The sequence below is a fragment of the Sphingomonas sp. PP-CE-1A-559 genome (genome assembly GCF_004340965.1).
Classification (GTDB): domain Bacteria; phylum Pseudomonadota; class Alphaproteobacteria; order Sphingomonadales; family Sphingomonadaceae; genus Sphingomonas.
Genome location: NZ_SLYA01000002.1, coordinates 511442 through 567326 on the forward strand (window position 1 = coordinate 511442; position 55885 = coordinate 567326).

Annotated in this window: 61 protein-coding genes (2 of these 61 cut by a window edge); 21 read left to right on the plus strand and 40 right to left on the minus strand. The window is 57.6% G+C overall.

The annotated features are described in order from the left end of the window. Positions 1 to 236 carry the 5' portion of a glutamate--tRNA ligase gene (gene gltX / locus C8J42_RS07840; protein WP_243644187.1) on the minus strand. The gene continues 1150 nt to the left of window position 1, outside the view, so 236 of the gene's 1386 nt are visible here — the first part of the coding sequence; its start codon is at positions 234 to 236; its stop codon lies off the left edge, out of view. 84 nt (positions 237 to 320) lie between these two features. Here gltX and C8J42_RS07845 point away from each other — a divergent pair, with 84 nt between their 5' ends. Next, on the plus strand, positions 321 to 1346 hold the full coding sequence (locus tag C8J42_RS07845) for a ComEC/Rec2 family competence protein (RefSeq protein WP_243644190.1): 1026 nt from the start codon (positions 321 to 323) through the stop codon (positions 1344 to 1346). 126 nt (positions 1347 to 1472) lie between these two features. On the opposite strand, the gene C8J42_RS07850 is transcribed toward C8J42_RS07845, so the two are convergent. Further along, a complete protein-coding gene (locus C8J42_RS07850) occupies positions 1473 to 1871 on the minus strand; it encodes a VOC family protein (RefSeq protein ID WP_056418136.1) in 399 nt (132 codons plus the stop codon). Between the two features lie 319 nt (positions 1872 to 2190). Between C8J42_RS07850 and C8J42_RS07855 the strand changes: the two genes are divergently transcribed. From C8J42_RS07855 to C8J42_RS07865, 3 genes are all read left to right on the plus strand, one after another. Further along, positions 2191 to 2991, plus strand: coding sequence for a hypothetical protein (locus C8J42_RS07855; RefSeq protein ID WP_133019537.1), 801 nt, complete (start codon positions 2191 to 2193; stop codon positions 2989 to 2991). 116 nt (positions 2992 to 3107) lie between these two features. Continuing rightward, a complete protein-coding gene (locus C8J42_RS07860) occupies positions 3108 to 3704 on the plus strand; it encodes a hypothetical protein (RefSeq protein WP_133019538.1) in 597 nt (198 codons plus the stop codon). A gap of 200 nt (positions 3705 to 3904) precedes the next feature. Further along, complete coding sequence (locus C8J42_RS07865) at positions 3905 to 4945, plus strand: HNH endonuclease (protein ID WP_133019539.1); 1041 nt, start codon at positions 3905 to 3907, stop codon at positions 4943 to 4945. Between the two features lie 541 nt (positions 4946 to 5486). Here C8J42_RS07865 and C8J42_RS20335 read toward each other — a convergent pair. The 5 genes from C8J42_RS20335 to C8J42_RS07895 form a co-directional block, all read right to left on the minus strand. After that, complete coding sequence (locus tag C8J42_RS20335) at positions 5487 to 7886, minus strand: collagen-like protein (protein WP_207897084.1); 2400 nt, start codon at positions 7884 to 7886, stop codon at positions 5487 to 5489. Next, positions 7887 to 8660: a hypothetical protein gene (locus C8J42_RS07880; RefSeq protein WP_207897085.1), complete on the minus strand. Its 774-nt coding sequence runs from the start codon at positions 8658 to 8660 to the stop codon at positions 7887 to 7889. It abuts the gene before it with no gap. 280 nt (positions 8661 to 8940) lie between these two features. After that, complete coding sequence (locus C8J42_RS07885; RefSeq protein WP_133019542.1) at positions 8941 to 9249, minus strand: hypothetical protein; 309 nt, start codon at positions 9247 to 9249, stop codon at positions 8941 to 8943. 183 nt (positions 9250 to 9432) lie between these two features. Further along, complete coding sequence (locus C8J42_RS07890) at positions 9433 to 9645, minus strand: hypothetical protein (protein WP_133019543.1); 213 nt, start codon at positions 9643 to 9645, stop codon at positions 9433 to 9435. A 22-nt stretch (positions 9646 to 9667) separates the two neighbouring features. Beyond that, a complete protein-coding gene (locus C8J42_RS07895) occupies positions 9668 to 10225 on the minus strand; it encodes a hypothetical protein (RefSeq protein ID WP_133019544.1) in 558 nt (185 codons plus the stop codon). A 107-nt stretch (positions 10226 to 10332) separates the two neighbouring features. On the opposite strand from C8J42_RS07895, the gene C8J42_RS07900 reads away from it, so the two are divergent. Together C8J42_RS07900 and C8J42_RS07905 are read left to right on the plus strand one after the other, a co-directional pair. Further along, complete coding sequence (locus C8J42_RS07900; protein ID WP_133019545.1) at positions 10333 to 10821, plus strand: TIGR02594 family protein; 489 nt, start codon at positions 10333 to 10335, stop codon at positions 10819 to 10821. Beyond that, complete coding sequence (locus tag C8J42_RS07905; RefSeq protein WP_133019546.1) at positions 10818 to 11150, plus strand: endodeoxyribonuclease; 333 nt, start codon at positions 10818 to 10820, stop codon at positions 11148 to 11150. The genes C8J42_RS07900 and C8J42_RS07905 overlap by 4 nt, the downstream gene beginning before the upstream one ends. A gap of 75 nt (positions 11151 to 11225) precedes the next feature. On the opposite strand, the gene C8J42_RS07910 is transcribed toward C8J42_RS07905, so the two are convergent. After that, the gene (locus C8J42_RS07910; protein WP_165895451.1) at positions 11226 to 11918 is read right to left on the minus strand and encodes a hypothetical protein; all 693 of its coding nucleotides are present in this window, start codon (positions 11916 to 11918) and stop codon (positions 11226 to 11228) included. Further along, positions 11915 to 13420, minus strand: a complete 1506-nt coding sequence (locus C8J42_RS07915) for a hypothetical protein (protein ID WP_133019548.1) — start codon at positions 13418 to 13420, stop codon at positions 11915 to 11917. The genes C8J42_RS07910 and C8J42_RS07915 overlap by 4 nt, the downstream gene beginning before the upstream one ends. 66 nt (positions 13421 to 13486) lie before the next feature. Here C8J42_RS07915 and C8J42_RS07920 point away from each other — a divergent pair, with 66 nt between their 5' ends. After that, a complete protein-coding gene (locus tag C8J42_RS07920; protein WP_133019549.1) occupies positions 13487 to 14842 on the plus strand; it encodes a hypothetical protein in 1356 nt (451 codons plus the stop codon). 1012 nt (positions 14843 to 15854) lie between these two features. On the opposite strand, the gene C8J42_RS07925 is transcribed toward C8J42_RS07920, so the two are convergent. The 20 genes from C8J42_RS07925 to C8J42_RS08015 all read right to left on the minus strand — a co-directional run bounded on the left by C8J42_RS07925 (position 15855) and on the right by C8J42_RS08015 (position 38079). Further along, positions 15855 to 16355 (minus strand): hypothetical protein, encoded by a 501-nt coding sequence (locus C8J42_RS07925; protein ID WP_133019550.1) that lies wholly within the window; start codon positions 16353 to 16355, stop codon positions 15855 to 15857. Positions 16356 to 16401: 46 nt separating this feature from the next. Next, entirely contained in the window at positions 16402 to 17277 is an 876-nt protein-coding gene (locus tag C8J42_RS07930; protein ID WP_133019551.1) for a CFI-box-CTERM domain-containing protein, read from the minus strand. Between the two features lie 254 nt (positions 17278 to 17531). Continuing rightward, entirely contained in the window at positions 17532 to 17990 is a 459-nt protein-coding gene (locus C8J42_RS07935) for a hypothetical protein (RefSeq protein WP_133019552.1), read from the minus strand. Beyond that, on the minus strand, positions 17990 to 18235 hold the full coding sequence (locus tag C8J42_RS20095) for a hypothetical protein (protein ID WP_165895452.1): 246 nt from the start codon (positions 18233 to 18235) through the stop codon (positions 17990 to 17992). The genes C8J42_RS07935 and C8J42_RS20095 overlap by 1 nt, the downstream gene beginning before the upstream one ends. Before the next feature lie 169 nt (positions 18236 to 18404). Then, positions 18405 to 19919 carry a hypothetical protein gene (locus C8J42_RS07940; RefSeq protein ID WP_133019553.1) on the minus strand — a complete coding sequence of 505 codons (1515 nt, stop codon included), beginning with the start codon at positions 19917 to 19919 and terminating at the stop codon, positions 18405 to 18407. 21 nt (positions 19920 to 19940) lie between these two features. After that, positions 19941 to 23138: a DUF1983 domain-containing protein gene (locus C8J42_RS07945; RefSeq protein ID WP_133019554.1), complete on the minus strand. Its 3198-nt coding sequence runs from the start codon at positions 23136 to 23138 to the stop codon at positions 19941 to 19943. A 233-nt stretch (positions 23139 to 23371) separates the two neighbouring features. Then, on the minus strand, positions 23372 to 23992 hold the full coding sequence (locus tag C8J42_RS07950; protein WP_207897086.1) for a hypothetical protein: 621 nt from the start codon (positions 23990 to 23992) through the stop codon (positions 23372 to 23374). 134 nt (positions 23993 to 24126) lie between these two features. Beyond that, a complete protein-coding gene (locus tag C8J42_RS07955; RefSeq protein WP_165895453.1) occupies positions 24127 to 24402 on the minus strand; it encodes a hypothetical protein in 276 nt (91 codons plus the stop codon). A 98-nt stretch (positions 24403 to 24500) separates the two neighbouring features. Then, positions 24501 to 29006, minus strand: a complete 4506-nt coding sequence (locus C8J42_RS07960; protein WP_133019557.1) for a phage tail tape measure protein — start codon at positions 29004 to 29006, stop codon at positions 24501 to 24503. 369 nt (positions 29007 to 29375) lie between these two features. Then, on the minus strand, positions 29376 to 29807 hold the full coding sequence (locus C8J42_RS07965; protein WP_055877778.1) for a hypothetical protein: 432 nt from the start codon (positions 29805 to 29807) through the stop codon (positions 29376 to 29378). Between the two features lie 129 nt (positions 29808 to 29936). Further along, on the minus strand, positions 29937 to 30848 hold the full coding sequence (locus tag C8J42_RS07970; RefSeq protein ID WP_133019558.1) for a phage tail tube protein: 912 nt from the start codon (positions 30846 to 30848) through the stop codon (positions 29937 to 29939). A 78-nt stretch (positions 30849 to 30926) separates the two neighbouring features. Continuing rightward, a complete protein-coding gene (locus tag C8J42_RS07975; RefSeq protein ID WP_133019559.1) occupies positions 30927 to 31322 on the minus strand; it encodes a hypothetical protein in 396 nt (131 codons plus the stop codon). Continuing rightward, entirely contained in the window at positions 31322 to 31630 is a 309-nt protein-coding gene (locus tag C8J42_RS07980) for a hypothetical protein (RefSeq protein WP_133019560.1), read from the minus strand. Before C8J42_RS07980 ends, C8J42_RS07975 begins: the two co-directional genes overlap by 1 nt. Continuing rightward, positions 31630 to 31986, minus strand: a complete 357-nt coding sequence (locus tag C8J42_RS07985; RefSeq protein WP_133019561.1) for a hypothetical protein — start codon at positions 31984 to 31986, stop codon at positions 31630 to 31632. The genes C8J42_RS07980 and C8J42_RS07985 overlap by 1 nt, the downstream gene beginning before the upstream one ends. Next, entirely contained in the window at positions 31983 to 32345 is a 363-nt protein-coding gene (locus tag C8J42_RS07990; protein ID WP_133019562.1) for a hypothetical protein, read from the minus strand. Before C8J42_RS07990 ends, C8J42_RS07985 begins: the two co-directional genes overlap by 4 nt. Positions 32346 to 32441: 96 nt before the next feature. Further along, positions 32442 to 33398 (minus strand): hypothetical protein, encoded by a 957-nt coding sequence (locus C8J42_RS07995; RefSeq protein WP_133019563.1) that lies wholly within the window; start codon positions 33396 to 33398, stop codon positions 32442 to 32444. Positions 33399 to 33529: 131 nt separating this feature from the next. Beyond that, on the minus strand, positions 33530 to 34159 hold the full coding sequence (locus tag C8J42_RS08000) for a hypothetical protein (protein WP_133019564.1): 630 nt from the start codon (positions 34157 to 34159) through the stop codon (positions 33530 to 33532). 60 nt (positions 34160 to 34219) lie between these two features. Next, on the minus strand, positions 34220 to 35296 hold the full coding sequence (locus C8J42_RS08005) for a minor capsid protein (RefSeq protein ID WP_243644192.1): 1077 nt from the start codon (positions 35294 to 35296) through the stop codon (positions 34220 to 34222). A gap of 3 nt (positions 35297 to 35299) precedes the next feature. Further along, positions 35300 to 36682: a DUF4055 domain-containing protein gene (locus C8J42_RS08010; protein ID WP_133019565.1), complete on the minus strand. Its 1383-nt coding sequence runs from the start codon at positions 36680 to 36682 to the stop codon at positions 35300 to 35302. A 20-nt stretch (positions 36683 to 36702) separates the two neighbouring features. After that, positions 36703 to 38079, minus strand: a complete 1377-nt coding sequence (locus C8J42_RS08015) for a phage terminase large subunit (protein WP_133019566.1) — start codon at positions 38077 to 38079, stop codon at positions 36703 to 36705. 128 nt (positions 38080 to 38207) lie between these two features. Between C8J42_RS08015 and C8J42_RS08020 the strand changes: the two genes are divergently transcribed. The 3 genes from C8J42_RS08020 to C8J42_RS08030 are packed head-to-tail and all read left to right on the plus strand — an operon-like array spanning position 38208 to position 40177. Beyond that, positions 38208 to 38921, plus strand: a complete 714-nt coding sequence (locus C8J42_RS08020) for a hypothetical protein (RefSeq protein ID WP_133019567.1) — start codon at positions 38208 to 38210, stop codon at positions 38919 to 38921. Positions 38922 to 38936: 15 nt separating this feature from the next. Then, positions 38937 to 39632: a hypothetical protein gene (locus tag C8J42_RS08025; RefSeq protein ID WP_165895454.1), complete on the plus strand. Its 696-nt coding sequence runs from the start codon at positions 38937 to 38939 to the stop codon at positions 39630 to 39632. Next, positions 39632 to 40177, plus strand: coding sequence for a hypothetical protein (locus C8J42_RS08030; protein ID WP_133019569.1), 546 nt, complete (start codon positions 39632 to 39634; stop codon positions 40175 to 40177). Before C8J42_RS08025 ends, C8J42_RS08030 begins: the two co-directional genes overlap by 1 nt. Here C8J42_RS08030 and C8J42_RS08035 read toward each other — a convergent pair. After that, the gene (locus C8J42_RS08035; protein WP_165895455.1) at positions 40174 to 40488 is read right to left on the minus strand and encodes a hypothetical protein; all 315 of its coding nucleotides are present in this window, start codon (positions 40486 to 40488) and stop codon (positions 40174 to 40176) included. The genes C8J42_RS08030 and C8J42_RS08035 overlap by 4 nt on opposite strands. A gap of 48 nt (positions 40489 to 40536) precedes the next feature. Next, on the minus strand, positions 40537 to 41190 hold the full coding sequence (locus C8J42_RS08040) for a DUF4145 domain-containing protein (protein WP_165895456.1): 654 nt from the start codon (positions 41188 to 41190) through the stop codon (positions 40537 to 40539). Positions 41191 to 41593: 403 nt separating this feature from the next. Here C8J42_RS08040 and C8J42_RS08045 point away from each other — a divergent pair, with 403 nt between their 5' ends. Further along, complete coding sequence (locus tag C8J42_RS08045) at positions 41594 to 42247, plus strand: recombinase family protein (RefSeq protein WP_165895457.1); 654 nt, start codon at positions 41594 to 41596, stop codon at positions 42245 to 42247. Here C8J42_RS08045 and C8J42_RS08050 read toward each other — a convergent pair. Beyond that, positions 42240 to 42833, minus strand: a complete 594-nt coding sequence (locus tag C8J42_RS08050; RefSeq protein WP_133019572.1) for a hypothetical protein — start codon at positions 42831 to 42833, stop codon at positions 42240 to 42242. The two genes, C8J42_RS08045 and C8J42_RS08050, sit on opposite strands and share 8 nt — an antisense overlap. Positions 42834 to 42883: 50 nt before the next feature. Between C8J42_RS08050 and C8J42_RS08055 the strand changes: the two genes are divergently transcribed. From C8J42_RS08055 to C8J42_RS08075, 5 genes are all read left to right on the plus strand, one after another. After that, the gene (locus tag C8J42_RS08055) at positions 42884 to 43582 is read left to right on the plus strand and encodes a hypothetical protein (RefSeq protein ID WP_133019573.1); all 699 of its coding nucleotides are present in this window, start codon (positions 42884 to 42886) and stop codon (positions 43580 to 43582) included. A gap of 81 nt (positions 43583 to 43663) precedes the next feature. Next, on the plus strand, positions 43664 to 44716 hold the full coding sequence (locus C8J42_RS08060; protein ID WP_133019574.1) for a hypothetical protein: 1053 nt from the start codon (positions 43664 to 43666) through the stop codon (positions 44714 to 44716). A gap of 52 nt (positions 44717 to 44768) precedes the next feature. Continuing rightward, positions 44769 to 45098: a hypothetical protein gene (locus tag C8J42_RS08065; RefSeq protein ID WP_133019575.1), complete on the plus strand. Its 330-nt coding sequence runs from the start codon at positions 44769 to 44771 to the stop codon at positions 45096 to 45098. 66 nt (positions 45099 to 45164) lie between these two features. Beyond that, positions 45165 to 45437, plus strand: a complete 273-nt coding sequence (locus C8J42_RS08070; RefSeq protein WP_133019576.1) for a hypothetical protein — start codon at positions 45165 to 45167, stop codon at positions 45435 to 45437. Then, positions 45428 to 45970, plus strand: coding sequence for a surface-adhesin E family protein (locus C8J42_RS08075; RefSeq protein ID WP_133019577.1), 543 nt, complete (start codon positions 45428 to 45430; stop codon positions 45968 to 45970). Before C8J42_RS08070 ends, C8J42_RS08075 begins: the two co-directional genes overlap by 10 nt. A 2-nt stretch (positions 45971 to 45972) precedes the next feature. On the opposite strand, the gene C8J42_RS08080 is transcribed toward C8J42_RS08075, so the two are convergent. The 4 genes from C8J42_RS08080 to C8J42_RS08095 all read right to left on the minus strand — a co-directional run bounded on the left by C8J42_RS08080 (position 45973) and on the right by C8J42_RS08095 (position 47168). Next, entirely contained in the window at positions 45973 to 46227 is a 255-nt protein-coding gene (locus C8J42_RS08080) for a hypothetical protein (RefSeq protein WP_133019578.1), read from the minus strand. Next, entirely contained in the window at positions 46224 to 46418 is a 195-nt protein-coding gene (locus C8J42_RS08085; RefSeq protein ID WP_133019579.1) for a hypothetical protein, read from the minus strand. The genes C8J42_RS08080 and C8J42_RS08085 overlap by 4 nt, the downstream gene beginning before the upstream one ends. Before the next feature lie 259 nt (positions 46419 to 46677). After that, complete coding sequence (locus C8J42_RS08090) at positions 46678 to 46887, minus strand: hypothetical protein (RefSeq protein WP_133019580.1); 210 nt, start codon at positions 46885 to 46887, stop codon at positions 46678 to 46680. 59 nt (positions 46888 to 46946) lie between these two features. Then, positions 46947 to 47168, minus strand: coding sequence for a hypothetical protein (locus C8J42_RS08095; protein WP_133019581.1), 222 nt, complete (start codon positions 47166 to 47168; stop codon positions 46947 to 46949). Positions 47169 to 47367: 199 nt separating this feature from the next. Between C8J42_RS08095 and C8J42_RS08100 the strand changes: the two genes are divergently transcribed. Continuing rightward, positions 47368 to 47799, plus strand: coding sequence for a hypothetical protein (locus tag C8J42_RS08100; protein WP_133019582.1), 432 nt, complete (start codon positions 47368 to 47370; stop codon positions 47797 to 47799). Positions 47800 to 47906: 107 nt separating this feature from the next. Then, on the plus strand, positions 47907 to 48470 hold the full coding sequence (locus tag C8J42_RS08105) for a hypothetical protein (protein WP_133019583.1): 564 nt from the start codon (positions 47907 to 47909) through the stop codon (positions 48468 to 48470). Positions 48471 to 48579: 109 nt separating this feature from the next. Here C8J42_RS08105 and C8J42_RS08110 read toward each other — a convergent pair whose 3' ends face one another. Further along, positions 48580 to 48981, minus strand: coding sequence for a DUF2958 domain-containing protein (locus C8J42_RS08110; protein ID WP_133019584.1), 402 nt, complete (start codon positions 48979 to 48981; stop codon positions 48580 to 48582). A 159-nt stretch (positions 48982 to 49140) separates the two neighbouring features. Here C8J42_RS08110 and C8J42_RS08115 point away from each other — a divergent pair, with 159 nt between their 5' ends. Next, a complete protein-coding gene (locus C8J42_RS08115; RefSeq protein ID WP_133019585.1) occupies positions 49141 to 49326 on the plus strand; it encodes a hypothetical protein in 186 nt (61 codons plus the stop codon). A 69-nt stretch (positions 49327 to 49395) separates the two neighbouring features. Here C8J42_RS08115 and C8J42_RS08120 read toward each other — a convergent pair whose 3' ends face one another. After that, positions 49396 to 51177: a recombinase family protein gene (locus C8J42_RS08120; protein WP_133019586.1), complete on the minus strand. Its 1782-nt coding sequence runs from the start codon at positions 51175 to 51177 to the stop codon at positions 49396 to 49398. A 52-nt stretch (positions 51178 to 51229) separates the two neighbouring features. Here C8J42_RS08120 and C8J42_RS08125 point away from each other — a divergent pair, with 52 nt between their 5' ends. Then, entirely contained in the window at positions 51230 to 52456 is a 1227-nt protein-coding gene (locus C8J42_RS08125; RefSeq protein WP_133019587.1) for a ComEC/Rec2 family competence protein, read from the plus strand. Positions 52457 to 53135: 679 nt separating this feature from the next. On the opposite strand, the gene lexA is transcribed toward C8J42_RS08125, so the two are convergent. After that, positions 53136 to 53810, minus strand: coding sequence for a transcriptional repressor LexA (lexA, locus tag C8J42_RS08130; RefSeq protein WP_133019588.1), 675 nt, complete (start codon positions 53808 to 53810; stop codon positions 53136 to 53138). A 68-nt stretch (positions 53811 to 53878) separates the two neighbouring features. Then, positions 53879 to 55060 carry a molybdopterin molybdotransferase MoeA gene (locus C8J42_RS08135; RefSeq protein ID WP_133019589.1) on the minus strand — a complete coding sequence of 394 codons (1182 nt, stop codon included), beginning with the start codon at positions 55058 to 55060 and terminating at the stop codon, positions 53879 to 53881. Positions 55061 to 55603: 543 nt separating this feature from the next. Between C8J42_RS08135 and C8J42_RS08140 the strand changes: the two genes are divergently transcribed. Then, positions 55604 to 55885, plus strand: partial view of an energy transducer TonB gene (locus tag C8J42_RS08140; RefSeq protein ID WP_243644194.1) — the 5' portion only. 411 nt of this gene lie beyond the right edge of the window; 282 of the gene's 693 nt are visible here — the first part of the coding sequence; the start codon lies at positions 55604 to 55606; the stop codon falls past the right edge of the window.

The following is a 55885-nucleotide window of genomic DNA, read 5'->3' on the forward strand; positions in this document are numbered from 1 at the left end:
CGCTCGGCACCCGCGAACTGCATGACGACGTCGCCGTCCCAGTCGAGCCCGAGCCAGCGCATCCCGTCGATGATCGCGTCGATTGCTGGCTGGGTCGAGCGGACCCGGTCGGTATCCTCGATCCGCAGCAGGAATTTACCCCCGTTTGCTTTTGCGAACAGCCAGTTGAACAGCGCGGTGCGCGCGCCGCCAAGATGCAGGAACCCCGTCGGCGACGGGGCGAAACGGGTAACCACGGGTGCGGCCGAAGCGGCGGTGCCCGTATCAGATATTGCGCCCAACCGCGGGTGCTCCCAGACTGATGAAACGATGGAGAAACGATGGCCATGACAGCCGTCGCCGCCCCTAGCATGCGTCCTTGGCGGCGACAAATGGGCGTGCCGCGATGGGGGGCTGTCGTCGGGCTGGCTGTGGAACGCTGGCTCGAGGCGGAGCGCGACCAGTTGGTGTTGTGGCTGCCGGTGATGCTGGGTGGCGGGATAGCGCTGTGGTTTGCGCTGCCGGACCCGGCGGCGTGGTGCTTGGTGATATTGGTGTTGCTGGCGAGCGGGCTGGCGTGTCTGGCGGTGGGGCAGGGTGGCCGTGCGGCGCGGTCTTTGGCGATCGGGTTGCTGACGGCGGCGCTGGGGCTCGGGCTTATCTGGGCTCGATCAGAGTCGGTGGCCCGGCCGGTGTTGGGCGGACCGACGATCGCGAGTTTCTCGGCCAAGGTGGAGGCGATCGAACCGCTGGTTGCGCGCAAGCTGGTCCGGCTAACGCTGCTGCAGATCGGGAAGGGAGTGGAGACCGACGGGCAACCGGTCGCCCTGCCATACCGTGTCCGCGTCAATCTGGCAGAAGCGGATGCGCCGAAGTCGCTGGGAACGGGAGCGGTCGTGCATCTGCGGGCCCGGCTGATGCCGCCGCCGCTGCCCGCGGTTCCGGGCGCCTACGATTTCGCCCGAGTTGCTTGGTTCGGCGGGATCGGAGCGACAGGAAGAGGTTTCGCACCGGTGGTTGTGACGACGCCGAGCGAGTCGGGAGCCGGCATCCGCGTCGCGCTGTCGCACCACATCGTATCGCGTCTGGACGGCAGCGCGGGCGGGATCGCCGCAGCCCTCGCGACTGGCGACGTCGGCGCGATCAGCGAAGAGGATTCGGAGGCGATGCGCCGCGCTGGCCTCGCGCATCTGCTGTCGGTGAGCGGATTGCATATTACGGCTGCGGTAGCCGCGACGATGCTGATCGTGTTGCGTCTGCTGGCGCTAAGTCCTTGGCTGGCACTGCACGCGCGCTTGCCTCTGATCGCTGCGCTGGCGGGAGCGGGGGCGGCGATCGGCTATACGTTGCTGACCCGTGCGTTATAGGAGTCAAACTTTTATTTTTGGCAGATTTGCGCGGCCACTGAATGTCCGGGATTGGAGGAAAGCGGGTCTTCGCGGGATCGCATGACCGGGTCCGCTATCGACAGAAGCGGACCCGTATCGAACGAATCAGGCAGGAAAATGAATTCCGCACAATTTGTTGCCGTCGGGGTCACGAAAATAGGCCAGCTCGATGGTGCCCATGGAGGCAGTTTCGCGCGGTCCCGGCGGAGCTTCTATCGAGGTCCCGCCAGCGGCAACGGCGGTATCGTGAAGCTGCTTCACCTGTTCGGGCGAGTCGCAGGAAAAGGCAACGGTGCTGCCGTTAGCGACGCTTGCCGGTTCGTCGTTGATCGGCTGGCTGACGATGAAGTTGGTTCCGTTACCATTGTTGTAGATCAGACGGGTATGGCCGCTGTCGGCGATGTTCCGCGTTCCTTCGCCTGCACCCAGGGTGGCGAGCACCGTGTCGTAGAAGCGCTTTGACCGTTCGATGTCATTCGATCCGACCATGGTGTGAAAAAGCACAGACACTCTCCTGAAGGCTGATCGACTTTCGATCGCTATTAGCAGTCTCACCTAACTGGCGCGTAACCCGCAGTCACCCCGGCCCGTGGAATGTCCGCAAGTGGGCGTCAGCGGACGTTCGAGAAAATCGCGCGGCAGTAGGCTACGGCTACAACGCCCTAACCCGCGCGTTATAGGAGTCAAACTCTGATTTTATGTGCGCCGCCTTTACCGTGGGCGCACGTCCGAAGCCGGGACTTGATCCAAAATCGACTAAAATTGAAGCTGGTCTGCTAAGGCATGGTGTCTACACTGCGACCCAAATTACCGGGGGCGTTTGATGACTGAGTGGACTATTAGCTTTAGAGGTTTGGATGCTGACCGGGGCCACCTCGAAGCCTTAGCAGGTATTGAAAGTGCTGCTGGTATTGCGCGGGCGTTGACGTTGATCGGTCACTACGCTGCCACCGGGGCAGTCCGGCATAGGTTCCCCTTTGACGACACCGTGAAGTTCTATCTTGAGGGAACGGAGGAGGGCAGCTTCAATTGGAAGTTGGTGGCTACTGTCGGCGGCCCCCTAGCTCTCGGCCTGGCCACAAACGCCATCTATGATCTATCGAAACTCACTATGAGCAAGGCAATAGGCGAAGAGCCGACGTCTATCAGCCAGCCGGTGGAACAACTGAACGAGTCGAGAAGCGGTGACATTGATGCGCTTGTTGAGGCCATCGAGCCTGCGCTGAAAAAAGCGCATTATGGAATTGGGGAGACCGCCGCCGAGATTGTCATCCAAGAAACCAAAACGAAGAAGGTCGTTGTACGATTCAATAGCGAGTCCAAGAGCTACTTAATGGACAGCCTTGAGGCTGACGACGGCACGCAGGATGTCGCGATTTCGGCGTTGAACGTAAACGACAAGACGGGTCGCGCATACTTCCTCGATCTGAAGCGAACGATACCGTTTCGAGTTTCGAAGGAAGCCGATCCAAAAACCGTCAGCGTTCTATCTGCGGGGATTGATCGATACGCGAATCGTATTCCTGCTCCGATACGCATCACCTTCTCCAGAGTAGAGGCAGTCGATGGGCGTCTAAAGCGCATCGTGATTTTCAAGGCAGAGGATGTGTCCGACGAACTGTGATCGTCGGCATCGACTGCTATTCACCGACTCGTGCGTTATAGGGGGCAAGCCTCAGCTTGGACGGTGTTTAGTCGCTCCGAGCTTTCGCCTGCCTGTCCGGCGGGCTAACAAGCGGCATGATTAAAAAGGCCGACGTTTACGAGCGCGTTCTCACCCGGATAGAAGCGTGGGTAGAAGAAAGTGGATCGATCGCATTCGCTTTTTTGTTCTGGTCGGTCGCCATCATGTTAGCGATAGCGACCACTGCGGCGCATTCTCTAGATTTGTTCATCAAGGCTTTCACGGGCGTCGCGACTGCCGGTGTTGCGTTAGCGGTTTGGCGGTCGACCCGCGCGTTCCAACGGGCGAGTGTCGAAACCGCAAACAAGAAATTGCGCCTGGATTTATTCAAAGAGCGATTGCCCCTGTGGGAAGCTTTCAAGCCCATTCGCGGAGAGATTGTATCGAATGGCAAAATCTCACGAGATAACATGGCGAAGCTAATCAATCTTAGCAGAGATGCTCAGGTCTTGCTGCCTCCCGGCGACATACATCGTATGTTTGAAAAATATGTATCACTGGCGTCAGACATACATGAAAACAGCGTAAGGGGTTTTGGTAACGTCATTGAAGCCGAAGAAGTTAAACGTATATATGCTCTTCAGCAGATTCGGCCGCTTGGGGTCGATCTTGGGGACGCGATTGTCCATGCGATTAGGATAACTGATCTTTAAAAGTAGGCGATGACACTTGTCGCAAATTGCTTCCGATCGCCAGATCGTCGGTTTCGGCTTTAATCTACTGAGCTGTGCGTTATCGGAGTCAGGCTATGACTTGCGCTGTTTTGTGCGGATGCGCCTCAATACTATCAATTGGACACTCGCGCGGCGCGACTGGTAGAACCTATGAAAGATAGGACGGGAAGCGCCAACCAATGCCGATTGAACGGAAACCGACGTTGATAACGCGCGACAGCGTTCTCGCTGCCATGGCTGAGCACGACGGTATTGGAAGAGCCGCTTTTCTCGAAAAGTATGGGTTTAGAGAGGCTCGCACCCACCTGGTTTGGCACGAAGGCCACAGCTATGACAGCAAGGCGATAGTTGGCGCTGCGTTCGGCTACCTTCCGGGGCAGTCTGATGCCCTCCGGTCCGACGAGTTTTACGGCGGTCAGCCATCGATCCGACCTTTGCTAAGAGAGGGCTTCACATTTGTTGCTCCCGTAGGCTCGGCACCGGCCACCCCCGAAAAGCTGAAGAACCCGCTTTGGACCCGGGACCAGATCATCCTCGCTCTCGATCTCTACGTGAAGCACAAGGGCCGGGATCCAGGTGTCAAGCATCCCGACGTGATCGAAGTATCGGCCCTGCTTCGTCAGATGGCTACGGAAGTGGGCTGGACCACCTATCGCAACCCTAGCGGCGTCATCATGAAGATGATGAACTTCCGCAGCGTTGATCCGGTGTTCACGAACAAGGGGGGTAAGGGGCTCGGCGGCGCAAGCAAGCTGGATAAGGCCATTTGGTTGGAGTTTGTCGGAAAGCCTCAAGACTTAGCCGTGGCCGCTGAGGCGATCCGTGAAGGCGCGTTCGCCGGAATGGACGAGGAGACTCTCGATGAGGTCCAGAGTTACAAAGCAAAAGAAGGAAAGGTAAGCTACCGCCTTCACCGGACGCTCGAGCGTGATCGAAAGGTTGTTGCGATCAAGAAGTCGGCCGTGCTCAAAGTTTATGGCAAATTGGAATGTGAGGCGTGCGGATTTGACTTTGTTGCCACGTATGGCCCGCGTGGATACGGGTTTATCGAAGCGCATCATACCAATCCGGTTCATGCGATGGTCGAAGGTGACGAAACCACACCTAACGACTTGGCACTGGTTTGCTCCAATTGCCATAGGGTGATCCACAAGGCGAAACCATGGCTTACGGTGGCAGAGTTAAAGGCTCTTCTTACCACTAATGGTCAGCGGCCATAAGCTGCTGACCCGTATGTCATACAGGGGAAATTCAAAGCTTTCCGCAGTTCTGTACAAGTCACGTATAGCTATTACCGCTGCGCGGGCTCGATCCGTGCCCAGCCCCGGCAACGGCACTGCTGGCAGATCATGCGCGTTTGCGCTTTGTGTACGGTGGCATCCTGACCGAATTTCTCAATCAATTCCCTGCTGCGCCACGTAACGACTCGGTGACAGCGGCATCGGATGTTGGCGTGTGTGTTGCCTTCCAACAGGTCGATGAGCAGTCGGTCAGCGGCCATGTGACGGGCTTACGGTGGCTGCTCCGCGTTGAAAGCATCGCTTACATTTCAGCCGTGCTGTGGCTTGCTCGATGGTCAGCCAAGCGTCGAACATCGCCCCAAGCGTGGCTGATGGCAGATTGACCTCCCGGCCACACCTACACTTTACCCGCATATCGGCGCGGGCCTTCACGTAATGAGCCAGGGTAGTGAAACCGTCCATGTCTCGTGGTACAAAAAGGGAACATGATTCGGCAAGGGTTATGCGAAATCGGTCTCGGTTAGAAATCCGTCAGGTATTCCACGTAAACGCGGTTCATACTCAGCGTGATCGTGGTGGCCGAGGCCGCGTTGCTGACCCAAGCGACTGGATACCAAAGGCCCGCTGTACCGATAGTGCTGTGTGCGTAAGCGAAACCGCCTTGGTTCAGGCCGCTGAACATCTGCGTGGAGCCGGGATTACACTTGAACGAGAACGTCACATTCTCGCCACCGAGATCGCCCGGCACGGTGATGGACGTTTTTGTAACCGAGCCGGTGCCACGCGACATCTGGTAGGCGTTATTGTCCGTGCTATCGCAGCCGATGCCGAAGATGTTCGTCATGCTGCTGGGCTCGACGTTGCCCGGTGTGGCGGTGCTCATTGCCATACCTACGAACCAACGCTTGCCAGCCGCCCAGTTTTTCACGCTCATGCGGATCGAAACAAGCCAGCCGCCTGTGTTCGCGGTGCTGCTCGTTACGACCGGATTGGTCACGTTGAACGTGGCTTGCGTTCCCGCCGTTGCCGCCGCCACATAGTTGAGCGCGGGTTCTGCGAGCCATCGGCTATTGCTGATGTTTTGGGTGGTGGCCGTTCCCGTTGCGGCAGTGGACATGGCTTTGTTGTAAACCGTCGTTCCAGTCACAGGCTGCCATTCGCGGGTGCTGGTATAACCGGCGTGAGGTCCGAGTGCGCGCCACGGTGCCAGAGCGTAAGGGTCGCTGACTTGGAGAATGCCGTGCTGCGCCGGGTTCGCTCCACGCAATTTCGCACCACCGCCAATGTCCATGATGCCGGTTGCCGGATCAAAAGCCAAATAGCTCGCACCCAGTTTGCCATTGGCGTTTAGCTGGATCTGATTGTTGTCACCGGCGGCGGTTGCCACGCCACTGGCACCTGTTGCGCCCGTCGCTCCGGTGTCGCCTTTGACGCCTTGGATACCTTGCGCGCCAGTATCTCCCTTGGCTCCGTTGGTACCATTCGTGCCTGTCGCACCGGTCGCGCCGGTATCGCCTTTGATGCCCTGAATGCCTTGGATACCTTGCGGTCCCATTGCTCCGGTGTCGCCCTTATCTCCCTTCGCACCAGTTCCGCCGCTGGTGGAAGTTCCCGGCGTGTTGCTAATGACTGCGCCATAATCGTTCGTCACCGTGGCAGTTTGCGCGGTCGAGGAGTTCGTTACGGTAAGCTGATATGACGGGCTCAAACGTCGTGTGAATACCTCTGTGACGAGGTTGTTGACCGGCTGATAGGTGGCGAGGCTGGAGAGGTTCACCGCAACAGGTAGGCCGGGGATGTTCACTTCTATGACCATCGAACTACTGCCGATGGAGCCGCCCGCGACACCTAGAAGGTCAATGTCGTACATCCACGCATTCGCGGCGATGTAGTGGGTTGCCTGATCGAGTGTCAGCGATCCCATCTTGGAGGTGTCGAGTACACCAGGGCTACTCTCGGGCAAGACGGTGAGAGCCCACAAAGCCAGAGGCGCAGCACGGTTCTTGTTCCGCTGGCGAATGAGTTCAAAACGCTCCTGCGCGCTGAACTTGTTGGTGACGCCGTTGCGATCGTATGCGAAATTCTCGACCAGATAATTGTCGCCAGCGCGGAGCGGACTTGGCAAGTCGTTGGGGTTGTACTGAACGAAACGCTGATACCGCGCATCGTCGGACGACCAAGGCAACTGCGCTTTGGTATCAACGACAGCCTCTTCAAAAATCCAACTGTTGGCCGTCGCAGGTAGCTGTTTGCCGTGGACGTAGCCCACAATATCAATCTGCTGACTGCGCGTGACAGCAAAATCGAAACCGTACTCATCCAGGAAGATGCCATCGACGCCAATTGTTACCCAGCGGTCGATTGCGACCTTCCGCTGCGCATCGGTGTTGCTTGGTCCCATGCGGACGTAGCCATAAACCTTCGTACCGCGCGTCCGGAGTCCGTTGATAATCTGAACAGTCGAGGCGTAAACCTCCTGATCTGGATTCTCATAGCCCGCACCGCAGACATAAACCTGATACTTGGACATCGCGTCGATGACCGCGTTGGTCTCCCAGATGCCCTTAAAGCCAATGGGGTAGCCATAGTAGAATAGCACCGACGGCTTGCGCAGTGGCTGAGCGGCAGCGGTCTTCAGACTGTCGAAGCGCACGCTCTTTGTCGTCGCAGAGTTCGAGTCCAACAACACGATTTGATCGGCGCTGCTGGGTTCGGACTTGAGGGGAGCATTGCGGACGGCTTGCTCGGCTTCGCCTTGTTTGGCGAATGTCTGATAGCTGCTGGTGCCAGTTCCGACCGCGTAGCGGTTTTCGTCCGTGATAAAGTAGGGCTCACCCGCGAGCAGCGCGAGAGCCGTAGCTTGCGCGTTGAGGTTGGCCCTCGTCGTCCTGATAAACCTGATAGTGGAGTTGCGACCCATTTAGAATGTGCCTCCGTCCAAAATCACGCCGTTGATCGAGCCACCAGTGATCGCCACTGCCGATGCGTTCTGAACAGCCATCGTGCCCAGGCCGAGATTGGTGCGCGCGGCAGCAAAGTCGGTGAGGTCCGATAGGTTGCTGGCCTTGGTCAGCTTGCCGTCAACGGTCGTCGTCAGCGCCGATAAGCCGCTCATGTCGTTCTGGATGAGGGTCTGTAGCTCGCTGAGCGTATCGTATGCCGCACCCGCGCCACCAATCAGATTGCTGATAGCGGTGCTGACAAATGCCGTGGTGGCCAACTGCGTGTTGTTGGTTGCCGAGGTCGCCGTTGGAGCCGTTGGCGTGCCGGTGAACGCAGGGCTGGCGCTGTTGGCCTTAGGGCTGACTGCCGTGCTGACAAACGCGGTCGTCGCAAGTTGCGTGGTGTTCGTACCTGCCGTTGCCGTGGGGGCGGCTGGCGTACCCGTGAATGTGGGCGATGCCTTATCGGCCTTGAGCCCTACGCTCGTTACCGTGGCGACAACCGCCGTGTCGGCGGCGATCGTGCCGCTGGTGATCGTAATGCCCGATCCAGCCGTGTAATTCGTACCGGTCTGCGGCGCTGGTCCCCAAATTGCGTTACCGCTTCCATCCACGGTGAGAACCTGACCCGACGTTCCATTGACGGGGAGACGATGCTTGGGATCGTAATCGTCCTTGGCGAAGCCTCGGATGCTTGTCGCGGTGCCAGTGCCGTCATCGCCATAACCGGCATACAGGATGCCATCGACCATGTTGTAGGCCAGTTCGGCGGACTTGAGGCTTGACGGAGCGCCAGCAGCACCAGTGACGCGACGATTGATGCGTAGTGTAGTTGCCATTAGAAATTACCTCCATCGAGGATTGTTGGAATGAGGGCTGTGCCGGACAGGCCAGTTTCGCCGCGAACGCCTTGCGGGCCGGGTGGGCCGCTGCTCACCAGCTTGATCGACTGCGCGGGTTGCGAACCGATTGTGAGTTTGGGAGCCAACTTGCCTTGAAGTTGGATTGTTTGGTGAACTGATCGAATCTGGATCACGGCTTGAACCCAGTGGCATCGATCGTGCCGCTCAGTAGAACTGTGTTGTCCGATCCCTGAGTGAGCAGGAGAACGTACTGGCGCGGCTTGGTTAGGCTCTGCGCGTGAAGTTCAGTGAAGTGGAGCAACCGACCTTTGGCCTTGTTGGGGTCGCGGTCAGGAACAAGGGAGAAGCCCTTGTCCACGATAAAGCGGAGGTCCGCTCCGCTGATGTCGATCTCGACGCCCTGGTCATCTACCCAACTCAAGGGGATATATTCGTCAGCAGCGCGATTGAGTGTGATGTTTCCCGAGGCGTCAATCATACCTCTATTTATTGGTAGGGCGGTCATGGGAATGGCCGGGTTGCCCCGGCCATCTTCTAGAGTTCTAAGTACAAGTCCATGAGCGCTTGCCCGAGAAGTTGCGCAATCGGACAATGCGGGTCCTTGCGGAGCAGCGCTACAATGTCCTGTCGGTATGCGTCGATTTGCTCTTCAAGCGTTAGCTCACTTGCCATCAATCGTAGCCCGTTCTCTCGCCTGGATGTCACTTAGCGCGGACTCAATCTGCGCAATTGCTTTCACTACCGCTGACGTATCAACTTCGATTTTTACGGCTTTAGGGTCAACGGTCTTGTTGTGCGCGAAATCGGCCTCAATCCGGTTCATGCGCTCAATGAGGTTGCTGAACAGTTTGCGGGTTTCTTCCTCAAATGTCATGGGAGTTATCTCCTTTTTGCTTTTAGTGGATTGTTGGACCGCCATCGCGAGGCTTGCCCCAGGTATCGAACAACGTTGGTACAAGCGCCTGTGCTGGAGTGAGGCCGCGCTGTAGTCGCTGGCGAAGTGTCCTAGCGTTTATACCCAGTAGCTGGGACCACTCGTACAGGCTGAGTGTCTGGTCATTGAGGGGAACTAGCGGACTGTCGAAAGTGCGAGTCTTCTTGCCATCGTAACAAAAGACGGTGTGAGATTTTGAGCCCCATCCCAGGTCGATGATGCGGGGTTTGGTAGGACGGCGATTGCGCTGCTGAACTTTGCGTGAGGTCCAAGCGAGGTTGCCCGGTTCATAGCCCTTGGTGTTATCAACCCGATCAAGCGTAAGGTCGGCACTTGGCTTGCGTCCGACTGAGGCTAGGAAGTTCCAAAAGCCATCAGGGCCAAGGAAGGACTCATGTACTTGAAGTCCGCGGCCACCATAATCCTTGTACTGAGCGTTCTTCGGGTTGGAGCAACGGTGCCTTGCGTTGACCAGTGCGTCGTATTCGACTTTGAAATCCTTCTTGCGTAGTTTTGTCATTGGCTCCTCCGCGGAGTTGTTTTTTGTTCTCCAATCTATTTATTCTCTGACTTATCGAGTTAAGTCGGGCGTTAAATTCCGGAGTTAGCCGATGACTAATTACTGGTATGGAAAAATGGATTGATGTTGCCCGCAAGTATGTGGGCCTGAAAGAGTATCCCGGCGCCGCCAACAACCCGACAATCATCGGCTGGGCAAAGGGACTTGGAGCTAAGCTACTTGGGATCGCGTATGGCGCAGACAGTGTGCCGTGGTGCGGACTGTTCGTGGCGCATTGCGTCAACGAAGCGGGGTTAACGCCAGCACCTATTGCCGTGAGAGCGAGTGCCTGGGCGACGTGGGGGCAGGCTTGTAAGCCCGTTGTTGGCGCGGTCGTGGTTTTCCAGCGTCAAGGCGGCGGACACGTGGGTTTCCTCGTCGGACAGAACGCAACTGCCTATCGAGTGCTGGGCGGCAACCAGGGGGACAGCGTAAGCGAAACCTGGATTGAGAAGAACCGCGCCGTAGCAGTGCGCTGGCCAGCCAGTGTTCCTGTTTCAACGGTGGCTCTGCCTTGGATTAACGCCAAGGGAGCCGTGTCGAAGAACGAAGCGTGAGCAACTACCGCAATCCATTCGAGGCGCGTTGCGGTCGCGACCTGGGACCCGGCTTTGCCTACGAAGCGGTCAAGCTGTCGTATGTCCTCGAATGTACCTACCTGCCAGATTTTATTGATCAGGAAGCCAAGCGCATCGTGGAGGCCAAGGGTTTGTTCGACGCCGGGGATCGTCGTAAGATGCTGGCCGTCAAGCGCGCCTATCCCGAGTACACAATCGAAATGTGGTTCACCAACCCGGACAAGACGATCAGCAAGGCCAGCAAGACAACCTATCGTTCATGGTGCGAGAAGCATGGCTTCAAAGTCAAACAAGGTCCGCGTAAATAGATGCGATGACGCAACGCTCCACAAGGGCTGCTCAAGTCGCGCTGTCAAAAGGAGGCCCCGGCATTCGTGCTGGGGTCAACCTATCTCACGTCCTTGTTCAAACAGGAAGCGTTCAACCTCGTCGCCGGAAACGCCGCGTCCGATCACCCGCGCCAACTTGTAAGCATGGTCGAGATAGATGGGATAGGCTGCGTTGGCCTGGGCTATTACGTTGATGAGGTCGGCATTCGTCTTCCTCTTGGCATACAGCGACCGCAGTTCCGCTTGAAAAGCGGCAAGTTCAGGATAGTCGAGAGTAAGGGAAGCCTTGGTGACTTGGCGGTCGAATATAAGGCATTTGCCTGCTCCTGTTTCCAACTGCGCAAAGTAAGCCACCTTTGTTGTACTGGCGATGCCTAGACCGGGTTGCCGGTTCAGTCGTTTGACCGTCTCAAGTGCGTTGCGCGATGCGTAGATCAAGCTGTCCACGGCATCGACCAGCCTCTCGGGATTGCGAAGAGCGCCTTTGAGATTGGTGTCGTTTTCCGTGCCCGCATACGTCCGTCCGCTGGGGTAACCCCACACCAGCGAATACGTGATGCCCTTGTGCGTGCTTACCCTGAACGCATCGAAAACATGCTGGCGCAGGATCGGGCCGTTGATTGCGTTCAATTCGTCCAGATACTGAACGTCAGCACCTTCCCAGGCACCGGGATTGAACCGCTGCCCGACTTCATCGCGCTCTAAAAATTCAAACACGTCAGTGCGCAGTTGGCCCGGTTGCTTCACAGCGCCAACGCCTCGCAGACCTGGTTGTAGTCGCTGCCCGTGCGGGTTGGCATGACGATGCGGAGGAGGTCGTTGTCGAAATGAACCTCCAGCACCAGCGCCGCGTCGTCAACATCGCCGTCCATTATCCAGCCGGTTGCGTCCACGGCATGCCGCGCCAGCGTTGAGGCAACCGCCTCGATGTCGTTGACCGCGATCGTCTTGTCCCCGAAATCTGTTTCGGCGCTCGTCTCGCCCAGACCGGCAAACAGCACGGAATTGGGCAAACGGATGGAGAGCTTGGTATCGTGGATCGACAAGCCAACCGATGCTGGAAAGGCCTTCGGCTCGCTGCGCTTAAGGTTCTTCTGTTTGTTCTCCAGCCGCTCGCGAGCAATGTAGCCCGCTACCTCCTCAAACGCCCTAGCAGGGGCTTGTAGGGGCTTCTCGGGGCAAGGCAGGGCTTGTGCCACCCGGTACGCGGCAGCGTCAGTAATCTCCGTCAGTTGGATCGGTCGCGGCACCGTGTCTGCGATCAGCGCGCCGCTGCTATCCAGTGTCCAATTGCTCAGCTTATCAAACTGGTCGGATACATATCGGGCATCAGCCGCATCGATCAGGAACGGCTTGTCGATGGGCAGTTCACCAACGTGACCTTCAAGCGTCATGCTCGCCCCTGGGAAGCTGTAAGCTTCCGATACGGCCTCAATGATCGCTGTGCGCTTGCCGCGCTTGGTCTGGTTGCGGATCAACAGGTTGCGCGGCTTGCCCTGCGTGGCATCCGGCGTGGTGTTGATGATGAGGTCGATGGCGCGAAAGAATGGGGCCAGCTTCTCGTTGCTTGCCACTACCGGCGCATCGACCAAGCTGAGCAAGATAGGTTCCACCTTCGCGGGATCGCTGTGGATGACTTCAATGATCTGCGCACCGTTGCTGCCGTCGATCTTGGCCAGCACAAGCGCGAAACCTTCGGGCGCTTCGATGCCAGCGGGAAGGGTAACCGAAGCGGATGCTGGTTTGGCCATCAACGTCGCGAAGGCGTTCTGTACTGCGGTCTGGCGCCCCCGATTGCGGCTTGCTCGGCCCTTGCTGTTCTGTGCGTCCAAAGCCTCGCTGCGCCAGCCCTCAATTCCCTTTTCAGCAAGCCACGTGGGAAAGTCCTTGGGGTCAACGACTAATGAAGCCGCATACCCAAGTACCGTTGCGTATTGGCTGCGCGAACTGTCGTTGCCTTTGGCGGTGAAGGCCAGCTTCAACAAGCCAATGTATGGATTGGCTTTGGTGCGGGCGTTGTAGGCTACGTTGTGCTTTACCAGGAACTCTCGGGTAACATCAACGCCGGGTTGCGGCTGAATGGAAAGTAAAGCTTCCCCAAATTCGAAAACCTGGTGGAGCGCAGTGTGGAGAATTACTGACGCCTTTCCATTCAGGGTTTCAAACGACTTCGCGGTAGCTTCGACAAGCTGAAATTGTTTGTCGAGTTGGTCAAGTTGCCCCTTTAGCGAATTCGCAGTGATTTTCACGCTAACCCCGTTTCTCGATACGCCCTCGCGGGCAGTTTTCTTTAGTCTCTAAAAATCTGAGAGCGCATGAGCCTTTCCACCGTCCCGGTTAAAACTCCGTTGAAAATGCGCCTCCACACTGAAGAGCGAGCAATCTATCTGCCCGCTATCAGCGAGAGCTGGGCAAGGATGGTCCACGTCGGCAGACCCATCGCTGGCCTGAGCATCACCGCTGCCGACCTCAACTTCCTCGATCCAACGAACCGGCTATTTCGCTATCCCTATGCCCTCTACAGCGCTGGGCAGCACAACACGGCAGGTGCGGTCAAAGACGACATCGTGAGCAAGCGGGATCGGGACGAAACGATCGTTCTTGGCGACAGTGGAGGCTTCCAGGTACAGACCACGGCTGGCTATTTCACGCCAGAGCGAGTGCTGAATAACATGCGGTGGATGGAAGCCGTTTCCGACTATTCCATGGTCCTAGATTTTCCCACAGGTGGCATTGCCAGCGGCAACATGGCCCCGCACGTTGCGCGGCTAACTGAGGAGGGATGGGACCTACAGGCGCTTAACGATACCAACCGCCTGGGCATCGATTACAACGCATGCCTCGTTCAAACCAAACTTAACAACAATGCCTTCCAGAAAAATCATGCTCCAGGCGCGACCAAGTTCCTCAACGTGCTTCAAGGCCGGTCGGAAGCTGAAAGCCGCCACTGGTACGAGGCCGTCAAGCATTACCCGTTCACCGGCTGGGCCTTCGCCGGTCATCATCAAAACCGCTTCTCGCTGATCCTCGCCCGGTTGATCGATATGCGGGAGGACGGCTTGCTGGGGCAGGTCGAGTGGCTTCACGTCCTGGGCATCAGCACGTTGGAAATAGGCGTGCTGCTGACTGCTACGCTGCGCGCAGTGCGCCGCTACAATCCCAAGTTCCAAATCAGCTTCGACACTGCGAGCCCGTTCCTCCTTGCGGCCAATCAACGTCTGTTGGCGGGGGCGACGTTCGACAAGGAAGGATGGTCAACGCAAGCCATCGCGCCGAGCAGCTACGGTGCGAACCGCAACGGTGACAACCTGGGCGATCTGCTCATCGAGGAAATGGAAGGGAAGGGCGCAAACCGTCATCGCATCGTCTCTCGAACCGCTTTGTCCCGGCTGCTCACGCTGGGCAACCTGCGCAAGCCCGACAACTTGATGAGCAACGACGGCTACATGATGGCTACGCATCACAACATCGAGGCTTTGGCAGATGCCCATGACGTTGCGCATCAACGCATGTTCGATGATCCCATCATCCGCGATCCGTTAGCCGCGCCGCTATCAATCAAGACCATCGCCGTGATGATTGACCAGATATTTGACATGCCCGCAGATGAGGCGCGGTCCAAGATCGTGGAGTGGAAGCCCTACTTGGACGCACTTAGGAAAAACGTCTGACAGGCATTTCTTATTCGCCCTCTGAGAGCGCTTCTTGTATAAATACAGTTGTGAACGGTGGCCTGAATCGCTGATCACGGCGAGACACCCACTGTTCAATTTCAAACAGTTTAGGACTCGCAGGATGCTTCAGGCCCATCTTGCGAGTCCTTTCTTTTGGACTCGGCTGTTTTCTTATAGCCCACTGATCCTGCCCAGCAATTTCCCAATGCGCCACACGGCACCAAGAAGGCCTACGATCCGGGATTGATCCCATACACCCCAACCCGATCAAACGGGCGGATGAGCTGGTAGGCGGCGAACTGGAAGAAACGGCGTCCTCCCATCCGAGACCAACGCATGGCACCAGTATAAAAAACGCACCACCCGACAGGGGCCAGTAGGGTTTGCTGATTGAATTCAGCACCGCAAACGCGGGACAACCGACTGGTCGCTGGTAGGGTTTCAAAGGAGGATGCTCTGTCTGTTACCCGACACCATCCTATAACTCCTGCTGCCATTCGGACGGCTCCAGGAGATACCGCTATTGGCACTGAACGTAAGGACTACGTTCATCCAGGAAGCCTGAACGCAAGTGCGACCGTTAACCCCGCAGCTCAAAGAGTTTCAGGTCCGAAGTGTGTAGAAACCTATACTGGAAATCTACTCATCGCTTTCCCCTACTACATGAGAAAGAGACGATACGACCATTCGCTGGTTGTTTGTTGTGTGGCTCATGTAGTGGGGGGGAAGTGTGTATCTCCCTACCTGGAATGAGTTAATCATCAAGCAGTCATTCGCTGGTCTTCAAACCCATTGAACCAACTACGAAGCTTTACACGCCGAGTGTTTGTCCGCTGAGTTTACGAAGCGAGTCAAACACGTAGGTGTAGGACAATGCGCCGCGTAGCAAGCATTCGTCCTCCTCGTTTATCCAATACCGCTCTGCGCCATACCAATGGATTCCTACGAATGACGATCTAGGTCGAACTTATGGCTCGCGAGCTGGACTCCTGTATCGAGATAAAGACGGTCATCCCTTAAGGCGATCCCAAGCGCCGTTGCCGCGGTATTGCTCCAGCCAACCGGAGCCAAGGTCTTCCAATCCCAGATGGCTGTAGTCAGGAAGGAAACGACGAAAGTCTGTGTCGTTGTGCGGCTTGCCGCCCTTACCGGGCTTTGCCAACCAAGCCCTATGGGCGCGGGTCAAAACGTCAGCGACGATTGGCGCAGGCACTACAAAAACGGTCGGGTGGTCGCTGGCCTCGCGCCCGATATCTACGAAGCAATAAAACAAGTTCGGGCTCGCAAGCTGCTCATGCTTTTTACTCATGTGCCACCCGCCGTCCGTGCCCAGGTTGCGCCGGGTCTTCACCTGAACGGCAAACGCCCGATCTCCGACATCGTCGGTTACGACGATATCGCAGTTGGGTACCCCTGCCGGCGCTAGAGCCGCGATCAAACCACGCCTAAGAAACTGGCTCATGACGAAGTGCTCGCCGGCAGCACCGGTTAGGCTTGTCGCGCTGACCATCAGACTGCCTCCCACTTCGTCGTGATGTGCGCCGCAAAAAGTAGATTCAGCGCATTTTCCGCCGAGCAAAACGCGCGGCTGGCGCGACGATTACCCGATACGAAATCCTTTTGAGCAGAGCACTCCGATCAATCGCAGCGGCGAAGAATGGTCCCACCCGATAATAGGCGCTTGCCAATGCCTTGCCGCCCGGCTGCTTACGGAGCCAAGCATCCCGAAACTGGCGCAGTAACACCACTTCAGGATGATCGAAATCGCCCATCGTGGCGGTCACAACAAAGCAAGCCTCGGCTTTTTTCTTCTCGATGGCGGGAGGGGCGTAATTAGGATCGCTAGCACGGATCGCTTCAACTGCCTGATCCATGCGCTCCCGGAGAAATTGCTCGTAGGTTGCCGAAATGCCCTGAGCAGCAGGCATATTCTGATTGAACTTATCTCGGTAGCTGTAGCCTTCTATATTGTCCTTACAGAAATGAACGATGTTATCGAGAGTGTTACGATCGTACGGCGACCACTTTCGAACCTCTTCCAAGGCGTCAATCAACTGGGAAACCTGATTGAGATAGCCGGCCCAGATATTATCGAGAGAGACATACTCAACCATGTGATCTCGGGCGAGCCCGTAGAGCGCAACCACGATGCGGTTCACTTCGGTTACTGCTTCCGCGGTAACGGCATCCCGTTGCGAGGGCTCCGCATTTGCGATCGCGTGATTGAAAGCGATTGTCGCTTCGGCCAGCCGGATATTCACGAGCGTGGACTGCCACCCAGCTGCCTTACCCTTGCCCAGCCATGCTTCAGAAATCGACGGGTCGATTTCGAGGACGCGATTAAAGTAGGAGTGAGCCTCCACGTTGTTGCCGCCAATCATCGCTGTCCGCGCCATCCCCATCAGATTGGCGACATTTCCGTCCATGCTCATTTGCTTCCCCGTTTGGCCTGCTTTCCAACGCTTCTAGAAGGAAGGCCGGCAGCATTTCAATCGTCACGCCCGAACGGAGCCAAGGATAAGGCGGATAACGCATTATCTCGGTCTAATATCTTACGTAGCCGAAGCACAATTCCCTCAAGGCTGCGTCAAAGCCAGCAACTGCCTTAACACCTCCTCGATTTCCGGGGGCAGTTCACCCGTTGATACAAAGGCTCGCAGAAGGATCCGCTGCGCGTCCGCTTTCGTCATAGATCGCCGGTATCACCGGTCAGAGGCCTTTGACCTTCTGCCATGCGGATACGTTCTTTCATTCGCTTTAGATCAGCTTCTACGGCGTCCGCGCGGGCGTCCTGGCGGGCATTCTGCGTCCTAATGTCGGATAGCTGCTGCGTAGCGGTGCCTTGCGTCTGCTGAAGGTCTGCGATGCTTTTTTGAAGCTGGTCCACGTTGGCGCTCATCTTCGTCACGGTCGTGTTCAAACCGTTGACGCTCGATCCCACCCAGCCAAACACGCCAAGCATGATGACGCCGATCAATACGACGATACCGCCAACGATTAGCTTTGTGACCCCAGCGTCACCGTCTCGATCCACCGCAGGAGCGACGACAGCGACGGGGGCGGGCGAGGGGTTCATCACCGCCATCATTTGAATGATCTCGCGGAGCGTGACCGGCTTTTCGTGGTTCTGGTTATTGCCGCTCATCACGCTGCCTCCACGGGTACGGGGTCCTGGGGGCCATTTGCCACCTTTACCGGCTGAGGTTGATCCGGCTGGGTCGTGCGGGGCTTAAACGTGCCCAGGACGCCGACGAGTCCGGTTGTCAGACCCCCAAAGCCTAGCGCTTCCGCATACTTTCCGTAGAAGGCCAATACGGCGGCGATCGTCGCGAGGTAGCAGATCGCGGCGACCAGCACCGCAAACGCAACGAGGGTCTGACGCTCGCTCACTTACGCGTGGTCAACTTCTTGAGTACGACGACGGTTACGACTTCGCGAGCGATGCCGCGAACCAGTTCCGACTTGAGTAGCTTTTTGAGTCCAGTTAATTTCATGCGATCGTCCTCTAGAGAGGCCCCCAAGGATGGCGTTCGCTACTATTTAACGTCAGACCGCCAGCTCACCCGTTGGACGTACTTTTCAAAAGCTTGGAAGACGCGCTGCTGATCGTCACGGCTTGCTTGGTGTCGCTGTTGGTGATTGTCAGTCGGTAGTCACGCGACAAGTCCCGATATGCCACGGCTGTGACAAGGTTTGAGAACACAGGATTTTGCGCCATTTCCGCGGTGTTCACTTCCGGTGGGAGTCCGGGGAAAAACATCTCCACTGGCTTACTGCCCGCACCAAATGTGTATGCGCCCGCGCCCACGGCATCCAGATCGAACATGAAGGCATTGGCCGCAATGTAGTCGGGCACGTCAGCGTAGGGTAACGAACCCATCTTGCTAAAGTCGATTGTTCCGTAGGCGTCCGTGCGTTCGGGAAAAACGGCCAGTCCCCAAATGAGCATGGGGGTTTTCAGCTTCTTGTTTCGCTTCGCGATCAGATCGTTGCGCTCTTGAACGTCGAATTTGTTCGCGGGGCCGAGGTAATTGTAAACGAAGTTCTCAATCAGGTAGCTGTCACCGGGCTTGTGCGGCGACGGCAGGTTGTTGGGGTTCATCGCGGCGAAGTTCTGGTAACGGTAGTCGTTGCTGGGGAATACGAGTTCGTTGATGTTGTCGCAGACGGCATCCTCAAAAATGAACGCGTTGGCACAGATGGGCAGTCCGCGCGAATGAGCGTAGTCCACGATGACGATCTGCTGCGCGCGAGTTACCTGATAGTCGAAACCGTACTCATCGAGAAAGATGCCATCGACGCCAATGTCATGCCACTGGTCGATGCCCTCAATCTTCTGCGCGTTGGTCTGGCTGAAGCCCATTGGAACATAGCCGTAAACCTTAGTTCCCTTGGCCCGCACTCCCTTGATGATCTGGACGGTTGAGGCATACACCTCCTGTGTGGGATGCTGATAGGTGTCTCCGCAAACCCAGATATCGTACTTGGAGATGGCCGCGATTATGGCATCCACGTTGTACAGGCCGTTGAGCGCGATGGGGTAGCCGTAATAGACGAACAGGCTGGTGATGGTGTTTGGTTTTGCGAGCGTGCTGCGGAGCGTGTCAAAGCGGACGCGCTTCAACTTGCTGTTGTCCTCGCTATCGATCATCGCGACCTCATCCTGAACGGACGGCTTGTTCTTACTGGGCGCGCCCTCAATGGCCTGGACGACATTCTCGCTGTTTCCGTCGCCACCCTTGGGGCCAGCGGGACCAGCAGGGCCAGCCGGTCCAACACCAATGCGCGTTAGATCGCTGGCGACCTTCAACACGCTGAGGGTCTGCTTGGTCAAATCCAGGTTGTTTGCCGCGATCGGAGCCACGACGTAGCTGCGCGCATTGGCAGTGGGGCCGTTGTAGGGTTCCAGAAGGGTGATGCTAGTTGGGCTATTGATCGACGCGACGGGATAGAAGCCACCCGCGATGACAAGTGCCACTCCATCGTAAGATGGAATCCAGTTTGTGTTATTGCCCGTGACTGCCGTTGAGCCGGTAGTTACGTTGATCGTTCCTGCTGTTTCGAATATCGCCATCCACTATTTAATCGGACCAGCTTATCGTCCGACCGCGAACCAGTCGAAGCCGTCGATGTTCTGAGCCGCCGAACGAGCCGCCTGCGTTGCGACTGAGGCCCCGTACTGGCTGGGTTGTCCGATGATCTGAATCCATAGGTCGCGTTCGTTGTTGAACGTGTTGAGGTACGGAGTCGCGGAGAACGAGAGGCAAACGTTGGGGAACGCCATCGGAAACGAGATAGTGAACACGGCTTCGCTTCGAATACTCTGGCGGTACCTGCCCCACTGGAAGATAATGCCACCGGGCATCATCTGGTATCCGGCATTTGGATCAAGGATTGCTTGCTTGTTGATGAACTCGAAGTCGATGGCACCGGCTTTGATGTTATCGGCACGGACGTTGGGCATGTAGACGCCCTGAGCATCGGCCTGGAAGACCGGCATCGTTCCAGCGCCCGGTACATTGATTTGGAAAGCATCCGCGTTGAACACGACGGCGGATTTGCCGTTGCTAGAAGCCAGCCCCATACCTGCGACCGCAACCACGCCGTTGGATTCGCTCTGTACCTTCAAAACATACTGGGCACCGATGCCGTCTACCTTGTTGGCGTAGGTGGTAAACGACTGCTCAAGAGACGCGCCGTTTACGTTATCCAGTCGCGCTTTGAGGTTGAGTGTTTCCTGTGCGCGTGCGCCGTTGTTATCGACTTCCGCTTTGTCGATGCGTTGAACTGCCGCTTCCAGATTGTAGATGTTGCCGCCGGGCTGGACCAAACCCGTGATGGAAGCCGATAGTGCGTCGGAGCGAAGTGCCTGGGCGTAATCGCCATCAATGACCGCCTGACGGGTATCGCGGATCGCGCCCTCGGTGGCGGTCTTCACGTCGCCAACTTCCTTCGTGATCCTGCCACCCAGCGTCGAGATATCTGCCGCAACGATGGCGTCGCCAGCCTGATACAGCCGCTTCACGTCCTTGATCTGAGCATCACGGATGGTGGCCTCACCGGCCACGCCAGCCGCGATGCGGGCGCTGAGTTCACTGATTTTCTCAATGCGGATTGTGCCGTCTTCGTTGAGAATCAGGGTTTCGAGATTGCGAACAGATCGCTCGTTGCGATCAAACAGGTCCTTGCTGGTTGTGAGGCTTTGCGCGCCATAATCCAACGTGACCTTGGCGATGTCGTCGATAGGCTTCTGGAGGATCTGGGTTAGGCGGGCTGCGGTAAAATTGGCCGTCGTGGCATCGGCAGCGGCCTTGGCTGCGTCTGCTGCTACCTTGGCGGCATCTGCTGCCAGCTTCGCCGCTGCCGCATCTGCTGCCGCCTTGTCGGCGTTCGTGTTCGCAGCATCAGCCGCAACGCGTGTCTTCGTATAAATGGCGTTGAGGAGGTTCTGACGCTCGGTGAAATAGCGTGTCCAGGCGGCATTGAACGCCGCACGATCAAGGGCCGTGTCCTGCGTGCTGTCGTTGTACGCAGGGTTCAGGGCGTTGAGGTACGAGACCAGGGCGTCGTAGGCATCGCTGTATGTCGTCCGTTCAACGGAAAGGCTGAACTCCGCACCCTTGTTAAGCAATCCCATCCGCTCGGCGGTCGCGTTGGCAAACCGCAAAACCACATCAGCCTTCTCGCTGCGATCGAGAATGCCGTCTGCTTCAATGGCCGTAAGACGAAGCTTGGCAGCTACGGCGTCAGCAGCGGCCTGATCGGCTGCGGTCTTGGCGTTTGTGGCATCCAGTGCGGCTTTGGCTGCGTCAGCTTTGGCTTGGTCCGTGTCGGACAGCAATTGGACGACAGGGCGACCGCCCACGTTCGTACCAACAGGGGCGCCAACGGTCGCATTGTCGGCGGGCTTCCCTTCGCCCGTTACGCCGCCCCAAGAAGCCGTGACGGATGCCCGACCAGCCAATGCGTTGAGCAGGTTTTGCTTGGCCAGCCAGTAATCCCTCCAGCGAGCATCGAAGGCCGCGCGATCGATCGGCGTATCGAGGGTGGTGTTGGTGTAGCTGGGTGCCAGGCCGTCCAGGTGATTTTTCAGATTGGCGAACGCGTCAGAGAGGATGGCGCGTTCAAACCGCACGTCCACATTGGTGCTCTGGTTCTGGAGGCCCGTTTGCTGCGCGCTTTCGGCAGAAAAGGTTTGAACTAGCTGGACCTTTTCAGATCGATCCAAAATCCCATCGTTAACAATTGCGTCTAGACGATCCTTCGCCACCTTGCTGTCGTCGCGTACCTGCTGCGCCAGTTCCAAGGCGGCAGCGGTTTGCGCAGCGGCGGCAATCTGCGCATCGCTGATCTGAGCAAGTGCGGGGCTGACTTCGCCTTCGCTGTGGACGTTCCAGCAGCGGCGGTATCCAACGCTCGCCTTGTAAACGGGGCCATTGGCGTTGAGTTCTTTCATGCTGCGTACAAGCGGGAACGTGCTGCGATCGTCGTTCAGGACGATCGCAGTTTGTGGCGCATAATAATCGCCTACCTGCCAAATGCCTGTGCCGTCCGCGTAGATGTAGCCACCGGCCTGGAACACCATGTTGCGAACAGTGTCCAACACCTCCGCTTGATCGGTGAGATAGAGGCTCCAGTTGGTACCGGAGAAGATGGACAGGTTGCCAATATTGGCCGGTTGAATACCCGCAACGCCTAGCATGACGCGTGCGATGGTCGCCACGTCGGTATTGCCAACGACAACATCGGCGCTGATTTTTTCGCGAGGAGCGCCGCCGATACGAAACATGCCTTGCGCCAGGCAGGTAGCATACTCCGCTGGCAGAAGGGTTAGGGCCGCGAGTGTGTCATAGCTGGCAACGTCGCCCTTGAACTTGGCAGAGTCGAATGCCTGCGCGAACTCGTAAACGTAAGGAATGGCTGAAACGGGACCGTAGCCGTGAACTTGATAAATGTACTTCGCGCCATCAACGAGTACGGGGGCGACGGTTTCGCAGGTACCAAAGGCGCGGGGCTTGAGCGTGCCCTTCATGGAAACCATGCCGTCGGCACCACCAGTGCCGCCATAAGTCAGGTTCAGGAGAGGTACCGTTAGGCTGCTCTCGGGACCGAGGAGCGCGATAGTCGCTTTGTTACCAGTGCGGTCTAGGCTACTGACGTTGCCTTCAAACTGCTGGGTATAGCTGACAAAAGGCTGACCTTCTTCACCAACGAAAATGCGAGCAGCCGCGCCGCTCCATTCGTATTCACCCCAAGTCTCGTTGCCAAAGTCCTTGTTCAGCCAGAACTCCACGCTGCCCCAACTGGTGTCGATGGGGCTTAGAACGCCGTCTCGACCGAAGTTACGGCTTCGCGTGTGACGCTTTGTGATACAGGGGAGCCACGGGACGCCGTTAAGTTGTGTAGTGGCCGATCCCGATGCGGTACCGCAAAGGCGAACAGTAGTGGGAACGCCGTTCAGTAGCGGCGAGACTTCAAGTAGAATGGTCCTCATGCGTGTATTTACACGTGGAGGACTCGGACTTATCACACCTGGAGGATGTTCAAGTCCACCAGCAGCAAGTCACTACTCCGGTAGCTGCCCTTGGCGCTTGACGTTATCCGCCCCATGATCGCTTGGTTTTGGAGAAATGCCGGGTCTGTTTCGGGCACGAATAAGAAATCGCGCGTCTTGCCAACTCCACGGAGGAAGGGATACCAGATAGTCCAGTAATCAGTTTCCTTTACGTTGCTGATAGTTGCTTTCCAACTATCCCGCACTCGGAACTCGTCAAAGACCGTCGAGCCCAAGATATCCTCAGACTGCGATTGATCCTCCAAGCCATGCTCGCAGCCAATATCCACGCCATCGCAAACCACTTTCTTGCCCACGACAAGCCGCTGAACCTCGACATATCCGACAGGATTGCCAGTGCTCGTAATATCGATGCGGACGAATGCTGGCGTAACCGCGCTGGCAAGCTGGATCAGTGTTGTCGCACCCCGATTGGGAGCCGTGCCCGACCAAGCGGAAACCGTTACATCGAATACCGGGCTGGTCATTGCCGCTGCGCTGCTACCGCGAACGCGCACGGTATCCGTGCTGCGGAGATTTGATCCCGCAAGAGCGATAAGGTCGATCGGTGCGCCCGACGTTGCTAGTGTCACGTACACCGTCGAAAGCCCGTTGGAGCGCCATACAACCCCTGGGAAGGGCGTAAGGGCGTTGGATGCGGGAGCGGTAGTCTGCTCGTTTGAGGCGTTCACGCTGAAGCTCTGCGGGGCGCATAGGACGGTTGCCATTAGCCGCGCACCTGAATGGTCGTTGTGTTCTTCTCGTAATCTTCAACGATCGAGAAGGCTTTAACCGTGTAATTGGCAAGGCGGCGGCTGTTGAGAACGAAAGCTGGGGGGCCACCCTGGATCGCGTTTGTGGGTAGGGTTCCCTCAAACTCGACTTCGAAGGCGCGAGGCTTCACGTTGTCAGCAAGGATGTTGTTGGCGATGCGTGTGGCATTTGCCTGATCCAAGTTGGTATCCAGTGTGACTTCGCGGGCAGTAGCATTGCGTGCTTTCACTGCGGTGGCTACCACAGTGGCGCGTCGATACTCCTGCCTAACGAAAGCGGCGTGGTCAGTGTCAAATTGAGTTGGCATGTTTGTATTTAAGCCTCCCTTTAGTAAGCCACGGCCAAGCGACCGTTGTACGCGTACACTCCGTTACCGCTCTTGAGATCACGGATGCTGTCGCGCATTTCGGTCATAATCTCTACTTGCTGAGCCGCGTAGTCGTTGGCTACGCCCTGTAGGCTTGCCAGCGTATCGGTCTGCGCAGTGATGGCGCTTGTGGGGTCGGCAAGTGAGTTACCGCTTGCGGAGTTGATGGCGTTGGTAACAGCCGTGATTGCGCTGGTCGTGACATCGCGGACTTGTCCAACGATTTTCTGGTAGTCCATGCTGTTGGTGCCATAGACCGACTGAGCGTTGGACATGATCTTGTCGATCAGCGAGCCATACTCGCCTTGATCGACCGTCTTGCCCGCTGCTAGATCACCCTGGTACTTTTTTAGCTGATCCATTTCCCCCGTAAGCTGAGTTAGGGCTGTGAAGCCACCAGTAGACCCGTTGAGGTCGTCCAGGATGGAACGGAAGTTGGCCGTCTGCTCCTTGAGCAACTGCTTCATCTTCTCCGTCTTGTATTGCTCCAGCTTGGCAACGTCGGTCGAGGTCGCGCCATACTTCTTCATCTGCGTGATGAGTTCGTTGACTGGGTCGATAACCTCGCGAACGCTAGCACCCATTGGGTCAAGCATACCATCAAGTTCGCTGTTGATATCTTTTACGGCGTTCATCAACGACACTGCGAACTCCGCGCCCGCATCTTTGAGTGCTTTGCTGATAAAGCCAGCGATGCCCGTGATTGCGCCATCCTGGATTGCGTTCTGGATCGCGTATGCGATAGCTTCCTCTGCGCCATCCTTGCCAAAGTCGTGAAGGCCGTTCTGTGCTGCGCCCTTGAACTTGAGCTTGCCGCTGTAGGCATCGTCACGAACGCGCCACTTGCCGTCATACTGGCCGATGGCAACAGAGAAGCTACCAACTGCGCCGCCTAGCTTCGCCGCGATGTCGGCAAGTCCAGCTTGTACGCTACCTGCTGCGCCGCTGGCATTGTCCTTCATGGACGACTTGTTGCCCGTGACGCTGACGCTCGATGCTGAACCACCAGTGATCGAAGCTGTACCGTACTTGGGCTTGTACAACATGCTGCTGATGAGACCGCCCACAGCGGATGCCGCTGCCGCAATCAAAGGGTTGCCCGTGAGTCCGCCGATAGCGCCGCCGATTTTTGCGCCAGTTTCGCTGCCCTTGAGGCCCAGTGCTTTTCCAAGCTGGCCGATCTTCTCGCCAATTTGAAGGCCAGCCATCGCACCACCTACAGCGGTGCCAATGCCCTTGAGCGCGCCGCCGCCTGCTGCTGGATCAAATGACTTCTTCAAGTCGCCCAGGGGATTGCCCAAGTTCTTGAGACCCTTGCCCACGTCGAGCATGGAAGCGTTGCCGTTCTTGAACCCTTCGCCCAGCTTGCTGCTGAACGACGTAAACATCTGCGATAGACCGCTTGTGCCGTTTGCGTTGCCCTGAATGCTCTTAATGGCCTGACTAAAGCCATTAAGCACTTCACCCATAGCGCCACCGAACAAGTCGGCAAGTTCGCTGATACCGGCAGTCATGTCGTCAACGAACTTGTTGGCAACAGTGCGGGTGGCTTTGGTCATGCCAAGCGCGTGAGCGCGCTCAACGTCGGCGCTCAGTCGCTTCTGCGACTCCGCGTCCAATCCGCTAGCAGCAACAGCGGCTTTGGCGCTGGCATAGTTGGCATTCTCTTTGTTGATCGCGCCTACCTGTGCCGCGTAGCTACTATCACCGGTATAGTTGGCAACCACCTCAAGCGGACGGTTCCTAATCTCAACAGCGGCAGCATCGAACCCGGCGATGATGCTGTCAACGATTGTCTTGGTTACGTTCTGGCCAAGTGCGTCCTTCAAGCCACCCTTTGCGTATGCCTCCACAACTGCGAGACGTTCCTTTTCAAGCTGCGCCATGTCAGTTTGCGAGGCAAAGGCAGTGCTGTATCGCTTGGCAATGTCGTTGGCCTGCTTGAGTAGTTCGTTGCGCTTCTCTCGCTGGACGTTGGTACGAACTACCGCCTCGTAGTTCTTCAACTCTGCCTGATAGGCGGCATCCTGGAGGTTCACGCCCGCGTTGAGAGCGGCCAGCTTCCTACTGTCCAGCGCATCCTGAACCGCTACCTCTTCATCAGATAGACCGATTGCCCGCTGTTGAAGAAGCAGGTTTTTGTTGGTGAGTTCGAAAGCGCTTTGCTTGAGGTCCGTGACAGCCTTGGCATTGGCAAGATCGATGACGGCAGTATCCACGCGCTGCTTCTCGGCAGCGCTAAGGTCTCGAGCCAGCAACTTTTGAAGTTCCTGTTCCTTGGTAATCTTCTGCTGCTCGATACCGAAGAGTTTTGCGGCATAAACCTCGTCGTTCAGCTTCTGCCAGAACTCCGTTTCCTGCTTGAGACGGCGGGCAGCTTCATCAGCGCCCTTGTCCTTTTTGCTATCGGGCTTGTCGGCAAATGGCTTGTCGGTGGCAACGGGCTTGGGAAGGAAACTTTCTTCCTTGCTTCCCTGCGCGGCAGCTAGAGCGGCCTGCGCCGCGCGAACGTCACCCATTGCGCGGTTACGTGCTGCGACGACCACTTCCTGACGAGGAGCCCACAGCTTATTCCAGCCGCGCTGTACCTGCGATCCGATAGCGCCAGCGCGTTCACCGATGCTGGCATTGGGATCTGTTACGGTGCGCTGATCGCGAGCCTGTGCGCGACCAAAGCCACGGTCCGTTAGATCGTTGACCTCGCGGAAAGTACCCAGGCTTTTTGTAAGCTGGAGGCGAGCGGTTTGAACGGCAGCGGCCTTTGCTGCCGCTGCCATGTTCCAAAGCTGCTCCGCTGCCTTGCCAGCCTGTCCACCGAACGTGCTGACACCGCGCGCTGCCTGGAGGGATTGGACGTTGGTATTGCTGGCCTGAGATGCCGTATTGCCTGCTGATGCGGCCAGTCGCTCAATCTCGGCGTTGGCGCTGCTGGAATTGCTGGCGAGGGTATAGATTCCATAGGCAGCGGCGCCGATCGCGATACCCAGGGGGCCACCGAACATGCTGAGTAGGCCGGAGAAGCCTGCGCTCATTGTAGCCGTGCTAGCAGCAAGGACGCCCTGCGCCGCCGCCATCGAGGCAAAGCGCATTGCTGCCGTCGCCGCCAACGTGGTGATGGCCTGAACAGCCGCCGTACCCCAGATCGCTACCATGCGAAGAGACAGCGGAATGACTGCTACCTCGATAAGCGTAACGATGGTGCCGAGATTGTCGGCTAGGAATTTGAATGCGGGAGCCGCGAACGTGGAAGCCGTGCTGCCAAGCTTGACCAGCTCTGCGTTAGCCGATGCCGTGACACGCGCCCATTGCGCTGCTGGCGAGCCCTCCAGCATCTTGTCGACTGCCGCTTTAGTCGCACCGGCCTTGGTGGCCATGTGATCCATTGTTGCGGCAAATTCGTTGCCCTTGTTGGAGGTAAGGGCCAGCGCGGGAACGAGCGCTTCAACGCCGCCAAGCAAAACAGCCATTTTGCTGGTGCTGCCGCCGGTCTTGTCGGCCATATCCTGTAGGACGCCACGAAGGCCCTTGGCCTGTAGCGCAGCCACGTTGAATTCCAGCCCCAGTCCCTTTGCTGCCTTCTTGGCTTCGTCGCTGGGCTTGGTGATCGCGGAGAGAATGGCTCGGACGCCGGTTACGCTCTCGCTGGTGTTGATGCCGCCTTTAGTGAGAACAGCCAGCGCACCGGCCACCTCATCGAAGCTCACGCCCATCGTTGCGGCCAACGGGGCTACCTTGCCGACTTCGCTGGAAAGCTTCTCGATCGTCGTCTTACCGTCGCGGGCGCTGATGAACATGGCGTCGCTGGCAGCGGCAGCGGTCAGACCCTTGCCCGCGTAGCTGTTTAGGATGCTCGTTAGACCGTCGGCAGCGACACCCACTTTGGTGATGCCGCCAACAGCCAGGCCATTGGACGCATTGAGGATGTCGAGGGCTTGCGATGCGCTGTCCGCGCCAGCCGAAATAATGTCATAGGCTGCTTCAGCCTGATCGACCGGCATGCCGCCGAACACGGCACTCTGCGCGAGAATGCCGTCGCTCAACTCCTTCATGTTGAACTTGCTGGTGTTTACGTTGGTGCTGATCTTGGCGAGAACGTCAGCGTATTTGTTCGCAGCGCTGGTGGCCTGGACCATAGCGCCAACGGCAACGGTAATGGCTGCGCCGGCGGCTGCGGCCTTGGTGCTGATGCCACCAAGACGGTCAGCCATCGTACCGAGAATTGGGATCGTACCAGCGGCACGCTGGCGAATGTCATCGATCGATCGAGAGAGGAGGTTGCCCTGTCCAGCGGCGCGACCCATGCCACCGGCTGCGCGGTTGATGCTGTTGTTGTAATTGTCGTTGGCCGCACGCCCGCTAGCAGCGGATCGAGTGAGACCGTTGAGTTCCTGATTGAGACGACGGACGTTGGCTTCACCACCGGACGTGTTTACATCAATACGAATGGTTGCCGTTGCGTCAGCCACGAAATACACCTCCTAAATTATAGTGTATTTACTCGTGGAAGGGGCTGACCTCTCAGCCAGCCGCATTGTTCCGGTCTGCTATTTGTTTGAGGAAGTGATGATCCAGGCAACGGATCACATAGACGAAGATGTCTGTTTCAATTCTCGTCAGTTCATCCCGTCGCGCGTATGCTTCAATGATGCTTACGGGGATCGGTGCTGGTCCCATTGCGTAATGTCGTTCACTCGATAGCTCGTTGAAGGCATCATAATGATATTGGTATTCGAGCTTGGGTGCGTTCGCGACTATCTTGGCGGCGTAAGGATTTCCCGTAGCCGCGTCAGCGATCAGGCTGGGTCCATCCCCGTTCGCCCAATCGCTGTAGCTGATTAGTTTCCCAATACTTCGGCCTTGTCCTCTGCCTGGAAGTTCAGCGGGTCCATGCTCTCGGCCAGTAGCTTGCCAAACACGAACTTGCCCTTTTCGTGGGAAAAGTAGGCCAGCGCAGCTTCCTTGCTGAAAGGCACTTCCTCGCCGCCCGACGTGATACCCGACCAACCAAGCAGAACGGCTTCAACGAAAATCTCCCGCGCGATGCGCTCGTTCAGTTCGTTGTCGTCAGGCTTGAGGCGCAGGTCCTTCATGTGCTTGCGGCGAACACGCTCGGTGACGAGCTTAACGCGGCGGTTTTCTTGCGAGTACAGAGCGCAGGTAAACTTGCCCATCACACTGCCGTTCTCGGCATAAACATCAAACTCGCGGCCTTCGTCGGCTAGTTCAGCGTCGTAACGCTCTACAAAATCAAACTCGAACTGAGACATACTTGCGGTCCTCCTATTTCCTTGACCGCAACTATTTATTGATACGACTATGGCGTGAGACGGTAAGGTCTCACGCCATGCCAAGCTGCGGGTGAAATAGGAGGAGGACCGAGCAGCCTAACTCTGAGATTAAAGCTGGGTGATAACGACGTCCGAAGCTGCCGTGTTGTCGTAACCAGCAGTACCCGTGATCGTCACGTATGCCGAACCGTTGTTCTGCTCATCCTTGGGGATATCGAAGAACATAGTCGGGCAGGAGAACGACCAGCCCGCACCGGTTGTGCCGAGGTTGAAGCTGAACGCCTGTGCCAGACCGGTGAGGTTCTGGTCCAGCGCGAGGCTGTCCCTGTATGCCTTGATCGTTACCTTGATCTCACGCGCACCATTGTAGCCGAACGCTAGACCGGTGGTGCTGCCGAGGACGGGCGACTGGGTACGATCAGCACTAATCTGGAAGCTGAGTTCCGAGAACGATACCGTCTGACCCGCGACGTTGATGCTGACGACATCGCTGCCCTCATACTCGCCCGGACCAACGTATGCGGTTGGTACAACTGCCAGAGCGTTGTCGGTGGCACCGACGATCTGATCGATACCCATCACGTCGAAATCGAAGTTCACAACATCGTTGGCCTTGGCATCAATGGTTAGGCCCTTAACGACGCAACCGACATTGGTCTTGACCTGATCGCTGGCCAGCTTGTGGATGATCGAAAAGCTCTTGTCCGTGGTACCGGCCTTGAGAACCTTCGAAGCGAATGCGGAACGGAGCAAACCCTCCATCAGCATGTTGGGAACGACGCCGTAATAGCCGCGCATGTTCAGTGCGCCCGAAACAGCCCTCATACCACGCTGGCTACCGTTGCCTGCGTTGTTTGGACGCTTGGTGTTGCTCTTGATCGATGTCGCTTCGGCGACCAGTAGGTTCTGGTCAGTGCTTAGTGGAAGTTCACTCATCGTGGCAGAAGCCGTTGGCGTGGTGCCAAACACGGTTTCGGGAACAATCTTGTGAGTGATGTCTGCGGAAAATACTCGTGCCATCTGGCTCTCCTAATTAATCGGGTGAGCCGAAAGCTGGCCCCGCAGTATTTACGCGAGGCATCATGTTTTTAGCGGATTTTAGGGGCGGCGGTAGCTTTCCCAGAACACTTTACAGTTGATCTGGTAGCAGTCATCCTGCCGCGGCTTGCTGGATTCCATCTTGTAAACTCGGAGGCAGTGATCTGGACTGCGCCAGCGGCGGAATAGCGCAAGGAACTGGTCGCGCAACGCATCCGCGTCGTCGGTCCATGTTTCCTTTGGTGCGATAATCTGGAACACAGCCGTGCCAAGCTGGTGGTGCGTATTGTCCGATTGTACGAGTTCGCTCGAACCGGGCTCAATCACCCATCGGCAGTAAATGCGCGTGCTATCCACTGCCTCGTCAGGCTGGTTCTCAACCAAAACCTGAAACGCCTCGACATCTATGTTGGCAGAAAAGCGCTCATTCAGCGCAGCTTCGTCTAGTGCCAGCATTAGTTGCCTCCCAACTTTGTTGCGGCTTCCACCACGTTGTCCAACCAACCCTGCGGTGCCTGCTTGGAGTGACCTTCAAGCAAGTATGGTCCATACGGAGTTGTGTTGGTGATGCTGCCGCTTGCGAACGGCTTTTCGGGCACGTTGGCTTCCCAGTTGCCGCGAAACTCACTGGTATCAACAGGCGAGCCCTCGACTGCGCCACGATGTACGTCCAGGACGATCTTACTTTTTACTTCCTGTACCTTGTCCTCCATGACTTTGGTGATAAGGCCGCGCTTGTTGAGGAGGTCGCTTAGATCGATCATCAAGATACCTCGGCTTCAAAGTAGATTGCTTGGCCTTGCGGTGCGATCTTCGTGACCTTGCCAATGCGGTAGATGCTGTCGCCGATGGTAAGCGTGTCGCCTGAAACGGGCTGAACCAGCATGATGGCGACGGACTGCGCGGTGCGTTGCCCCTCGTTGTTGCCAGCCGTCTCGGGATCAACAATCACAGCTATGGTGTTGATCGTTTCCACCGCTTCTTTGGTACGCGATGCCTTGCCGAATTTCTGCGCAGCTAGAGGCGCGTCCGCGATGCCCGATCGCGTGACCGTCGCGGACGTGCCGAACTCGTCTAGCAACTCCCGCGCCGCCGGGAGAAGTTCGTCGCGGGCGTTCATAGGAACAGGACGCCGCTGTAGATACCACCGCCGCCCGCTCCCGCGCGTACCAGCAGCGGTGCGAGCATTTCGGTAATCCGGGGATAGAGATCGTTGGACGCCTCAAAATACTCGGCAATCGTCTTGAGGTTGCCTAGCTGTTTCTCCGTGCGCTTGACGGCTGGTGCGCTTCGCAACGCCGGGGCGGGATTGTCCAGGAGGTCGATGGCGATGAGCAGGGTTGCGAGGTTCAACGTATCTTGCTCGGCCGGGGTGAGCGTTGGTCGCAACCTATAGGTGCGAATATAATCGGACGCGTTGACGAGTGCTTGCGCGCGATCGTCGCCGGTCCAATCCGTGAAGCCGCGCAGGGCGGCCATGCTGTCTGCTAGTTCCAAGTCCATGCGACTATTTATTGACGACGAACCCCGACGCATTGCTGCGCCGGGGTGTCAGTTGCCGAAGGCAAACCGGGATTAAACGGTTGGCTTTGGCTTTAGGATTACCAGAGGAACCTTCTTGGAGTCGGTTGCCAGCGTGTAAGCACCAGCCTTGTTCAAGTCCGCAAAGGTAGGACCGCCCTTGCTGGTGAACGAACCCGTGAAGTCGAAGCCCATTGGGTGGATGATCTGCTTCCAGCGGAACCAGACAGTATCCTGACCCGAACCGTGACCTGCGCTCTCGTCGCTTTCGACGGCAACTGGCTTACGGCTCTGAGGAGCAACGCTGTAGTGGAACAGGCCATCGCCCATACCAACGATACGGTCGCCAAAGCGGTCGTCTTCGATGATGTTAAGGCCAGCGATACGACCAAACTCGGTGATCTGCTCGCTGCCAGCGGTGTAGGTGATGAGGTTGGCAAGCTGGAGAACCAGACGGTTGCCCGAACTCATACCAACAGACTTAACTACGCCGCGATTGTCGCCCTTAGCAGCCTGAACCGCCTTGAGAATCTGGGGAAGATCGAAGCCAGCATCCATCGTCTTGACGAGCTTCTTGGTCTCAGCGTCGGTGGACTTGGTAATGCCGTCCAGTACCGAAAAGAACAGAGCCACTTCATCATTGTTGCGGTAGTTCGCGATACGCGCGGAAAGAGCCGCGATTGGGTCCATGCCAGCGAAGTCCTGAACCAAGTTCATGCCCGACACGCCGACATTGCGGTGCTGACGAACTGCGCCCCACAGCTTGGTGTCCATCTTCAGTGGAACAGCGTGGTCCTGGGGGTCGTCATTGGAGACGTTGCTTTCGACGTACTGTAGGTCGTTCCAAGCTTCCACTTCTGTGCGGATGCCAGCGCCGTCGTTGAGCGTTGCCGCGATAGCTGGGCTGCTGGTCATCACGCCAGCGGTACGGAAAGGATTGGTTCCTGCGTTGTACGCTTCATCGATAGCGCCCCAGACAAGGCTAGGGTTTAGCTTCTTGAAGTCGTCCAACGTAAGAACGTGGGCGCGATCATATGCCATAAATTAATTTCTCCACTTGTGGTACCATCCGGTCCGTAAGTGGAGCCGGGCGACGCATCCGTGGTCGCCCAGTATTTATATGGCCCGCTCTACTTGCCCCCTTAAACTGAGGTCTTGAGGTTTGGCCTACCTACCGCATCTGCGATTGCGTTTGCTTCTGCTGGATTCTCCAACTGAATCTTGGCAAACTCTGTGAAGTTGAAGTTCTCTTTGGTCATGCGCGGAGCTTTCGTGCCGTCATGGCCTGTGGCTGCGCCACCGCCATTGTCGGGAGCGCGGACGTATCCATGTCCTTCGCCCTTGTTGCCAAAGTAGGTCTTGGCGAAGTCATCGACGCTCTTGCCGTCAATCAGGGGCTCGCCGTCATCGTTGAACTGGACATCGCCGCGCAGTGCTTTGCTGAGAATGGGGGTGTGCTTGGCGTCCACGTTCGCGCCGTTCAGGGCTTTGAGAATGAGAGTGTCAGCACGCTCGTTGCGGCGAGTGGTTTCCAACTTGTCCGCACGTTCCTTTTCCGCCGTTAGTGCCTTTTCGGCGTCAACTGCCCGCTTGTTTGCCTTGTCCAGATCGGACAGAGTTGCGGAGTTAGCGGTTTCGATTGCGGCTTCTGCTGCCTCTGCGCGCGTAAGTGCGTCGCGCTTTTCCTTGACCAGCTTGTCCTTGTTGGAATTGACAGCGGTCAGTTCGCCGGAAAGTCGTGCGACTTCGGCGGTTAGTTCTTCTAGGGTCATGTTTTTCTCCAGTGGCCGACTGGGCCATCAGGGAAGCAGGACTGCCGCTTCCGGCAGTATTTATTGGAGTATGTCTCCATGAACCTTTTTTAGTTCGTCCAAGGTAAGAACCGTGCCGTCACCGCTTATGAAGTCTCGCAAGTCAAGTTTGCCAGTTCGGAACAACTCTGCGCGTGTCTTACCCAGCACCTTGTTCTGAGTTGCGCCGTCCTTTCCACGTAGCCAATCGCTAAACTTGCTACCTCCGGCTACCTGTCCGTCCATACTCGCGCGCTTGGCTTCTGGTAGCTCGTCGGCATCAATTCCAAGTTCGCGGAACGACTTCGTGACGGCCACGCTGATTGAGCGGCAGCGCAAATGGCGTGGCGGTATAGGGCCTTGTCCGATCGGATGAACACTGCCGTCCAAGCCCGCACAGGTGTGAGTGGTTCGAATGTCCAGGGTGGCTAGAAACTGCCATCCCTTCACGACATTGCTTGATGCCTTCCACGTTTCCTGCGCCGTCACGTTGGAGACATGATTGACGGCAGTGCGAACGATGGATTGAGCGCTGCGTCGGCTGATATTCAGAACGCCGTCGCTGTACCGCGCCGCTTTGCTTCCACGAATGCGGCGCACGATTTGATCGGTTGTCTCACCAGCCCTCATGCCTTCGCGGACCGCTGCGCTCATGCGCTTGACGCGACCGGCTTCCATATCGCTCAGGTATTCAGAGAGGATGCGACCCTCGAAAGGTTCACTGGAGACGATTGCGCTCAACCGCTTGGCCGAAGGGCCAACGATCGCCACGTCCACGGGAACAGCCATGGCAAGGCTCTGACGTTGGAACGAGGCTTCATTGCCTCCAAACTGCTCCAGCTCGTCCACAAGGGCGATTGAGAGATCGGCATACGCGGCGGTGTTGAGGTCGCCCACCTGACCGAGAAGCGTTTCCAGCCGCTTCCTAGCTGCTGCGCTCATGCCGACGCCGCGCTCCTCGATCTGCGCGAGGCCAGCAGCGAATTTTTCCACGATCGCGGCATCGCCACGATTGAGCAAGCGCACCATGCGATCCGCAAGGCCAGTGCCGTATTGGTTGAGCGCGAGGGCGTGACGGATTGCGCGGTCACGCAGGACGCTGTTGACGTTCTGCGCCACGGCTTAAATCTCGGCAGTCGGACGGTCGATATTGTCCTGATCGATACGAGCGCGCTCCTCGTCGGGAAGTAGGCTGGCGTTGACTACGCCCTTGTCCCTGCGTTCTAGGAACCATGTATCCCAGGACGTTACACCCGCCTGGAGTTCCGCCAACGCGACCGTGCGCTCCTGCGCGGTCATACCACCCATCTTGTAATCGGTGTTGAGGGTGAAAACCGCCTTGCTGCCGTCCATCCACCAGGAACACCAGGACAGGGCATCGCTGATGCGACGTGCGTAAACCAGCGCTAGGCTCGCAACTGCGCTATCCTCACCAGCACCGCGCCGAGCCGACTGAGTATCGCTTTCTGGCGCTTTGTTTCGCTCGCTGGCAATGAGGTTGCCACCCACTTTGGCCATCTGCTCTTGGAAGTCGTCTCGCGTCTTCATGAGGCCATCCATTGTGTGGCCCTCTGGTTCCAGAAAGCCCCACTTGGCAGTTGGCTCTTCCAAAACTACGACACCACCGGCACCAATGTAGAGGTTGGGCGGAATGTCCTGGCCGTCATCATCCTTCTGTAGCTTGATGCCCGAGAACACGGGGACAACGCCACTGGCGAACATCTGGATATTCGCGATACGAGCGCTAACTTTATAGTGATCCAAGTTGAGTTCGGCGAGGTCTTTAAGTTCGCTTTCCTGTGGCCAGGACTTTGTGTTGTCGCTGACGACCGTAAACGGGATGGAGGTCAGCCTCTGACCGTCCTTGCGAGGTTCGCGAACTTCCGTGATCTCGAAACCAAGACCGTCCTTCTTCTCCCACACGCGCTGGACGTAAATGCCATTGACCATCACGAGTTCGAGAATGCGGTCTTCACGTTCGCGTAGTACCACGCGCTCGAAGGTACGGAGAGGTCCCTTGATCCCATAATCAATCCAAAGAATGCTCTCCAGGGGAAAGAGGTGAATGAAAGGACGGTAGTTGAGCCGAAGCGCGTTCGCAGCGTTGAGGCTTACACCCTCCGGTGCCTCGGGGTGGTCAGCTAGTAGGCCGGTGAAGTTGGTTTGAAAGGTCTCCCAAATGACCTCTTCCGCCAGATCGCGAACGCTGTCTGCGTTGCGCGTGATCACATCCTTGATGGGCTCCAACACCGGCGCATTAAGCACCACGTTCTTGGCCGTCATCAGGCCTCGCTTGGCTTGCGCAGTACGGGACGTGGCGGGAAAGAAGCTGGTGTACTGGAGAAGCCGATCGTACTCCTCGACAGGTTGCGCAGTGCGACTATGCGGAAGGTACTCCGTTCGCTTGCGCTTGATCGTGCGGGCACCTGCCATCACGTCACGAATGAGTTGAACGTCCGCGTGCTTGACAGCGAGCTTGGGGTGAATGTCTTCGATATTAGGCATCCACTATTTATTGGACGCCCTTACCAGAGGTTCGTTGCGATCTTGAACATCTTGCCCGTGTTGGGTTGATCGCCGTTCAAGTCCAGGATGGCCGTGATGGCATAAACGAGTGCGTCAACGCGGTCGGGCGAACTACCCTTGCGATCCACCACAGCTTCGAAGTCGAACATCTGCTGTTCCAGCGTCTTCAACTTGTCCGTTTCGTTGCCATCATGGATAACCCGGCCTTTGGTGTACTGAATGGAAACTGGCTCGGCGCGGCTGACTTTGCCCTTGCTGGCATGGACTGCCACGCAGGGCAGGTTGCGCCGAATACCCTGTAGGGTACTCTCGACCATGAGACCGCCCTGGTTCTTTTCGTAAACGATGCTGTCGGCTTCCCAGTCGTCATAAGCCTGAACCGTTGCTGCGGCCCACACATCTGGAACGCCACGAACGCTATAATCGGCCAGCACGACCGCTCGACCATCCTTGAGCCTGCCCACGACAACGATACCGGCCTCATCGCTTTTGTCGTGCCCCGTGGTCGTGGGGTCGAGTGCCACGACGATGCGGACAATCTCGTTGCGGTCGATGATCTCGCGCTTGATCTTATTGGGGTGGAAGAGGGCGTTGGGATTGTCGTCACGCCACTCACCGAGAATGAACGTACTCATCGCTCCCGGCATACCGTCGAAGCTGTCGTACAAGCCTTCCAGGTAGCCAGCAGCTTGGTTCTCCAAGTTGCCTTCGGGGTCCATCTTGATTTCACGCCAGCGATCGGGTCGCTTGTGCGGAAGTCCGCTGGCAGGATTTTTGAGGAACTTGAATGCCAGCGCATCCCAGTCGCTGTTGAGTTGCGGGTTACAATCAAAGAGCAACTTGGGCTTGATCATCAGCGGCTTGCCGTCACGGAGGACTGGCGAACCGTCTTCATTCAGCATGGGTGTGGAGTGGTTGAGCGAGGACTCCAGAACGGTGATACTTTCGTAATCCCGTACCTCGTTACATTCGTTGAGCCAGATCGTTGCGAACTCGCTGCCTCGCAAACGCGATGTGCGGTTTTCGTCCAGGCCACGAAAGTAGATCACACTGCCATTGTGGAAGGTGATCGTGCTGTCTTGCTTGTTGATCGTTACATCATCGCGCTCAAGGTATCCCGGCCATGCCAAGTCCATGACTTCAATGAATGTGCCTTGGAACAGCAACTGGCGGCAGGTATTGAGTGTGTTGCGGAATACGCCATGCTTGCTGCGCGGGTACATTAAGGCACGACCCGCGACCGCGAAGGACCACGCTACACTCTTGCCGCTACGGCGACCGCCACGCGCCAGAAAGCGATCCGCTCCACATGTTTTGAGCAGGTCGATGGCTTGAAGTTGACTGGCAGTGGGTTTGAAATTGTTTAGCTGTTTCACCCAGTAATTAGCTGGATGAGCAGTAGCCGGTTGATGTAAGCGCGGATTAAGGATTTAATGAACGCTAAAATCGGACAGGGGGGATGATAATGACGGCACGTTGCCAACCCAAGCGGGGAGTGGTGAGCATGGGGGCAAAGAGCCTATCGTTCGCCGCATTGGTTGGCTTTGGTGTGAGCGGGCTGGCTGGGTGCGGAAAAGCGACTGATCAAGTCACCGAGAACAGGTCTGATTTGCCGTCGGCTGCGCTGCCGGCGAAGCCCGTCCTGAATGTTGCGCCACGCGCGCTAGACAAGCATCGGGTCGAATTTACGATCACCACAAACATGCCGCTGCCAATTCAGGTCGCCACATCGGTAGATCTAGTCGGTCAGAAAGGTCAGGATGTTTACATCGGCTATCAGGGCGAACACGTTACGTTGAACAAGCCGAGTACCGTGGTGATCCTCGACACTGCGCTAGCTGACAAGCCTCTTCCGGCTGCTGATTACGAGGCGTCCGTGAATTTTTATCCGAAGTGGGGTGCCGAAGGCAACGCGCTGGCTGCTAGCGCTCCGCCGCTGGAAGCCAAGGTAGTGTTCAAGCTAGACGGTAGCGGCGGAACGGCCAAAAACGCCACGCTGCTTAGGGAGAGGCAAAAGTGGGTGATGCTCAATGTCATCGCGCGCACCCCTTGGGACAAGGCCGATTTTGAGAGGCGGCTTGGGAAGGCCGAGAAACGTCATTCTGACATGTCCCATCTTCATGACGCCTATTATTTCCCTGGTGCGGACATGACGCTGATCGTGAACCGGTTGAAGAACGAGGTTACGGTCTGGCGCTTGGGCCAAGAAACAAAGTAAGTGGTCGAAAAATCGATGGCGAAGCGCCCTGACTTACCAAAGCGCCTGGCGGCGAGGATTCGGGGTGCCCAAGAAAAGGTCCGCCAAGCTCGGCTTGACGTTATGGCCCGAGAACATAACCGCGCTTCGTCACAAAAGTGGGTGGACGAATTCGACGCCGATCCCGCCGCGTTCGCTGCGCGCCATTACCGCGGCCACGACGTACTGTCCTACCCAGTTCAGACGACGATCGAACGAGCAAGAGAGAAGCTGGAGTATTACGAGCGTAAGGACGGCGCAAAAGAAGCCTTCCTTGATGAGGCGTGCGCAAACCTCATTGCGGTCGAGAAGGAAGTTCTACAAGAGGTGGCCGCAATGCGTGCGACAGCTGGTCGAGTACCTTGGCCGCGTGATCTTCCCTCGTTCAAAGCTTATCGCAAGGAGGAAGCTGCTCAAGCGAGACGCGACGAGGAGCAGTCCCGCCGTGAGCATGAACGATGGGAAGCGGAGGAGGCCGTCAGGGAGCGCGCGCACGAGGCGCAGATGGCAATCGAGGAGGAATTAGAGGTTGCGGAGTATCGTAGGCAGTTCGCGTTGCTTCCTCCAGAGGTACAAGCCGAAGAGAAACGTAAATCAGATTGGCTCCTCGAAAAGATGCGCTCTCATGAAATTAATCCGTTGGATGTCGTGTTAGGCTTGATGAAACAATCTGCCGAAAACAAGAAATCGTGATGTCGCAGATTTCTATTGATACGCCTGTTTGGGTGATTCCAGCGGCCAAGCTAGTTGGGCCGATACTGCTGTCCAGCTTCGTCGGTGCCTTCGCGGGCCTTTGGAGCTTTCGTCAGCAAGGTAAGGAACGCCTTCGTGCTGCCGTGACGTGGCAGTGGACGCATGGGTATCACGGAGAGACCGAGGAGCCGTTCCTCACCGTCCAGAATTCATCGAACGTACCAGCTTATCTGGTGAAGGCCCGATTTCTGCGTGGCAATTTCTTAAAACGTGAAGCCTTTGGTTACGCATTCGATTACGTCGAGGTGACGGACGGTAGCTATCCAATGGAACTGAAGGCCGCGAGCGTAAGCACCTTTCCCCTCGCCAAGTACCGCGCCGACAAGATTGCGGAAGGGGCGGGTATGACGACCCGTTTTCTAGGTCGCCTGAAACGGCCCTACATCTGGTTGGAGCTCAAGACGATAGGAGGCAGTCGCATTGTGATCGCAGCCAACGATGCGACATCGTTTGAAAAGCGACCAAAATGGCTCGGGAAGGGTTAGCGGTTTGGCATTTCCAGGCCAAGCGCCTGTTCGATCTGCGCTTGGGTGTGGGTACCTGACTGCTTGATGCCAAAAGCAACGATCAAGAGGGGCAGGGGGCCAGGCGCTTTAGCGAGGGCAGGGAAGTTGGCCTTTAGTCCGTCTTCGAACGGTACGAAGAACGAGCCGATGCGATCTACTAACGGCACGTCCGCCCTCATGGGCAGCGCGCGGCAGAAGTAAAGCCAGCGGTCCGCCGCGAAGTCGATAGCGTCGTCCATCACCGCGATAGCTGCGTCTGCGGGAGACGGCTTTTTCTTGAATGGCCACATACGGTCTAGGCTAAATGCGAGTCAAAGAGCTGTCTAGCATAACACGCATCAGGGGGTGGGCTTCACGGGTCCCTTGTGATTGTTAATTGCCTTGACCTTGGCCATGATGTCGGCGGTTGTGGTGTCGTAAAGGTTATTCAGGACCAATTCGACCATATCAAACGCATCGAAAACGTCATCGCGGGTTAGACCGCCCGCGTGGCTTCCACTGTTGCCCAGCCACTTTACAGCTAGCAATATCTCGGCATTTTTCGGGTCCTTTAATTCAAATTCCTTGATACGACTGTCCAGCGTTTTGAATGCCCCCGGCGCAGACTTGGTTACGCCATGCTCGTCCATAAGATGCTCCACCGCTTGGCGCACTTGGTTCGCAGCACCTTCGGCGCTCTGCCAAATTAGACCTGCGGCCTCGCGAAGAGCAGCTTTTACCAGATCGGGGGTGTCAGAGGCGGGCCTGATGGGAAGGGGCGCGGGCAGAAGTGCCAGCGGCCTAAAAACCTCGCCGTAGGTTTGGCTCCATTGTCCATAAGCATCTTGTTCATGCTGCTCCTGGACATACTTGTTGCCCAGTATGGCAACTAGCTCGCCGCAGTTTTCGAAATTACACTCAAGGATGCCCGCAAAACGCCGCTCGATCCATTCGGGGTCCCAGGACGGATCGTCTTGAGCAGTTTTACTCGGACCTGTTTCCTTGTTGAGCAAGGAGTCTTTGTTCGACTTTAGATGTCCCTTGCCACACGTTGGACAAGGCCAATCTGGCAAAGTGTCGAAGGATACGGCGTAAAGTGAGCGTTCTACTGTCATGCCGCACGATACCTCAGTTTCGATGCGGTTGAAGAAAAATCTGGACGAGACTGGATCCTGAAATGGTGAAAATCCATTTCTAGCCCCACACCCACCCTCCACAGGGGCGAGGGTATATACCCCCTGGGTCTGGGCAGGGTCATGCCGCCCCGCAGACGCCCACACAGGGTCAAAGCGCCCCATCAGCATACCTGCTGCTTCTGCGCCAATGAGACGTCGTAATGAGCCCCATTGAGTGGTCGTACATCTGTGGCAGCGGCTTTACGCATTGAAGCAACGGGCAATGCTTCAAGGTGTAAAGATGAACTTCGTCGCATACTATCGGGTCAGCACTGCCAAACAGGGAGCAAGTGGCCTGGGATTGGAAGCCCAGCAGTGCGCCGTGCTGCGCTACCTCGCTGGTGTCGAGCCAATCGCATCGTACACAGAAGTGGAAAGCGGGAAGCGCAACGATCGCCAGCAGCTACAAGCGGCACTGGCCTACTCCAAGCTTACCGGAGCCACGCTCGTCGTTGCGAAGCTGGACCGACTTAGCCGCAACGCGGCCTTCCTCAATACGCTTATGGATAGCGGACAATCCGTTGTGTTCGCGGACATGCCGCACGCCGATCGACTAACAGTAGGGATGATGGCGCAGTTGGCGCAGTGGGAGAGGGAGGTCATCAGCAAGCGCACCAAAGAAGCTCTCACAGCAGCCCGAGCCCGTGGACGCATCCTTGGGGGTGATCGGGGCAACTTGCCCGCAGTGAGCGCCGTTGGGCGTCAGAGAAGCATGGCAGTACGTGGGGCGAGGGCGGTGGACCGGCGCGCTGCGCTAATGCCCCATGTGGAAGCTGCCCGAGTAGCCGGGGCATCAACACTCCAAGCAATAGCCGACCACCTTAACGCCCTCCACATAACGACAGCACGGGGCGGCACTTGGTATCCAGCAAGTATCGCTCGCTTGCTCAAATAGTAGGATCGCTGCCATCGGTTAGCTGTCCATCTACGACGTTGGAGAAGAACCAGTCTGGCATGACGGGCGTTTGTACGCGCAACGTCTGCTCCACCTCCTGCTTGTCGCGGAACCTCTTGTTGAGCTTGCCCAAGCGCCAACGGATATGACCGGCCCTTGCTTCATCGCGGCGGAAGTCCCCCGTACTCGTCGGGCCACCAGCCAGCATATCGTCCACGATGTCATCCAGAACACGGGCATGCCATTCGTAAGCGTCGTTGATGGCTTCAAGCAATGAGGGGTCGCCCTTACACCATGCCTGTATGGTGCTGTAGCCGGGCATGTGGTCGTCCTGGCATACCGCGACCATCGTTTCCCCGCTGGCGATCCGCTGTAACAATTCCTCTTCGATCTGGGCGTTGCGCTTTGTGGGCTGGCCGGGGCGGCTGCGTGTCACACTGGCGATGAGGTTCGTTACCTTGGGCGCTAGAGCAACCTGTGCCTGATTAGGGTTGGTTTTCGCAGGGGTGCCCGTAGCCGCTTTTGGCGGCATAATAACGGTGGAAAGCGTGGATACGGTCTGAGTTGTCTGTGTTTTCTTGGCCATGCCTATATTTAATCGGTAAGGTGGCAAGCGGTGGGCACAAAGGGGCAAGCATGAAGATCGTCTGGAAAGCGTTGTTGTGGTCCATCCCAGTCGTGATTTCCATATTCGCATTAGTCGTGGCAACCAGTTACCCTACCGCTCAAGCCAACACTGAGAGCTGGTCGCCCTTCTTTGCCGCCATCCCCGTCGGCCTTGGTAACTTCCTCAGCAAGCGGCTCGTCCTATTCCTTCTAACCGCCGTGGTGTTTGGATTCCTGAGCTATCGCATTACCCGATGGACATTCGAACGTCGCATTGCTGCTGCGTATCAACGGGGACTCGACGAAGCCAAGCCCAGCGAAAGCATACTGGGTTCCGTCATTGAAAATGCGCAGCCCTCGGAGCGTAAGAGCCTCAACCCTCCCTCCATTGATCAGTTGGCCTATGCCATTCGTCAGACCGTTGATGCGTTAGTAGAGCCCGGCATACTGGATAACGATACCGTCTCGGCCAACATGATCCTGGTCAAAGCCGAGCATCCTGTTTGGCACATCCTTTCCAACTACAATGTGCGCAAAAGCTTTATCAGTGTAGTTGAAAAGGCGCACGAGGCACGTGAGCTGGCTGGAAACTCAGCCGTGCCACTTATAGGCGACTACAAGCCCGCTGTTCGAGAGCATCATGTGGTATCGCTGAAAAACTGCTCCAATAAACTTCTGGAACTGCTCTATAGCCCAGATAGCATTATGAAAATGCGCCGGGTCGTGTGATATCGATAAGCGGAGGGCAAGTCCCTTCGTCTGGTATCTGCCGCCAGCTTTCCCTTCTGACCAAACTCGGAGTGCGCTCAGTTGATCACCGAAGTCTTCTACCGCCGCTATCCAAACCTCCAAGTTATTGGCATTGTGGATCAGCGAGTACGCGCTTTTGTCTTTCAAGCGTTCCGGCTGATCACGCATGATCTTTGGTTGAACGGGGAGGGTGCCATTCGTTATGAAGAGCGTAACAAAGCTCTACAGGCAGCGCATGATCGGCTCGCTCTCGAACTTGGCACCAACGAACTGGTCAAGCGTCACTTTGCCATCCGCAACGTACCTGGACGCACTGTTGGTTCCAAAGCGTGGGATACCGTCTACACCGAGTTTATGAATATCCATCCAAGTCAGCAGCAAGGCCCTAATAACTGGCTAGCGGAGCGTCTTTCTCTGGTTGAACAGGTGCTTGCGTCCTTTGCCGACTTCAAGCGGGACTATGACGAAAGCTACGAACGACGGCTACATGCCGCTGTACTCAGCGACAAAAAGGTTCAAGAAGAGCGGGCTATCTACATCGATATTCTGGAAGCACCCGTGTTGCGGGTCGATCGCGTCAAAGTAGACCACGTACTCCAGCAAACCGTTGATGAACTCAACGAGCGTTTTTCAATCAACCGCATTCCCTTGGAGTATCACAACGGACTTATCCAGGCGGTTCACAATCCACTTCTATCTCAGCATGTCAGCAAGCCGTTCTGGGCAATTGTGTCTGATCCCATGTGGAAGAATGTGGACACGGATATGAAGAAGGCTCTGGACACAAGGGACGCGGGACTGCCGGATGCTCACTTTGCTGCGCTCAAAGCCTTGGAAAGTGTCGTCAAAATCATTTCGGACGCCAAGGGTCGATCCATTGGCACCGAGAATGGCGCAGCCGCCTATGTGAGCAATCTGGTGCGTCAGATTGATGGTGTTCGCTTCATTGACGTTTGGGAAAGTGACATGCTGGTCAACCTGTTCAGCAAGGTCCGCAATCCCTTTGGTCATGGATCGGGCAACAAACCCATGCCTCTGCTATCCGCGCAGCAAACCGATTGGGCCATAAACGAGGCGATGAACTGGATCGTCAGTCTCATCAAGCGAATGTAGGCTAGGAACTAGGTGGCTGGGCACGCGACCGGTCCGCGCGATAATTACGCATATGACAACTTATTCCTCGCCAACCGAGAACCTATCCAGCAATCACACCGTTTTGGACTTGCGCGCATACTGGGCCGCTATCCGAGACGGTGAGCCCTTGCCCTTGTTCACCCAACCCAACGTATCCGGTCTGCCCGATCGTCGTGCCATCCGTTATCTCAAGGCCGACAAACAAGCCCACATCGTCAGCAGTCCGCTGAGTGCCAAATTCTACGAGCAAGCGCATCGTGTTGATCGTCTTATCGTGCGTGATGTTCGCCGTCGTGCCGAGGAGAGCCAAGTGGAATTGCGGTTGCCATTTGAGAGAGGCTTCGTTCCAGTCAACGATTGAGGCGGTCGTCGTCGCGTTAACACTTAAACGGTCGGCTGGCTGACCGGTGTATGATATTCGGGTCGCATGAGCAAAGACACGGCGCTGGTATATTGGATCGAGGCCGACACCGGCGCTCTATGCGTGGAGTCGATGGGGCCAAACGATATTCGCGGCAGCGGTTCATTCCGCAGCGAGGTCATATTAAAGCTGGGGCGCAACCCCATCGACATCACGACCATCTATTATGCCAGCGCGGGCAATGAGTGGGAAAAGGCTGAGGTAGAACGCCTAAAAGTCAAAGCCGAGCAAATGCGCGAGGCGATCAGCAATGCCGAGGGGGCAAAAAAATGCGAGTGATTGGCGTGGCAGTATTAGTGATCTGCGTGGCAACCAATCCTGTCTGTGCGCAAAAATCCATGTCGGAGGTCACGCAGGAGCATGACGACGAGGTTCGAGCTCGTAATGCCGAGAGAGACTTCTTCTACGTAAGCAGCGTCCACAGCGGGCTAAAGACAATTCGGTTCTACCTGGATCGCGACACGATTGCCGACGTGGACGCCAGCGGTCGAGCCAGGGCCTGGGTGGATGTCTACGAGGCCATCGACGCGAAGCGACCTATCCGGCTGAGGCACACCAAGTTTCTGGAGGAAGTCCGTTGTGGCAATGAGCCACAGATGCGGATCAAGACGATGGTCAACTACTCGCAGGACGGAACCACTCAGGTTCTTAGCGGGTCGCAGCCGTTTAGCGACGTCATTCCCGGATCAAGCCAGGAAACTGTTCACCGGTTTATCTGCCACCCAGAACCCGCGAACGCCTACTATCCCGTATTCAACGGCAACACGCCCGAGAAAGACGCGACTGAATATTTTGCTAGCTTGCCAAGGTAAGACTAACTCAGGGCCAGTTTCAGCATCAACGCGGTATCTCGATCACGCAATACGATTACTGCCTCGCACGTATGGGCGTCCGCGTTGTTGTAGCTTTGAACGAAGTCCGCTTCCTTGTTGTGGTCCAGAATCCAGCAGCACGCTTTGCGGATCAGCGAGGTTGCGCGGGCTTGGTTGGCCAGCCATGCTATGTCGGGCATTCTGTCGTTGCGAACGACCGTGCCACGCAATACTGCCTTGTAAAGCTGCTGGCTCAACGGCTGGCTCGGAACACGCTGTAGGTGAGGCACCGGGGCTTCATTACCTCGAAAGCGGCGCGAAACTCGCTGTCGCTGTCCGTAGCATTGTAGAGCTTGCCTAGGTCGTCTTCGTCCAAGACCAAGTCCCATTTGAACCCGATCGTGTAGTGGACTTCCTGGCCATCTAGTTGGCGAGTATCAACGCGCAAGCGGGTGATACGGCTTAGGGTGGTTTGAACGTCGAATGCGGCATGAGGGCGGATCAAACCTCACCTCCGCGCAATTCCTGCGCGATCTGGTCAAAAAGGGCGTCAAGTCGCTTACTCCGCAATCTCTTCGATGTACCTGTGTGCCACCGCTTACACTCCAGACAAAAATACGGTTGAACGAACTTGCCTTTGCGGCCCATCTTTCGAGCAACGGCAAAGGCCGCTTGTTCATTCGGAAGCGGCATTTTCTGACAGCGTCTCATGTGTCACCTCGCATAAGGCAGGCCAGCGCTGCCTCTTTGCCTGCGAGGATGGAGTGCCAATCGGCGCGCTGTTGAATGCGGCGCATACCAGCGAGGCTGACGCCCAGCTTCATCATGATAGTTCCGTGGCGATGACCCGCCGCGACCATAGTGGCGGTGCTGTGAAGTACCTCCGTGGTAATCTCTTGATACAGCGGCTTTGCCATGCGGCTCTCCCTCGTTTGTTATTATCTCCTATTTATCGAGGGAGGAGTTTGCGGCTGGCTCAGCCTGTTTGTGCGTCCCAAATATCCAAGCGAGCCAGGAAGCCATCTAGAGCCGCGCTATCGTCCAACTGCGCAAGCGAGCGCTCCGCCATCTGTAGCAGCAATTGAAGTTCGACATCTAGGTTGGGCAAGGGCACTGCCTGCTGGAGTGCGCCAGCAAGGACAGCCAGTCGGGCTTCGTTTGCTGCCTTAGTTGGGAACGTGATTATCTGCGCGGTCATGTAGTCCTCCCTGTGCTCTGCTTGTAGTTCACGAATACAACCGCAGGGTGGTCCGGCCTAATGGAACTACAGATGTTCCAACGGTTGGTCGCATTTGTTATCAAGCTGGCAAATCTCCGGCTCGCTCTATTGGCAGTACGGCAACATACGATTGGAACAGGGCGCAACTAAACGCACTGCTAGATCGGAGTTAGACAACATGACCAAGTTCAGCCCCTCGATGCTGGTTCCCTCGCAGCTTGCCCCGGAGTTCAGCAAGCAGGGCGCAGCCCGCACTGTCCGGCAAGTTGCGCTGGACAACATCAACAAGATGAAGGAGCAGTTTAAGGCCGGGGACGCCGCAGAGGGCAAGGTCAACTTTAAGATCGCAGCCGACAAGGTGGCGTTCACGATCCGAGTGTCCAACACGGCGCTCACGCTGGAGCAGACAAAAATCCAGGACAGGGACGTCGAGGTCAAGGAAATGACCGTGCCCAAAGCCAACTTCATCGAAGCGCTGGATTATTACGCCGATCGGATCAAGGGCGGTGAGTACGATGCGCAGCTTGTAACACTTACGGAGAAGAAGGAGCAGCGCACTAGCAAGCTCAAGCTGACGCGTGCTGCCAAAAAGGACGGCAAGCCCAGCTAAGGGCAACGCTTCCCACTACCCAGGCCCTCGCATTGCGGGGGCCTTTTTGTTGACTTGCCGGTAACTCCTCGTGCCTAAGTGTCGCGGCATCAACGTAGGAGGGCAACATGGCTGGATTTCTGGAACTCATCGACAACGCACTGGGCACGCACTTCAATGCGCCCGTGTACAAGCCCGAGAAGGGCCGCGCCAAGCTGGTGAAGGTAATCGACAAGGCGGCAGCGCAGCGCGCCGCTGGCGAGACACCGCCTACGCGTAGCTGGAAGACTGGCAGCAATGGTGCTGTCAGCTTCTCCCCCAAGATCGACGGCAAGCCGGTGCTGATCGGTGGCGAAGCCGTCAACTACGTGCCGGGTGATCGCTTCGATACGTTCCTGGAAGGCTTGAAGGCTGCTGTTCAGGCCGGTGATCTGGATGACGAGATCAAGGCCGCGCTTGAGGGCGATGAGGCTGGCAGCGCATTCAGCGCGCCAAAGGCGTCACGCAACGTCAGTGCTTTGTCCGGTGAGCGCGGCGCACGTAGCCCCATGTCCAACCTGCGTAGCAGCGTGGGCCGTAGCTTGAGCAACGGGCGGTCGTTGGAGGAGATTGAGGCGGCATTGAAGGCTGGCTCCAAATTCTCTGCCCAGGACATTGATGCGGTGATCGCTGAGAAGCGCGCGGCAAGCTGACGCAATTGAAGCCCCGGCCATGTCCCGCTGGGGCTTCAACTACAAAAACAACTAAGGAGAGAACCAAAGACGCAAACCGTCGTGGAGCACTCCTATTTATTCAAAATCTTTAGGCTCTAATAAAACCATCCTGGCGCGATTGCGTGGCGTACTCGCTTAGGGGCTTGCTGGCCTTGAAGTGAATGTCTTGCTCGACCTTGAGCCCAGCCGGTCCGGTTATCTCGTATATCTCGTCCAGGCTGATGTAGCCGAGTTCCGGCGTACCAAAGCCCAAATCGCCGAGCCCGAACGCCAGCCCGTCATCGGGGTCTAGTTCGGTGAGCAGCCATGTCCCGGACGTCCAGGGTAGGAACAGCTTACATACTGGCGGGAAGTCACGTTCGCCGCGCGTGCCCTTGAGGGGCTGTTGCTCGAAATGGTTGTTGATGAGTTGCTGTAGGGCTTCCGCCGACAGCACGTTCACGAACGCAAATTGTTCTGCGTTGAGGGTGGGGGGCTGTTTGTCTTCCATGTGGCTTACTCCTTGTTGGCCACAAGGGCATACGAAGCCAATTGAAGTGGAGAGCAACCAGAATTGTGGTCTAGCCAGAAGATTTCAACATAGGCAATTCTTTGGTCGCAACTCTGGTATTCTGGTGCTTGATAGAGTGGGTAAACAGGAGTTGCCCAAATGCTTAACCAGATAGACCTCGCAGCTTTCTCTAACTACGCACTCAACACGTTCGACTACTCGGCGGATTTTGAGGAAGATGCTTTCGCAGTTACGTTTGAAGGTGCGCGTGTTTACGTCGAGCGCAAGCGCAGCGTGTTTAACATCCATGTCGGCGCTGTCGTCCACAAGCTGCCCCGCTGCTAACCCGCAGACGCTCTCACAGGGCCATATGAGAGGAGCGGGGAGCCAAGCCCCGCTCTTCCTGTCTGCCCCTTACAGAGCTTCCGGGTGGATCTCGTACTCAACATCCGGGAAGTCGGGATGCCAGTCAATTTCACCGTGAGGGCCGAGGTGAACTGTTCCCTGACCCATCTTGTTTCCGATCAGTTCGCCTTCGTTGTCGAACGAGACCAACAGGGAGTTTCCGGCAAGAATGACATGGGTGTTGCGCTCGGTGTCGCACTCCATCGACTTGATTAGACTTCCCAGGGTTTGCTTCATCGCCACGCGGGTGGTGGTCCGCTCAGTCTCATCGTCGCTGTACAGGGCAGTGCGTTGCTGCTCAATCTGGTTGAGGAAGTCAGGGGGGGGCGCACTGGTACGCAAGGTCGACAGTTGCTGTTCGATCACCTGAATAGCTTTTTGATCCTCGGCAACCTCGACCTCTAACTGAAGCATAAGTCGCTCCATCGTCGTGCTGCCCGTTCGGGTGAAGCTAACTGCCGCGTTGTCGGCTTGCTTCTGTTTGTCAGCGAGGAAGCGGCGAGCATCCGCAATGCTGACTTCCATGCTTTCGATATCTGCCGATGGCGCGCTTTGTCGGTTGAGTGCGAGCCAGCCTACCGCGAACTGGACGACAGCCTGTTCCAGCTTCTCATAGCGAACCCAATTGCGATTCGAGCAGCGGGGCAGACCGCGCTCCTCATCGAATACGCGGTTTAGAGCGTTGTGGCACTTGAGATAGCTGATGTCCTGTTTGCTTTGATAAACAGCGTCGCGATCCTTGCCATTTCGGCGATTGCCGCCCTTCCTAACGACCACTTCCTGTTTCATTCTACCACCGCAAACGCCACACTTTGCGATGCCACTGAACAGATTGTTGTGCGTAATTTGCCACGCGCCGCTGGTGCCCTTGCGACTGTCTCGCGCAGCGGCGGCCTTGGCGAACGTCACTGGGTCGATACCTTGAGGATAGTGGTTGAGTACTGCGATACCCTTGCTCGTAGCCTCCCCACTGCGCGGACGGTTCATGGGATGATACTCACCCATCACCGCTCGATTGAGTACAATTTTGGTCAGGTAGCCAACCGTCCAGCCGTTCTTGCTGGCGATATTACGATGCTTCCAGACAGGCTCACCACGGCCGTTAAGAATTTTCGCAATGGCCGGAGTTCCGAACCCGTCGATTGTAAGCTGGAATATCTCGCGCAGGACGGCAACACGAGCCTCGTTAAGCGACGTGCGGTAAATCGGACGCTCTGACGGTTTGCTAATGCGCTTGGTGTCGATCCAGGCCGGAACGGTAGCTGTCGAACTGATATGCTGACCGGCGTTGACCTGGGCATCGCTAACCCGTTTGTTCTGGGCGGCTTTGAGGCGTCGGCTCTTCTTCTCGCTTTCCTCGCGGCTCAATTCCGACTTTACGACGGCTTCGATGACGCTGACCATCGTGACGCGTTCGTAGGCGGGATAAACCCGATCACCATCGACGGTCGCGACGGTCACGCCCTGGCTGGTTAGCTGCTGGAGAAAGGGCAAGACGGCATCGTAGCCCTGGCGGCTGATACGATCTAAGTTCTCGACGACGAGGACATGGCCGTTCTTGTAACGGCCTGCCAGAGCCTCTTGCTCGAACGTGTGGAGGAGGCCGCCAGACGCGCGGTTTGCGCCGCTATAGGCGGACACACCCTCATCTATAAGTTCTCGATCTGGACTGCCTTCCCAACCATGCCGCCCGAGCATATCGCGGCATAGAGTAAGCTGTCGGGCTTTGCTGTTGCCTTGCGCTTGATCCGCATTGGAAAAGCGCGCGTAAATCGTTGCCGGTAACGTCATATGCCCTCTGTGGGCTGGGAGGGGTTAAGAGGCTCCCAACTCCTATAACAGTATGACCGGAAGCCAAGTCCCGACGATCCGGTCGTGCGTCGCTGCGCTGCTCGTGTTGGCGGCGCTGGCGATGGGGCGCGAGGCGATGACCTTGCGCCTCGTCGCGGCGGGGGCGGCGTGCGTCATGCTCGCGCTGCCCGAATCGGCGGCGGGACCGAGCTTCCAGCTATCGTTCGCGGCGATCACCGCGATCATGGCGCTGCACGAACATCCGGTGATCCGCGCGTTCTTCGGGCCGCATGAAGAGGGACGCGGGCGCAAACTCGCGCGCGACGTCGCATCGCTGCTGTTGACGGGCCTGCTGGTCGAAATCGCGCTGATGCCGATCGCGGTCTATCATTTCCACAAGGCGGGGCTGTACGGCGCGTTCGCCAACATCGTCGCGATCCCGTTGACGACGTTCGTGGTCATGCCGCTGGAAGCGTTGGCACTGCTTCTCGATGCGGGCGGTCTGGGCACGCCGATCTGGTGGCTGGTACAGCGCTCGCTCGATGCGCTGCTGTGGCTCGCGCATATCGTCGCCAGCGCTCCCGGCTCGGTTCGATCGTTGCCTGCGATGCCGACGGCGGCGTTCGCGCTGATGATCGTCGGGGGGATTTGGATTGCCCTGTGGCGGACGCAGTGGCGTCGGTTGGGTATGCTGCCGCTCACGGTCGGTGCGATCTGGGCGCTCACAACGCCGCCGCCGGATGTTCTGGTGACGGGTGACGGTCGCCATGTCGCTGTGCGGACCGCGGCGGGGCTGGCAATGCTGCGCGACAGGGCGGGCGACTATACGCGCGACATGCTCACCGAGAATGGCGGGGTGGATGGCGAGCCGTTGCTGCTGGCGGACCAACCCGACGCACGGTGCAGCCGCGATCTTTGCGTCACCGATATCGCTGGACGAGGACGAATGTGGCGGATTCTGGCGACCCGCAGCGCCTATATGGTCCCGATCGCCGAGTTCCTTGCCGCCTGCCGCAGCGCTGATATCGTCGTAAGCGAACGCGGTCTGCCTAGACGCTGTGTGCCGCGGTGGCTGAAACTGGATCGTCGTGTCCTACGGCGGACGGGTGGCGTCGCGTTGACCTTGGGGGGCGGGACGGTCGTGACGATCCTGAACGCGGGCGATCGCCATCCCTGGCGCGATCCGCCCATTCTCGAACGTACGACATATTCGTTTAGACCGCGGCATGTCCGGTTTCACGATGCCGCGTCGGAGTTTCGCGCCAGCCGAGGCCGTTGAAAGTAGAAATGTTCACGCGAAGGCGCAAAGGCGCGAAGGTGATGCGATTCGGGAGACCTTCACACCTTCATGAACGATAAGCCGACGTCGGTTTTTCGGTGGTCTGCCAAGAGAAATAGACGCCAACCTAAGCACCACATCTTCGCGCCTTTGCGCCTCCGCGTGAACAAAATCATCCGTCGTCACATGCGATAGCAGTGCGAAAAATTGGTTCACGCGGAGACGCGGAGCCGCGGAGAAGTTTGATACGACGGGTGAATCGGGCTGGCTATTGTTCAGTCTCACTGCCGAAGGCATTGGAACAGCTTCACCCCTCCCCGAACACAACACCTCCGCGTCTCCGCGTCTCCGCGCGAACCAATTCTTCGGCTGCGCGGGGGACGGACGGCGATATGTTCGCGCAGAGGCGCAGAGGTACAGATATTGGGGGTTCGCGTCGAGGTCGCGCTTATGCATCGAAGCGGGACAAAGTCTTCCGGACGCTTGGCGGTCTTTGCTTGGGCATATCGAAGAACTGTCTCGGACAACTCCGAGTACATCGCTTAATTTGCCGATTAGACCGGCCGCTGTCGCTAGCGGGAGAGAGCGACTTGACTCACCAGCTTGAGCGGGCACTTTTCCTAAGCAGCTGAAACAGAGACCGGCCTGCGCGATGATAACGCAGGTCGGTCTCCGCGGCTCAGTCGTAGCGGCGGAGGATGCCCGAGAGTTTGCCTTGGACGCGGACTTGGGCGGGGGCGTAGCGTTGGGGGTCGTAGGCTCGGTTTGCCGGGTCGAGGCGGACCATGGCGCCTTCGCGACGGAAGTATTTTAGCGTTGCTTCGCTGTCTTCGATCAGGGCCACGACGATCTCGCCGTCTCGCGCCGTTTCGGTGCGGCGGATTAGGGCGTAGTCGCCGTCGAGGATGCCGGCTTCGACCATCGAGTCGCCTGAGACTTCAAGCGCGTAATGTTCGCCGGTGCCTAGCAGTGCAGCAGGGACGGCGAGCATCGTGCTGCCTTCGAACGCCTCGATCGGGACACCCGCGGCGATGCGGCCGTGGAGGGGGATCTCGATGACGTCGTTGGCTGGTAGCGGCGTCGCGGCGGCGGGGGCGGCCTTGACGTTCGACGGCTTGGACGGCGTCTTCTTTTCCGGGCGTTCGGGCATGCGCAGCACTTCGAGCGCGCGGGCGCGGTTCGGCAGGCGGCGGATGAAGTTGCGCTCCTCAAGCGCGCTGATCAGACGGTGGACGCCCGACTTCGACTTGAGGTCGAGTGCATCCTTCATCTCCTCGAACGACGGCGAGACGCCGGTATCGTTGAGGCGATCGTTGATGAAGCAGACGAGTTCGTGCTGCTTGCGCGTGAGCATGGCGGTTCTCCGTCCGGAACAGACTGGGAACTTCTATGGAACATAATTAACGCCGTCAAGCGCTCGCTTCACGCGATCACGAGGATTTCCGCCGATTCGCCTGTCTTTGCAACCAGAGCGTTGCCGGGGCGGACGATGAGACAGGTCGAGCGGGCCAGCGTGAGCAGCATTGAGCTGTCCTGGATCGTCGAGGCATAGGCTTTGCCGTCGCGCAGTTCGGCGCGGAGATAGTCGGTGCGGGCGTTGTTGGCGGGGAGGTCTTCGCCGAGCAGCGCGTGAGTCGACTGGGGGAGCGGGTCGCGTGCGCCGGCCATGTGCGCGACGACGGGTTTGACGAACAACGTCGCGGTGACGAACGCGGAGACCGGGTTGCCGGGGAGGCCGAGCACCATCATCTCGCCGATCCGGCCGGCCATCATCGGCTTGCCGGGGCGCAGCGCGATCCGCCAGAAATCGATGGTCCCGCCGGCCGCTTCTATCGCCGGACGGACGAGGTCGTGGTCACCTACCGACGCGCCGCCGGTGGTGACGAGCAGGTCTGCCTGCACGCTGGCGAAGGCTTCGCGGAGGATCTCGAGATTGTCGGGGAGGATGCCGAGGTCGATGATGTCGACGGGCATGTCGGCGAGCATCGCGGCGAGCATGATGCCGTTCGATTCGGGGAGCGCGACGCCGTCGGTGGTCGAGCCGGGGGGGACGAGTTCGTCGCCGGTGGCTGCGACGGCGACACGGACGCGGCGGTTGACGGTGAGGCTGCCGTGGCCGCCGGTTGCGGCGACGGCGATGCGTGCGGGGCTGAGGCGGTCGCCGGCGGCGATCAGGCGGGTGCCGGTCGAGAAGTCGAGGCCCTTGCGGCGGGTATTGCGGCCGAGCGTCGGGGGGCCCTCGCCGGCTAGGATCAACGTCGCGCCGTCGCGTTCGGCTTCTTCCTGGACCATGACGGTATCGGCGCCGTCGGGCATGGCGGCGCCGGTGAAGATGCGGGTGGCTTGGCCGCTGGCGACCTGGCCTGCGAAGGGGCGACCGGCGGCGCTTTCGCCGATGACGGTCCAGGGGCCGGGGAGGTCTGCGTAACGGATCGCGTAGCCGTCCATCGCGGAGAGGTCTGCGGCGGGCTGCGTGCGGCGGGCGAGGATGTCCTCGGCCGCCCAGCGGCCGGCGGCTTCGCGCAACGTTACGGTCTCGCGGCCGACGCGGGGGGCCATGGCGAAGAGGCGGGACTGGGCTTCGGCGACGGGGACTAGGGTCATGCTAAGGCTCTGTTTCTGGGTGGCTCTTCTGCTGGAAGTGCAGGAAGTTCACACGCTGGGAGACATTTGGCGGGCGCGGTTCTGAGGTTCAGGTTTGGAACGGTCTCGTCCGGTGGAAGGTCCGGTGGGAGGGGATAGTTTTGGGGTGTCTGGCGCTTTGCCATGGGTTTGGGATGTAGGACAGGTGTTGTCGGGACTGCGGTGGGCGGCGGGGCGATACGTCTCAGCTCCTGCCTCCTTGTTCTACCGCGAAGGCGAGAACCCAGACTGGGTCCCCGCCTTCGCGGGGAAACAGGGGTTAGGCGATCGTCGCGCTTCGTTACCGCGAGTTTCCCAATTGGGCCCCGGCCTTCGCCGGGGTGGTGGTTGGGGGGGGCTCTCTTCCGAGCCTACGAGGGGATGCGCGTGATCGCCTGTCGCCTTCTCCGAACGCTCGGCCAGCGCGGGTTCATCGCTTGCAGGGCTTTGTTTGGGGGAAAGAGACACCAGATCAGTATGATGACACGTAATCAGCCTCGGACGAGAGACAGGATCGGGGCGGCGGTGGGTGCGGTCCTGTTGCCGGGGGTGCTTGGCTATGCGCTGCTCAACGGGCTGGTGGTGACGATGCCGGCGGCGGTGAGCGACGCGTTGAAGGTGTTCGATGCGGCGCCGCCTCCGCCACCGCCGCCCGAGGAGAAGGTGAAGCCTCGACCGTCGCCTAGCCGCAAGCCGGAGGGGGCTGCGTCGCCGCCTAATTTGAAGTCGAAGGCTACCGAGGTGGTGGCGCCGCCTCCGGTGGTGCCGGTCGTGGTGCCGCCGCCTGTCGTCGTTGCGGAGAAGGCT

Coding starts and splice junctions, on each gene's coding strand:
- C8J42_RS07845 (WP_243644190.1), top strand. CDS start 321: ATGGCCATGACAGCCGTCGCCGCCCCTAGCATGCGTCCTTGGCGGCGA.
- C8J42_RS07855 (WP_133019537.1), top strand. CDS start 2,191: ATGACTGAGTGGACTATTAGCTTTAGAGGTTTGGATGCTGACCGGGGC.
- C8J42_RS07860 (WP_133019538.1), top strand. CDS start 3,108: ATGATTAAAAAGGCCGACGTTTACGAGCGCGTTCTCACCCGGATAGAA.
- C8J42_RS07865 (WP_133019539.1), top strand. CDS start 3,905: ATGCCGATTGAACGGAAACCGACGTTGATAACGCGCGACAGCGTTCTC.
- C8J42_RS20335 (WP_207897084.1), bottom strand. CDS start 7,886: ATGGGTCGCAACTCCACTATCAGGTTTATCAGGACGACGAGGGCCAAC.
- C8J42_RS07880 (WP_207897085.1), bottom strand. CDS start 8,660: ATGGTCGATGGCATCCTGTATGCCGGTTATGGCGATGACGGCACTGGC.
- C8J42_RS07885 (WP_133019542.1), bottom strand. CDS start 9,249: ATGATTGACGCCTCGGGAAACATCACACTCAATCGCGCTGCTGACGAA.
- C8J42_RS07890 (WP_133019543.1), bottom strand. CDS start 9,645: ATGACATTTGAGGAAGAAACCCGCAAACTGTTCAGCAACCTCATTGAG.
- C8J42_RS07895 (WP_133019544.1), bottom strand. CDS start 10,225: ATGACAAAACTACGCAAGAAGGATTTCAAAGTCGAATACGACGCACTG.
- C8J42_RS07900 (WP_133019545.1), top strand. CDS start 10,333: ATGGAAAAATGGATTGATGTTGCCCGCAAGTATGTGGGCCTGAAAGAG.
- C8J42_RS07920 (WP_133019549.1), top strand. CDS start 13,487: ATGAGCCTTTCCACCGTCCCGGTTAAAACTCCGTTGAAAATGCGCCTC.
- C8J42_RS07925 (WP_133019550.1), bottom strand. CDS start 16,355: ATGGTCAGCGCGACAAGCCTAACCGGTGCTGCCGGCGAGCACTTCGTC.
- C8J42_RS07930 (WP_133019551.1), bottom strand. CDS start 17,277: ATGAGCATGGACGGAAATGTCGCCAATCTGATGGGGATGGCGCGGACA.
- C8J42_RS07935 (WP_133019552.1), bottom strand. CDS start 17,990: ATGAGCGGCAATAACCAGAACCACGAAAAGCCGGTCACGCTCCGCGAG.
- C8J42_RS07940 (WP_133019553.1), bottom strand. CDS start 19,919: ATGGCGATATTCGAAACAGCAGGAACGATCAACGTAACTACCGGCTCA.
- C8J42_RS07965 (WP_055877778.1), bottom strand. CDS start 29,807: ATGTCTCAGTTCGAGTTTGATTTTGTAGAGCGTTACGACGCTGAACTA.
- C8J42_RS07970 (WP_133019558.1), bottom strand. CDS start 30,848: ATGGCACGAGTATTTTCCGCAGACATCACTCACAAGATTGTTCCCGAA.
- C8J42_RS07975 (WP_133019559.1), bottom strand. CDS start 31,322: ATGCTGGCACTAGACGAAGCTGCGCTGAATGAGCGCTTTTCTGCCAAC.
- C8J42_RS07980 (WP_133019560.1), bottom strand. CDS start 31,630: ATGATCGATCTAAGCGACCTCCTCAACAAGCGCGGCCTTATCACCAAA.
- C8J42_RS07985 (WP_133019561.1), bottom strand. CDS start 31,986: ATGAACGCCCGCGACGAACTTCTCCCGGCGGCGCGGGAGTTGCTAGAC.
- C8J42_RS07990 (WP_133019562.1), bottom strand. CDS start 32,345: ATGGCCGCCCTGCGCGGCTTCACGGATTGGACCGGCGACGATCGCGCG.
- C8J42_RS08000 (WP_133019564.1), bottom strand. CDS start 34,159: ATGACCCTAGAAGAACTAACCGCCGAAGTCGCACGACTTTCCGGCGAA.
- C8J42_RS08010 (WP_133019565.1), bottom strand. CDS start 36,682: ATGCCTAATATCGAAGACATTCACCCCAAGCTCGCTGTCAAGCACGCG.
- C8J42_RS08020 (WP_133019567.1), top strand. CDS start 38,208: ATGGGGGCAAAGAGCCTATCGTTCGCCGCATTGGTTGGCTTTGGTGTG.
- C8J42_RS08025 (WP_165895454.1), top strand. CDS start 38,937: ATGGCGAAGCGCCCTGACTTACCAAAGCGCCTGGCGGCGAGGATTCGG.
- C8J42_RS08030 (WP_133019569.1), top strand. CDS start 39,632: ATGTCGCAGATTTCTATTGATACGCCTGTTTGGGTGATTCCAGCGGCC.
- C8J42_RS08035 (WP_165895455.1), bottom strand. CDS start 40,488: ATGTGGCCATTCAAGAAAAAGCCGTCTCCCGCAGACGCAGCTATCGCG.
- C8J42_RS08045 (WP_165895457.1), top strand. CDS start 41,594: ATGAACTTCGTCGCATACTATCGGGTCAGCACTGCCAAACAGGGAGCA.
- C8J42_RS08050 (WP_133019572.1), bottom strand. CDS start 42,833: ATGGCCAAGAAAACACAGACAACTCAGACCGTATCCACGCTTTCCACC.
- C8J42_RS08055 (WP_133019573.1), top strand. CDS start 42,884: ATGAAGATCGTCTGGAAAGCGTTGTTGTGGTCCATCCCAGTCGTGATT.
- C8J42_RS08065 (WP_133019575.1), top strand. CDS start 44,769: ATGACAACTTATTCCTCGCCAACCGAGAACCTATCCAGCAATCACACC.
- C8J42_RS08070 (WP_133019576.1), top strand. CDS start 45,165: ATGAGCAAAGACACGGCGCTGGTATATTGGATCGAGGCCGACACCGGC.
- C8J42_RS08075 (WP_133019577.1), top strand. CDS start 45,428: ATGCGAGTGATTGGCGTGGCAGTATTAGTGATCTGCGTGGCAACCAAT.
- C8J42_RS08090 (WP_133019580.1), bottom strand. CDS start 46,887: ATGGCAAAGCCGCTGTATCAAGAGATTACCACGGAGGTACTTCACAGC.
- C8J42_RS08095 (WP_133019581.1), bottom strand. CDS start 47,168: ATGACCGCGCAGATAATCACGTTCCCAACTAAGGCAGCAAACGAAGCC.
- C8J42_RS08100 (WP_133019582.1), top strand. CDS start 47,368: ATGACCAAGTTCAGCCCCTCGATGCTGGTTCCCTCGCAGCTTGCCCCG.
- C8J42_RS08105 (WP_133019583.1), top strand. CDS start 47,907: ATGGCTGGATTTCTGGAACTCATCGACAACGCACTGGGCACGCACTTC.
- C8J42_RS08110 (WP_133019584.1), bottom strand. CDS start 48,981: ATGGAAGACAAACAGCCCCCCACCCTCAACGCAGAACAATTTGCGTTC.
- C8J42_RS08115 (WP_133019585.1), top strand. CDS start 49,141: ATGCTTAACCAGATAGACCTCGCAGCTTTCTCTAACTACGCACTCAAC.
- C8J42_RS08120 (WP_133019586.1), bottom strand. CDS start 51,177: ATGACGTTACCGGCAACGATTTACGCGCGCTTTTCCAATGCGGATCAA.
- C8J42_RS08125 (WP_133019587.1), top strand. CDS start 51,230: ATGACCGGAAGCCAAGTCCCGACGATCCGGTCGTGCGTCGCTGCGCTG.
- lexA (WP_133019588.1), bottom strand. CDS start 53,810: ATGCTCACGCGCAAGCAGCACGAACTCGTCTGCTTCATCAACGATCGC.
- C8J42_RS08135 (WP_133019589.1), bottom strand. CDS start 55,060: ATGACCCTAGTCCCCGTCGCCGAAGCCCAGTCCCGCCTCTTCGCCATG.